The organism is Nitrospira sp. (genome assembly GCA_024760525.1).
Lineage (GTDB): Bacteria > Nitrospirota > Nitrospiria > Nitrospirales > Nitrospiraceae > Nitrospira_D.
The window spans coordinates 2,687,501-2,744,279 of record CP060499.1 but is presented as its reverse complement, the minus strand read 5'-3'; the positions used below and the strand labels follow the sequence as shown (position 1 = coordinate 2,744,279).

Here is a 56,779-nt window from a genome sequence, read left to right as displayed (position 1 = left end):
GACATGCTGTATGTCATTCAGACAGGGGAAATTATTGAGCAGTATGCAGATAGAACGCGGTGTCTGATCTATGGACGCAATACGAATGCGATTCCCGTTCACGTTGTGGTAGACTTTGGCGCAAGGCGAACAATGGACATTGTCACCACGTACATTCCTCAACGAGATCAATGGATAAGAAGCCAAGTTCGAAAAAAACGAAAGCGATAGGCAGCAAGGCGTGTCCTGAGTGCGGTTCAGCCATGCGCCGAGGACGGACTACGTTGCACTTCGAACGTGGTGGATTTTACGCTGACGTGGAAAACGTCAATGCAATGCTCTGCGGCCGCTGCGGAGCCAGGAGCGTGCCAGGCAAGACGGCCCTCAAGATCAGCGAGGCGATTGAGCGGCTGTTCCGTGCCGGTAAAGACCTCGACATGACCGGAATTTCCTTCCATAAGCTCGCCAGCTAAATTTTCTCACGAAGCTTCTCGTGTATGATACGGCCGAAAACATAGCAGGTTATTGCAAAAGGCGTTTGTCTTTCCGTTTCCTACACCACGAGGTTCTTGCCCGACGACAACAGCGGGATGTAATACATGGCGACCACTAAAACTCACAAGGGCGTGACCGTTCGTACGGCCGAAGACCTTGGGCGGGCCTTAGGGCTCTCCGCCGCCGACACCGCTGAAATGGAGTTTCGCTCGGAGTTGACCGTGGCACTGGCAAAAATCATTCAAGCGGCACGACTGACTCACGCTGAAATCGCCAAGCGCGCCGGAACAGCGAGAACCCGAGTGACCGCCATTGCGAATGGCAATACACAGGGAGTCTCAACAGATGTGCTGATCCGAGTCCTGGCCGCAACGGGCTATCGCACCGAACTAAGGTTGAAGAAGACGGCAGCGTAACCCACCGCATCGAAGCGCCGGAGATGCTGGTCCAGTGGTTCTGTAAGCTCCCCACAATCGTAGACAGCCAACAGGAGAACGTTCTGGCAGAAGAGCCACCCTAGCCAGGAGGTTCCCCTGCGGCAATCGAAGTTCAGCGAAACGCAGATCGTGTCCATTCTGAAAGAGGCCGATGCCGGCCGGCCGGTCGGTCAACGAGATCTGGCGGCAGCACGGGAGTAGCTCTGCGACCTACTACAAGTGGAAAGCGAAGGACGGCGGGTTGGAGGCCTCGGACGTGAAGCGACTGAAGGCATTGGAGCACGAGCATAGCCGGCTCAAACGGATGTATGCGGACCTGTCTCTGGAGAATGCCGCGCTGAAGGATGTGATCGCAAAGAAGCTCTAAGGCCCGCGGAGCGACGAGAGGTCGTCACGCAGTTAGTGACGGTGAACGGTCTCCCGGTTCAGCGGGCCTGCCGCGCGGTTGGACTAGGACGGGCCATCTACTATCGGCCGCAGCTCGATTGGGCCCGGCGGGATGCGCCGGTCATCGCGGCCTTGACCACGCTGGTCGCGGCGAAGAGTCGCTGGGGCTTCTGGACATGTTGCGATCGGCTGCGGCTCGATGGGCATCCGTGGAATCATAAGCGGCTGTGGCGCGTGTACCGCCAGTTGCGACTCAATCTGCCGCGGCGCACGAAGAAGCGGCTGCCGGGTCGAGTCCGCCAGCCTCTCCTCGTGATCCCACAGCCCAACGCCGTGTGGGCCGTGGACTTCATGAGTGACACCCTCTACGGCGGGCGGCGATTTCGGACGTTGAATGTGCTGGATGAAGGGGTCCGGGAGGGCTTAGCCATCGAGATTGATACGTCCCTGCCTGCCGAGCGGGTGATCCGGGTGCTGGAGCAAGTGGTGAGTTGGCGCGGACGGCCGCAGGCGCTGCGCTTGGATAATGGTCCGGAACTGGTCGCTGACCGATTCATGAGCTGGTGCGCCGAACACGGGATCGAGTTGCGGTACATCCAACCGGGGAAACCAGATCAGAATGCGTTCATCGAACGATTCAATCGCACCTATCGGACGGAAGTGCTCAATGCCTCTGTGTTTGAATCGCTGGATCAGGTGCGAGAGATCAGTGCCGAATGGTTACAGCGTGACAACGAGGAGCGGCCTCATGACGCGCTGGCGGGGCTCCCGCCGGCCGTGTATCGGGCCCAACTTGGTGCCAAAAGTTCTCCTTTGGCAGGGTCCCGTTGACGGGGGAGCTTACAGAGACAACCGAGATTCTGAGTGATCAGAAGTCGATGCGTCCCCTCCGTCGATCCTTGAAACAGGCGGGAAAGGGACACTGGGTGAGCCATAGCTCGGTGTTTGGCCGGGAGAATTGAAACGGCAAGGCTATGAATTTAGAAGCGACCAGGGACCAACGCATTCATCCTCAGGCTGGGCAATGGTCGTCCAGCGAGGCCGCAGCGAGCGAAGGGGCGACGCGTATCCTATTTTTACCCGGCCCACCCATCGCCTGTCGGAACAGGCGTTTACCCAGGTCGGTACGTTGAGCCTCTGAGCGACGCGAGAACAAAGCTGGCGAACTTTTTCACCAGCCTGCTATCCGAACAGATCCATCTGTGCGGGTTGGGGCGATTCGATATTGAGGACTGGTGCGGTTGGGGTGGGGCCCGCGGTAGTTGGTTCAGCTGGTTTGGTGTTCCGATCCAGAAACTCTTTCAACTTCTTGAAGTCTTCTTTCAGCGTGACCAGCAGATTCCCTTGATGAAGGGCGGCTGCCGGGTGGAGGAGCGGAAAGATCACGAAGTCTTTCATGTAGAAGGCTTGCGCTTTTACTTTGGTGATGCCGACTTTGCGTTCTAGTAACGTCTGAGTGGCCCAGTTCCCCAAGGTGCAGACCAGTTTCGGGCGGATCAACTGAATCTGTTGCAGCAGGAACGGTTTGCACGTCTCCACTTCATCCTGTTCGGGATCGCGGTTGTTCGGCGGTCGGCACTTGATGACGTTCGCGATGTAGATCTGGTCACGCGAGAGTCCTGCTGAGGTCAGAAGATCGTTCAGAAGTTTTCCTGCCGCTCCGACGAATGGCTCACCCTTTTGATCTTCATTGAATCCTGGCGCTTCCCCAACAAACATGATACTTGCATGAGGATTCCCGACGCCGAACACGACTTGGCTGCGTCCCAGCTTCGCCAGCTTACAGCGTTGGCAGTCGTGGAGTGATTTGGCAAGTTCTTGGAGAGGGGTGAGTGTCATGCGTGATCAAGTCGAAACAGCCGGTGACGGTATCTTAGAAACGCCGGGCTGTGATGTCAATCGAGATGATGTGGTCAGATTGTTGGAGAGGTGACGATGAACCTTGTACGCCTGGGGACGGTGTTGATTGCCATGATTCCAGCCCTAGCAACCGCGGCCTCTGTGGAACTGGCGGCGTTCGCGGATAGGCTGTTCTGTGAAAAAGTGGTGGCATCGCTGGGAGGGCATACGGGCTCAGACTCCGAACTGTGGAAGACGGTGGAGTGGACGCCGGTCGAGTTGAAAGGCCAGGGACCTGCGACGCGGCGCTGTTCGAGCTTCGACAAGGCCCGCATGGATTTGAACAACGACGGGCGGGAGGATCTCGTGGTAAGGGCCACTTTCTGCATGAAAAGCGTGCCGAGTGACAGCCTCTATGTATTTCCTGCCGACAGTACTGTCCTTGAACAGGCGGGTTGGCAGGATACAGGTCCCTTATTGGCGACTCGTGATAAGTTTGAACGGACCGCCGGGACCTATCCCCTTACTGCGCTTAGGATCGACAAGGCCTCAGCCCCTCCCGCTTTGACGACCGCCTTTTCTCTTCGACCATTTCTTCTCGATGGGACGGCCTATGTCGGTCTCACGGATACCCGACGGGAGTGGATGGTGATCGCAAAGTATCGAGGCGGCGAGCGGTTTGAGGATCTGTGCTATGTGCACCTCGGATCGAATTAATTCGGTAGGTTTTCTCTGCAAAAAAGGCCCCCCAATCATTGGCTCCTCATGCCATCCAACTCCCCCCTCTGATCACGTCGTGTGGCCGGCAATGATCTCCGCACAGCGCCGGGCGCTGACGACACTGCTCTCCAGATTGGCGGGCCATCCGGTGTCGGTCCAGGCTCCTGCGACCAGCAGATTTTGGATCGGGCTTTGTTGAAGCGGCCTGAGCCGTGCCGCTCCAGGCGCGAGCAGCAGGGCGGCGTGGCGCTCGCGAAAGATTTCCCGGGATGTCAGGTTTTCCTTGGTCAGGGTAGGGAACAACAGGCCAAGCTCGGTGATCGCTGCCTCGACTAACTGATCGGAATCCCATTCTGTAAGGGGGCTTTCGACGGCGGACAGCCGATAACGGATTTCGCCGGCCGTGAAGGATGTTGCGGTGAGCTGTTGAAATGGTCGGCCCGGTAGCAAGAGCAGTCGAGGAGATTGGACGGTTGCCCGGGAGGTCAGTTGGACGACGATCTCGCTCAGGCTGTTCAGTTCGGTTACTTGCGCAAAGTAGGCGTAGCGCGTCAGCAGTCGATCCGGCAAAAGAGCAAGCAGGTGCCGGTATGAAAGCGCGACGATGTACCATTGCGCCTGCAGCGTTGCGCCGTCGTGGAGCCGGATGTCGCTCACTCCGTTCTGCCCAAACCGGAGGTGCGGCCGATGTGCGAGGGGAAGAATCTGCGCATTGTTTTGCTGGAGTACCTGTTTCATCGGTGCGATGAACCGGTGGCCGACGGATCCGGAGAGGTGTGTGAGTCTGGCGTCCGATGCGTCGCTGAGAAATACGGTTGAAAGCAACTGGACGAACGTTGCGGCGGAGAGACGTGCCAGCGTATTGCCGGTCAACCATCGAGCGAGCGGGTCCCAAATCCGCTCTCGTGCTTCGGGGCTCTGCCCGGTTGCCGTCAACCACTCGTCTGCGGTCCGGTTCTCCAAGTCTGCCGGGAGCGTGTGTGCTTGTTCCCAAATTTGTTCGACGTGCGAGAAGAGTCTCCACCGATCCTGCCAGGCAAGACCGTGGAAACTGAAGAGACTCATCATCCATTGGAAGGCTCCGGGAAGACGGGCGGACTGATAGGGAACAACGCGCCCATCCGGCAGGCGAAATTCGAGAGGGATGGTGCGGTCCGCCTCCGAAGCGCGGTCCTTCTCCAGGGTGTCAAGAATACGCCTGGTTTCCCGGTGGCATCCAAGCAGAATCGGCGCGGCTTCGGATGCATTGGTCCGGAATCCATCGAGCCAGTCCGGATGATCGAGCAGGGTCACGTGATAGCCGTGTTGATGCAGATGGTACGCCGTCGTGAGGCCGGCCAGACCTGCGCCGAGAATGAGCACCGTGTGTGAGGATGGAGCGGTCACGAGAACCGGGAACGGAACCAAATCCGTAAGGCGATGACCACCCGCTGGGTCGTGGTGAGACTGAGCCGAGGTCCAAAGACCTGATAGTTCGACTGTTCGATTTGTTCCAGAATCCGGCTGTAAATGCCGCGCATGATTTCCGCAACCGTCAGCGCCCGGCGTTCGGAAGGCGGCAGGCCCATGAGGGCCGCATCGGCTTTTTTATAATAGTGGTGAGCTCGGGAGGCTTCATACTCCATCAACGCCCGGAATTCCGGGGAATCGTTTCGATTCAGCATGGCCTTTTCAGGGTAGTTCCATTTTCGCAAGTCCTCCAACGGCAGGTAAATCCGGCCGTCGGCGGCATCGGTGCCCACATCACGAAGGATATTCGTCATTTGGAAGGCCATGCCGAGTGCCACCGCATAGTCCTGCGCGCGGGCGGACGTGACGCCGAATACATGCAAGCAAATGAGCCCTACGACGGAGGCGACGCGGTAACAATAGAGGGACAACTCGTCGAACGTGACGTAGCGATTGTTGAAGAGATCCATCTCGACGCCTTTGATCAACTCTTCAAAGTACGCTTTGGGAATCCCCATCGTCTTCACATGATGGGCCAGACTGACCATGATCGGGTCGGTCGGAGTGCCCGAATATACGGCGTCAAGCTCGTTCCGCCAACGCTTCAGTTCGTCTTTCGGGTTGCTGCCGGCGGCCGGTTCATCGACGGCGCTGTCGACAGCCTTACAGAAGGCATAGACCGTATACATGGCCTCACGTTTCGCTTTGGGAAGGAACAGAAACGAATAGAAAAAGTTGCTGCCGCTTTTCTTCGTGTAGGCCGTGCAATAGGCCTGCGCTTCCCTGACCGTCATGATGTGCAGCCCCCGGCGAGTATGTCGGTCTCAAGCTTGATCGCTTTTGCTGAGTCCACGCGATGATCAGGATCCGGGTGCAGAATTGCAGCGAGCAGCTCCACGCCATCCACAAGTCGAGGGCCGGGGCGGCTGAAATACGATGCCGCATCGACGACGTACACATTCGGCCAGTGGTCACACGCGCGTCGCCATGCGTCCCGAAGCTGCCCGGTCTGCATGAGTTCGTTGACGGTCCGATCGACGGAATAGCCGCAAGGCATCACGATGATCACGTCGGCTTGTGCGGCTTCCACCGCGCGCCAGGAGGTTTCGTAGGAAGGAGCATCTTTAGACCCAAGGACATTGAAGCCACCAGCCAAGTCGACCATCTCCGGCACCCAATGACCCGCGACGTACAGAGGATCCAGCCACTCCAGGCACACCACGCGGGGACGCGAGCGAATCGCACTCATTTGTCCGTGCACGCGGTTCAATCGTTGACGAAGGCCGTTTGCAAGCGCCAGTCCCTCGGCGGGACACCCTGAGGCCCCGGCGATCCGTTCAATATCATGGATCATCTCTTCCAACGTCGTCGGGCCCAGCGTCAGCACGTGGGGTCGGTGTTGAAGCGACTGGATGGCGTGTGTGAGTTGGTCGGGCGTCACGGCGCAGACGTGACACAGGTCTTGTGTGAGAATCAGATCGGGTTGAGCCTGATGGAACGCCTCCTCGTTCAGTCGATAGAGCGGGCTTCCTGCAGCCACCAGTTCCTTGACCCGCTGATCGATGGCCTGGCTTGTTGTCCGGTGCGCCTCGACCAGCGGATCGATCATCACCGGAACATCTCGAACTGAGTGAGGAAAATCACATTCATGGCTGATACCGACGAGCTGATCGGCCAAACCGAGGGCGGCGATCACCTCTGTGGCTCCGGGCACAAGTGAGCAGATTCTCATGATGGTGTCGAGGTTATATCGGCCACAAGCGGGCCCGCAAGTCCGCGAGCCGTGTCTCACTCAAACTATAGCTGATGGCATCGGCTTCGTGCAGGTCTTGCACGGTGTGTGTATTGGTCACCGCCAAGACCTTCATTCCCGCCGATTTTGCGGCCCGGATGCCGGGACGGGAATCTTCTATGACTAAGCACGAGGCGGATGCCATCGGTGCGGACGAATGATGCCGGTTCAATCCGGCCAGCGCATGCAGGAACGGTTCAGGGTCCGGCTTGCCGTTCGTCACATCCTCGGCGCTTGTAATATGACAAAATGCTTTGCGGATGCCGATTCGTTCCAGCACCAGCTCGATCTCGGCGCGCAACGCCCCCGAGGCGATCGCTATGGGATACGCGGCCGCAGCCTCCTCGACGAACTCTCTCACGCCCGGGAAAATCACCAGATGGTCTTTGATCGAGGCTAAATAAGCGACAGCCTTCTTGGCCATCAGATCTTCCACAAGCGGGGCCGAGATTTGGCGGTGATTGACCCGTAGCGCCTCCCGAATACATCCGCGATCGTCGAAGCCGAGGTAGTCGGCGTAATAGTCTTTCTCCGTCAAGACGATCTGGATATCCGCAAGCGTCCGGCGCAGCCCTTCGAAGTGGAGGGGCTCGGTGTCGGCGATGACACCGTCGAAATCAAAGATCACCGCGCGCATGGGTTCCTGAGAATTGAGATGGACCACCTGTTTGATGGAGGCGTGGACGGGCGGCATTATAGCACAGAGGATGGAGATGCGATCACCACCCTCTGTGCATGACGTGTGTGGTACGGACGATCAGGGTTTCAATTTGAGCTGGTGCTCGGCCAACCACCCCTTGGTGCCGAAGTCACTGCGAACGGAGTACACCCATCCGTCACCCTGCAGATCCCCGTCAAGAATTGTGAGCACGGTTCTCGGCGGAATGGCCGGTCCGGGCCTTGTCCCCTCTGCGTCCTGATGAAGAACGACTTTCTCACCGGGAGCGCTGGGATTCGGCAGGACGAATACTCGCTGCCCTTCGCTGAACAGGGGAGCCGGTGAAGCGTTGACGGGAGCGGCAGGCGCCGGCGTAGGAGACGGCGTTACCGGTGCGGGAGCGGAAGCCGTCGGCATAGGTGGAGCAGAAGGCGGCATGGGAACGGGAGCCGGTGCCGGTATTGCTGATTGTGGTGCCTCGACTGGTGCCATGGCAGGAGGCGGAGTGACGGCTTTAGGCTGAGCGGCTGGAGCAACGGGCGCCGGTTTTCGAGCGACAGGCGGTTGCGGTTGAGGCTCCGGTGATTCGCCGAGGAGCGGACTGATGTAGTCCATGATCATCTCCGGCTCCATTGCGACGTAGGCGCCGCCGCCGATCAGCACCAACAAGAGTACCCATAGAAGGGGACGCCCACCCGATTGCTTGGGTGGTTTCATAGGCGATGACGATCGAATCGTGGTTGTCTGCTCCAATTCCTCTTCAGTGAACTCCAAATCGGGCTCAGGCTGACGAGCAAAGAATAGGTTCCAAGTCAGAGGACTGCCGGCCAATGATGGGCCTCCAGCAATAGCGAACATCGAGCACCTCCCTCTAGCGGACAGCATCGTACAATCTGAAAAAGTACTTATCACCAAGCGTATAGGCTGTCAATTTTGTGCGAATATTCAGCAGCGCCAATCCAGGTGCGGATTCAGACTCAGCAGGATTGCACGTGCGAACAAGAGAGTACCTGATGCTCTCGACTGCCGGATCGATACACGGTCACTCCTTTGCACCCAAGCTCATGGGCCAGCAGGAACGCGGCGGCCACCTCTTTCGTTGTTGCCGTGGGAGGCAGGTTGATCGTCTTCGACACGCCGCTGTCGCTGTGCCGTTGAAAAACCGCTTGCATCCGAACATGGTGATCGGGGGCGATATCGTGGGCCGTCACAAACAGCCGACGAAGGTCGGTTGGAATCCGGGAGAGGTGCTGAATGGATTCGTGACGACCGATCTCCTGACGCAATTCAGCGAGAGGTAGTCTTCTAGATTTGGCCTGCTTGAGGAATTCGGGATGGAGACGTTCAAGGCGAATATCTTCCATGATGGTGTGAACGACGTTGATGCCGTACAGCGGCTCGATTCCGGCGGAGCAATCGGCCAGAATGCTGATGGTGCCGGTGGGGGCGATCGTCGTGACGGTGGCGTTGCGCAGTCGAGACTCCTTGGATGCGAGCCGGCTACCTTTGTACGCTGGGAACGTTCCCCGTTCCTGCGCGAGTCGGCGAGATGCTTCGTGTGCATGGAATCGGATAAATCCCATCAACTGATCGGCGACTTGCAAGGCTTCGTCGGTGTCGTACGGAATACCGAGCCGAATCAAGACATCGGCGAAGCCCATGATGCCGAGACCGATCTTTCTGGTCCGTTTGGTATGACGTTCAATCGAGGTGAGAGGGAAGAGAGTTCGATCGAGCACGTTATCGAGAAACCGAACTGTCAGCGGAATGATGGCTGCCAGCCGCTCATAGTCAATGGCGACTCTATCGCGCTGTGCCGTGAGGAGGCGGGCGACGTTGATCGAGCCGAGCGTACAGGATTCATAGGCAAGCAGCGGTTGTTCACCGCAGGGGTTGGTGGCTTCGATTTGACCGAGATGAGGCGTGGGATTTGCCCGGTTGATGGTGTCGAGAAACAGAACGCCTGGTTCGCCGGATCGCCAGGCCGCCTCTGTGAGTTGGTCGAAGACCGCCCGGGCGGGGAGACGCCGAACCGGTTTCGCAGTGCGTGGGTTGATCAAGGCATAAGACTGGCCTCGGTGTACCGCTCGCATGAATCGATCCGTGAGACCGACCGAGAGGTTGAAGTTCGTCATTTCACTCGGTTGCTGCTTCAACGTGATGAAGTCCAGGATATCGGGGTGGTCGACCCTCAGGATCCCCATGTTGGCGCCCCGCCTCGTGCCTCCTTGTTTGATGACATCGGTGGACATGTTAAACACGCGCATGAAGGAGATAGGGCCTGATGCGAGTCCGCTGGTGGTCGCGACCCGGTCGGCGTGAGGGCGGATATGGCTGAAGGAAAATCCGGTTCCTCCACCAGACTGATGGATGAGCGCCTGATGCTTGACGGTATCGAAGATGGATTCCAGCGAATCGTCCACAGGTAAGACAAAGCAGGCGGAGAGCTGTTGAAGCGGCCGTCCGGCGTTCATCAAGGTGGGTGAATTCGGAAGGAATAGGAGTGAGGCCATCACATCATAAAATTGGCGAGCGAGCAAGCGACGTCGTGCTCGCGGTTCGACAGAGGCGATGTCGTCGGCCACACGACGGAACATGTGAAGGGGTGATTCAATCACGATCCCTTTTTCGTTCTTCGCCAAGTAACGTTGGCGCAAGACGGTTAGTGCGTTGGCCGAAAGGTGCGGTGGTTGTCGAGGAGTGATCATAGAGTTGATCAATATTATATCCTCTTCTTTTGCGGCAAGGCATGCGGTGGGAGAGGAATCGCCGGTGCCTCTTGCATGTCCGGTGAGGCGGCAGGCACAATGCCTCGATCCCCGACCATGAAATCCTACCGCGAAGAACTGTGGTTTGAGACGAAGACCAGACGGGCCTACCTCAATATCACGCCACATATCGAGGGATTGGTGAGGAAGAGCGGGATACGGGAGGGACTGGTTCTGGTCAATGCCATGCATATCACGGCGAGTGTGTACATCAACGACGATGAGCCGGGTCTGTTGCAGGACTACGACGAGTTTTTGGAACGGCTGGCTCCTCAGGAAGCTCGCTACCGGCATAACGACACAGGGGAAGACAACGGGGATGCCCATGTGAAGCGGCAAGTGATGGGTCGGGAGGTCGTGGTCGCGATCACCGAGGGCAAACTCGACTTCGGTCCATGGGAACAGATTTTTTACGGCGAGTTCGACGGCCGTCGGCGCAAGCGGGTTCTCGTGAAAATCATCGGGGAGTAGGAGAGTCGACGGCCATGCGCCACTGCATCGTGGATAATCGTTTTGACGCTTGCGCGGGCCAGAAAAGTTTGGCAACATGCATTTTGAGTCGTCGAGTCATCACGCATGGCTCATATCGTAGGGAGCGGAAATGCTAGCGTGGTCTCGCCCTGATCCACTCACACGCGATCTCATTCATCTCATCAATGCCCGTCGCCACGATCACGGCGACACCGATGATGCGATCGACACTCTGCAGGCGTTTCTTGAACAGGGGCGGGAGCACGATCTCTTGACCGTCCTTGCGGCGCTCGACGAGGAAATGGCGGAATGGCTGTTCGACCTCGTGGCCGAAGCGAGTTGCACGTTGCTTCTGGATGGGCCGAACGATGAAAAGCCGACCTATGCCACGATCGCGGCGCTCGAACTTCCCCTGCAGGCGAATTTGACCGCTCCTCTGAAACTCAAAATCGACCCGATCGCCACAGCCGACTTGCTGCACCGTTATTTGCAGCTGCCTACTGGAACGGTCGTTCGTGTCGAGTCGCGACTCTTGACCGATGCGACACTCGAGATGTTGAATCTTCAAATGTTCCATGATCACTTGGTGACGGTTGCGGATTCACGGCGCGCGCAATCGGTGGCGGCGCGGCTGCTTCCTCCCGTTGAAAACACCGCGTTTCTTTTGTTCGAACTGATCGGAGCCCCGGACCCTGGTTTACCTGATTCCTGGGAGGACAGTCAGCGCCGTGAAATTCTGGAGGGACTGGTGAAGCAATGTCCGGAGTTGGCTTGCGCGCCGGACACGATCGAGGTGCCTGTTTACGCGGCATACGCCATGTTCGATGCGCAGAACGCGGTACGTCTGCATCACCTGGCCGATGAGACCGCCGCCGTGTGGAGAGAACTGGACCCGCTTGTACGGTCACGCACCATCGTGCATCTGCATACGCAATGTGGAAACGGGGTCTACATGCCGGTGTGGACCGACCTGTTCGATCCCGAGCTTCCGGAAGAACACGGCCCGGTGTGGACGTCCCCGGATGTCTGGGTCTTTACGGCCGATCTGCCCATTGAATGGCCGGGCGAGATGTTGACTAACAGACTCCTTGCGGAAGGCTGTACCAGGTTCGAAAATCACATCGTCGAAACCCCCGAAAACTAGTTCTGCCGCTCTAATCAACACTGTTCAGCTCATTCCTCGATCGTGGTTGTGTCGGCCGAAGGAGAGGCCTTGCGCAAAACCTCTCTTTCGGTGATTTTCCGACAGCTTTACTTTATCCTCTCCTCGATGAAGACCACCGGCACTAAAGATCAGTCCGGAAAGGCCACCGCGAGTCTCGTCACTGTGGTTGGATTGATCCTCGTCTGGACGATCGTATGGGCGAATTTGCCCTCGAAGGAGGAGCTCTTGTCGGCGCAACCGGCGCCATCTCGAGTCGAAGCGGCGCGTGCGCCGGAACTCGATTTGACGATCCCCGGCCTACCTGCTCAACCGAGCGAAAGTGCGGCGGGAAGCGAAGGGTCAGGGTCCGGGTCCGGGACGACTCTCGGCGGATTGTCCGTTCCACTCGACGGACGTGCCAGGCAAATCGCGGAAGTGAAGTGTGAGGCCGAGGTCCAGCAGTACTGTCCCGATTCCCTTTCTGGAGAAGACCGGCGACGGTGCGTGATGCAACGCCTCAAACGATTAGATGCTCCCTGTCAACAGATCGTGCGGCAGAAGCTGGTGCGCTGGAAAGAAGCCGATGGCTATAAGCTGGCGTGCGCCGAAGATGTGAAGCGGGTCTGCCGAGACGTACAGCCCGGTGATGGCCGTATCTTGCAATGTCTGCAGGAGCACGAACAGGATCTCTCAGAGGGCTGCTACCAAAGTCTGCCGAAAGGGCGGCTCAACCTGCGGAATTAAGTTCCCTCCGCATCTCTCCGGGCCATCCAGGAAGACACCCACCATCAACCTTTGTTAGGCGGCAAGCCCTTCGACACAGGAGCGGAGTTCCGTCGCGAACTCACCGGCGCGACGATAGCGTTGGACAGGATCCTTGTGGAGCGCTCGATCCAGGACTGTTTTGACGATGGCAGGGACGTCGGGTCTGATTGCAGCCAAACTGGGATGGGGATTGTGCGCGATCGCGAACAGCAGGGCCGAAACGTTGTCGGCGATGAACGGTGGGCGACCGGTCAGGAGTTCGAACATGACGACGGCGAGGGAGAAAATATCGGATCGACCATCCACCTTTTTGCCGGCGATCTGTTCAGGAGACATGTAGGTGGGAGTTCCCATCACGATGTTCGTCTGAGTTTTTGACGAGGTCGCCATCTTGGCGATGCCGAAGTCCATGACTTTGACTACCGCATCGTTGGTCACCATGATGTTGGCCGGTTTGATATCGCGATGGACGACTCCTTGCTGGTGGGCATAGTCCATCGCTTCGGCGACGAAGGCCAGGGTGGAGAGAACTTTTTCGAAGGGCAGGAGATTGGGCTTTCGCGACCATTCTTTGAGCGTGGTGCCCTGAAGCAATTCCATGGCGATGTAACCGAGATCGTCTTCTTCACCCGCGTCGAAAATCGTGACGATGTTCGGGTGGGACAATCGCCCGGTGGATTCGGCCTCTCGAAAGAACCGCGCTTTCGACTCTTGCAATGTGTCGGCGTCGTTGATCGCGTCGAGCTGCATCGTCTTGATGGCGACGAACCGCTGGATCGTCGGGTCTTTCCCGAGATAGACCACACCCATCGCGCCACGTCCCAATTCCTTCAACACCTTGTACCGACCCAGTGTACTGGGTGGGCTATTCTTTGCGGCGGTCGAGCCGGTTGTGGCCTCTGTCTCCTCTACTTCTTCATGGTCCGGATGGATTTCGTCGGTCTCGTCGGCCGACGGCGTGGCCTCTTTGCGACGAGCGGAAAGCACAGGCTTGGAAAAAAATCGGTGCAGTGCGTCAAGATTCAAAAGCCACGCCGCGGTGATCCAAAGGCCCGTCAGCGTCAGCGCAGCGGTATACGCGAGGGTATAGCGTGCAGGGCCGAGATGGTCGATCAAAGAAAGTCCGACCACGCGAAGGGTTCTATCCGTCGCAATCACGATGAACAGAGTCGTGACGGGAAGGACCAGTTGCCGAAGGAACGAGGAGCCTCGCCCGTTATCGGGCATCTGCCGAAATGCGCGGATTGAGAGAATGCAGAGGACGGTCAGTCCGGTTTCTTCCACGACGAGGCGAATCATTTGGGAGCCGTTCAGGCCGAACAGCGTGAGCGGAAGCGATTGCGCCGCCGGTAGTTTGCTCAAGAGGGGACCGGCAAACAGCGCCACGAGCGCAACCAGAAGATATTGAAAGGCCCAACTTGAAGCGTTGATCATGAGCAACAAGATCTGAGAACTAGCAAAGTCTAGCGGATACCGAAGCAGAGTCAATGGATTGGAGGAAATATGCGCAGGGATATCTTAGAGTTGTGCGGCGGCTTCCTTCATCTTGGGAAGCAACGAGGTGGGAATGTGCAGTGCACCTTTGCCGATGCCGACCTCGATATCGGGCTTCGTGAGGCCGTGAAAGTCGCTGCCGCCGGTGACCAACAGACCGAGTTGTTTCGCAAGGCTAAGGTACTCGCGTGTTTGCCGCGCGGCATGCGTACTATAATACACTTCCACGCCATCGAGTCCGTCGGCTTTGAGCTGTCGAACCAGATCGGCCAGCGACCGACCCGCAGGCTTGACCCACGTCGGATGGGCCAGGACGACGAGTCCTCGCGCGGCTTTAATCCATTGAATGGCTTCGGCGGGACTCGGGAGGTCGCGAGGAACGTAGGCGGGTTTTCCTTCGGCCAGAAAGCGATCGAAGGCCTCTTTCGCTGATGCGACCACTCCCTTGTCCATGAGGACCCGGGCAATGTGTGGTCTGCCGACTGAATCACTGCCGGCAACGGCGCGGACTTCATCGTACGTCATCTCGATCCCGAGGGCCTGCAACCGTTCAATGATTTTCGGATTGCGGCGGTGGCGACTGTCTCTCATGCTCTTGAATCGCTGATTCAAGTCGGCGTCCTGCCAATCAAGGAAGTATCCAAGAATATGCAACTCGGAGTTGGCGATAATCGAGCTGATCTCGACTCCAGGGATCACCTCGATTCCACACTGCTGTCCGGCCGCGATGGCTTCGGCGACCCCTGTTGTAATGTCATGATCGGTGATCGCCAACGCGCTCACCCCCGCTTTGTGCGCCAGGTCGATCACTTCGGCGGGTGTGCAGCTTCCGTCAGAGTGGGTCGTATGGAGATGAAGGTCCAAGCGGCTCATGGTGAGGACCTCGCAAGAAAGGGTTTCAGCCCCACGAGCTGCGCGGTGTACACCGCTTCCGAGCCGTGATGTCCTTCGTGCAGCCCTTCATCATAATGAAGCACGCGGAGGCTCGCTGTGAGGTCCAAGAGTTCACCCTGGTTGAGGCAAAACTCTTGGCGCCTTGGATGTCGATACTGGAGGTGGTTGTCGATGGTAAAGGTTTCGTAGAACAACATGCCGCCGGGCTTGAGCGCCTCGATCAGGTGGGGGAAGAGCGGTCGGTTCAGATAAAAGAATACGAGAATAGCGTCGTACGTTTCATGTCCAAGATTCGGCTTGTGCGGGGGAGGTTGCTCCAGGTCGAGCGCGCGTGTCGTAACCCCGGTGAGGTTCCGTGCTCGTGCGCTGGACGAAAGTTGCGCGATGGCGTCCTCATCGCGATCGATGGTGTCGACCTGATAGCCCAACGACGCGAGAAAGAGCGCGTGGCGTCCGTTTCCGGCTGCGACGTCGAGGACCTTCCCTTTCGGAAGGCGGTGGAGCTGTTGGATAAGAAACCGTGCCGGCGGTGGGTCAGCTCGAAGAAGTTGTTGCGCGAGCCTGGTGCGTTCCACAGTGATCCCCACGGATCTGGCGACGTGGGGGATCGGTGGATGAAGCTTTCGCAGCCACAGCTTGATGCGATCAACGGGAAATTCGTCGAAGAGGGCCGACAAGAATCGTTCAGCCATTGCCTCCAGCAGCCGAGAATCATGACCGACTCCAAGTTCAATCACGCGCTGAGCCACTTTCGCGTAGTCGATCGTGTGCAACAGGTCGTCGGACTGCCCCGCATCCTCTAGCTGACAACTCAACTCCAGATCGACCGCGAGCGGCTGAGTCCGAGCCCGCTCTTCCGGCGTCACGCCACAGCGGCCGCGGAACTCCAACTGCTCGATGACGATCTGCCCGCCCATGCCGGCATTGTCGAGGATCGTCTTTCAGCCTGTCAAGCAAGAGAGGCACAAGAACGGCGCAAGGGAACCAGGAGAGGAGAGAGTCCCGCTACGTACGACGACTAGATGAAGTAGCGGCTGGTGTCGAACTTGTACTCGGTGTTGTCGACCAACCGGATAATACTGTGCCCATAGTCGCCGGTATCATTTTTTTCCGTCAAGTCCAACTCCGGTCCGTCGTCGATGGGATTGCCCTGGGCGTCGGTGATGATTTTGACGATGGGGCGTTCACTGTCGGCTTTGTCGGCGGCAGGTTTAAGCACGACGGCGAATTCGTCTGAATCGAGGACGACCAGGCTTCCGATGGGGATGATGCCGACACAGTTCACGAAGAGTTTCAGAAGTATTGGGTCAAAGGATTGGCCGCTTTTGCTGAACATGAATTTCAAGACCTTCGACGGCGACATAGGTTCGCGCCGGTAGACTCGTGATGAGGTCATGGCATCATAACAATCCGCTATCGTGACGATACGGCTCGGCAAGCTCTGCTTCCACGGCACAGCGAGTTTGGGGTATCCGGAGAGGTCATAGTTCATGTGATGCTCAAATGAAGCTGAGGCCATTCGGGCTGGGACATTCCCGATATTCCGCAGCTCGATGAGGGTCAGGACTCCCTCTACGGGATGGCTTCGCATGATTTCCCACTCGTCCGTGGTGAACTCGCCGGGCTTATTCAGGATATCCAATGAGATTGCGCATTTCCCCACGTCGTGAAAGAGGGCTCCCAATCCCAGATCGGCAAGGTCGACCTTCGAGTAGCCGGCACGATTACCGAGCGCCATGGAGAGCAGCGCGACGTTGACGGAGTGATTATGAGTGTATTGATCGTGGCAGCGGAGTGTTGTGAGACCGAGCAAGACGGGCTCATCGTGCATCATCAGGTCGATGATGTTCTGAATGGCACGTTTGGCGTGCTTGAAACTCAGGGTCTTGCCGTCGCGGGCGGACTGTGTCAGGTTGCCGACGGCGTCGGTTGCCTTCCCATACGCGGCTTTCGACTGTGATTTGTGCTTGAGCTTTGCATTCCCATCTCCGGCAGGATCATCTCTGAACGTGAGTTGACGAGGATCGTTGATTTCAATGCCGGTGACGGCCAGGTTCTTCAATTCCTGTCGGAAGTCATCGATCGACTTGGTGGCCGGGTCAAGACTGACGAACAGATGGGCGAACTCTCGAAGGTCTTTGGAGGAAACGGACGAAGAAAAGGTCAAGCCGCCGATGCCCCACTTTCTCAGGGCGTCAATCACGCTTGAGACCACCAGCATTTGCTGCGAGGTCACTTTCAGATGGTGCTCTCCCAAGAAGAGGAAATCATCCTGGACCCATAAACCGACCGGTTGGTCATGAGCGAGCGTTTCGATGAGCGTCAACATCGTCTCGACGGGCTTGTCGAGCGCGGCATTGGCGCGGCCATGAATCCTCGACGTCTTGATCAAGGTGTTCAGCTGCGTGATCAGCTGGAATCCGAGCATCGCCAGCTGTTGGTCGAGGATATCGCCGGCTTCCGAACCCTGGCCGATTTTTTGTGACAGAGATTTTTCGTGGGTCAGGATCGGCTGGGTTCTGTCCTCGCTTGGCAGGTTCTGGGGCATCTTGGACTTGAGCTCATTCACGGGGCCATACTCCTATTGCGGTGAACCGGTGGAAGGATTCCCCCGTTGTTGCCGCTGAGCGTGCAACAACGCTGTGGCGCAGGCCTGACGAACCACGGCGCTTCCCTTCTTGGCGCCGAGTGTGAGGGACGCGATGGCTGCGGGTGTGGCGAGTTTCCCGAGTGTTTCGGCGCCCATGACCGCCAATTCTTCTTTTTTTCTCCGATTCGTCCATGCCCATTCGGTCATCAAGCCTTCCCAATAGGGAATCGCCTCGTCACCACACGTCGCGCGGATAGCTTGGAAAATCGCCCGACGCTCACTCGGAGGGAGATCCAGGAACTCCTCACCGGACACAAGGGAGGTCCAGTGGTCGAATGACACCTTGTATTGTCCCGACATCAGCAGTTTCACCGCGGCGATCCGCACAGTTTCATCCGCGTCTCCCATGCAGGAAATGAGCTTCAAGCCGTTGCCGTTCGGCCGAAAGACGCCGATCGCCCGCACGACTTCCCGGCGGACCCGTGCGTCGGGATGCCGTATCAGTTTCTCAATGGCATCGATGAACTTTGGGTTATTCCACTTGAGGAGGATCGACAGTAGGTTTCGAACATATGTCGGCCGGCGGTCCGAAAGACTCCTCAGCAGCGCTTCGGGCTGATCTTTCGCCAACACCAGGAGCGCCTCCGATACGATGGTTTGATGTATGGGCGACTCCAGATTTGCCAGCAGGTTGCATAGAGCGGGTACGGCGTCGTGCTTCATCAATAGCAAAATCGTCGACAGTCCCTCGGTGGCGGCGTTGGGTGTCCCATTGAGGTAGCCTTCGATCGCTTTGATTCGCTCCGCCCGGCCGAGTCCATTGAAGACGGAGGCTAATTGTTGCTTTTGTTCTTCAGCGAGGTCAGGACGCACGGCGTCCGATTCATGTAGCAGGCCCAACACCTTCTCCAACACCGTCCATTTGCCTTCGCGCAGGAGGGTCTCGACGATATTTCCCCACAGGCCAAAAAGTTTCGTGAGTAACGCCGGTGACTTCTCGGACGCAAGGATTGCCGTCAGCGTATCCAAGATGTACGTGAGACTATCTTGTCTATTCTCTGCTTCGATCTCATTTCTCAGCGTCGCGAGTTCTTCTTCCGTGACTTCATAGCCCGCCAGCCCTGATTGAAATCGGCTTTTGGAGTTTCCCGTCCCTCCGCTGTTGGAATCGGTTTCCCCTCCGGACCGCTTTTTTCTGGCTAATTCCCGGTCCAGCAATTCTCGGAGCGTCGAATCCGAGGAACTCATGTTTCCATCAAGACGGAGGAATCCGTCGTTGCTTGCAGATGCCTTTGAGAGTTCCTCTGCGGTCGCGATCGTAATGGTCGAAAGATTTCGAGACCAGAGCCGGGTGACGATATCGTCGTCATCCTCGTTGGAGTCGAGCCCGCTCCACAAGGACGCGAGGAAGAAGGACAGATCTTCCTCCGTCAGGCCTTGATACAGAACCAATTCCCGAATGCCGTCGGCGTACAGTTTGAAGGCGATGCTCTCACTTCCACTATCCTTCTCTGCCTGATAGACGACACAGTCCTTGCACAGCAGTTCGGAACGTTGAATGAGAAAAGCCAGTTTGGAATAGGTAGAGAGGTGAGTGGTCAATTCGGCAAACAGTTGCTGAGAGAATTTCTGCGCCACGGGGTTCGTCGAGCCATAGGTCCGATTGGATTTGGCCGTTTTGTCCAACAGTTTCAAGGCGCGTTTGATGGAGGCGATTTCCGGATCTTCCGCTGCTCGTGCAGCTACTGCGGCAGCCATCATCTCTTGTGCGGTCTTCAGATCCGTGGTCATACGTAAGAATTACCGGCAGTTCCGATATTCGTCAAGAAAATCGCTATTCCTCACGGCCATTCCTCGGAGAAGAATCATCTGCGCCGGCGCCTTGTGTGTTGCAAGAGGCATCAGTAGAATCGATCTCGGATCGAGCGCGACGCGAAAATCTTATCCACTGAAGTCTACTATCACGCATGATGCGATCTACGCTGGTGATCTGTTTCGGCGACAGTTTGACGGCTGGGTTTCAATCCCCCACCAGGGAGAATCCGACCGGGCGGGAGACCCCGTACGGCGAGTTTCTGCAATCGTTGTTGGATGGCGGCGCACGCGTTCGCACCAGTGGAATCTGCGGTGAATTGACGGGCGAAATGGTCATGCGGTTCCGGCGGGATGTCCTCGATCATCACCCCGGCTACGTTCCCATTCTTGGAGGAACGAACGACCTTGGATGGAACGCGGTTCCACCCCACATCATGCGCAATTTGGTCAAGATGTATGAACAGGTGCTCGCAATGGGAGGTGTGCCCATTCCGGTGACAGTTCCTTCGATTCGCGTGGAAGATGCTTCGGAGAGTCAGGCCTGGCACGAGTGGGTGGCCGAACATCTCACCCATCGCCGTCACCTCAACACGCTCATCCGGGAATATGCCGACTCCAAAGGCATCGCCATGGTCGACCTGTTCACGCTTACCGCTGATCCGAAGAGCGGGCAGTTGGCTTCGGTCTATTCGAACGACGGCATTCATCTGACCACGGCCGGATACCGGTTATTTGCGGAGCACCTGGCTCACCTTCTGAAACCTTTGCTGGCACAAGCCGGATCGTCGTGAACGGTTCACTGCAAGCCATCACCGACCGAGAGTTCGATCAAGCCGTTGAGGCGAGTTCAGTCCCCGTGTTGGTGGAATTTTGGAAGCCAGGCTGCGGCCATTGCCGTGCTCTTATGAAGGAGCTCGAACGGTTGCAAGACGATATGGGATCGAAACTCGTCATCCTCACGATGAATGTGGAGGAGAACTTTCAAATCCCTGCCGAATTGGAAATCTCGTCGCTCCCCGCGCTGGCGGTATATGACAAAGGCGAATTCGTACGATTTATCGGAGGGCTGGGAAAGAAGGATCAGATCGCAAGACACGTCTGGTTAGCGGTCGGCAGGTGACGATCGTGGCGAAGCAGTTCTACAGCTCCCGCCAGGCGCGGCCGTCGTTTTGAATCAACCGGTCTGCTTCCACCGGCCCCCACGTTCCGGCTTGATATTCGGGGAGCCAGCGCTGTCCCGACTTTTCCCAGGCTTCGAGAATCTGAGTGATCCACGCCCAGGACGCTTCCACGGCATCGCGCCGCATAAAGCGGGACGCATCCCCCGCCATGACGTCGAGTAAGAGGCGCTCGTAGGCCTCGGGGGACGGACGGCCGAATACTTCTCCATATTTGAAGTCCATTTCCACCGGATGGGTCTGAGCGCGGGTACCGGGTACTCGGGAGACGATGCGGAGCGTGAGCCCTTCTTCCGGTTGAATTTTCAAAGCCAAGACATTCGGAGCTTGGGGAGTCTGTCCACCGGCATTGAAGAGGATCTGCGGGATTTCTTTGAATTGGACGGCAACTTCGCTGGCACGCTGTGGTAAGGCCTTTCCGGTTCGCAAGTAGAAGGGCACACCGGACCACCGCCAGTTCTCGACGAAACATTTCACCGCCACGTAGGTTTCGGTGGTGGAGTTCGGGTTGACGCCCTTCTCACGCCGATAGCCGGGGACTGGTGTCCCATGCGCCATGCCCTCGGTGTATTGGGCCCGCACCGTGAACTTTTCCACGTCTTTCGCCGTGATCGGCCTCAAGCAGCGGAGGACTTCCATTTTGGCGTTTCGCACCACATCCGGGTCCAAGGAGTAGGGCGGCTCCATGGCCACCAGGCAAAGCAGCTGAAGCAAATGATTCTGGATCATGTCCCGGAGAGCGCCCGCCTCCTCATAGTACGTCGCTCTAGTTCCGACACCTTCGGCCTCGCTCACGGTAATCTGAACGTGATCGACGTATTTATGGTTCCAGATCGGCTCGAAAATGCTGTTGGCGAAACGCACCACCATGAGATTCTGAACCGTCTCTTTGCCCAAATAATGATCGATCCGGAAAATCTGCGATTCGGCGAAGACGCGGCCTGTGACCTCGTTGATGGCCTGTGCCGACACCAGGTCGCGCCCGACCGGTTTTTCGACGATGATGCGCGTATAGGGTGAACGAGCCCCGGGGGATCCCGCTAGACCGGAACGGGACAAGCCTTCGCAGACGGATGTAAAGGAACTGGGGGGGATGCTGAGATAGTAAATCCGATTCCCGGGCAGTTGAAACTTCCGCTCGAGTTCTTCTACGCGCTCCTTCAGTCTCACATAGGTCTGATCTTCGTCGTTTCCCCCTGCCAGGTAAAACAGATGCTGAGCAAAGGCATTCCACGTGTCGTCGATCAAGGCCTGCCGGGAATGTTTGACGACGCCATCACGGACGCTGGCTCGGAACTCGTCATCGCTCATCGAAGTACGGCCCAGGCCGAGCACCACGTAGTTGGACGGGAGCAACCCGTCGAGGAGGAGGTTATAGACCGCGGGAATCAGGCGCCGACGAGCGAGGTCGCCGGAGCCACCGAAAATGACCAAGGTACATGGTTCGACCGGCGGCAGCGGTTCCTGGGAAGGGCTGATATCAATCCGTTGACTGTTCGTCGGTGCCATCAAGGCCTCCTCAATGCTGCCGGGAGTTATCGTCGGACGGCATGACCACCGAAGGCGTTGCGAAGGGCGGCCAGCATCTTTTCGGTAAACGATTCTTCTTGCCGTGAACGGAACCGGGTAAAGAGGGCGGTCGTCAAGGTCGGAACCGGCACGTCTTTCTCGATGGCATCGACGATCATCCACCGTCCTTCACCCGAGTCTTGGACATATCCTTTCAGGCGTTCCAGTTTGGGATCCTGTTTCAGCGCGCCCGCAGCCAACTCCAAGAGCCAGGATCGGACCACACTTCCATGCATCCACAAGTCGGCTATGTTTGCCAGGTCCAGCTTGTACTCGCTCTTCGACATCAGCTCAAACCCTTCCGCATACCCTTGCATCATACTGTACTCGATCCCGTTGTGGACCATCTTCACATAGTGCCCGGCTCCAACCCCTCCGACATGCGCCCACCCGTTCTCCGGGGCGAGGGTTTTGAAGACCGGGGCAAGCCGCTGGACGGGTGCCGCTTCGCCACCCACCATGAGGCAGTAGCCGACGGTGAGCCCCCAGATACCTCCGCTCGTTCCGGCGTCCACGTAGTGGATGCCTCGCTTCTTCAACTCGGCGGCACGCCGCACGTCGTCATGAAACCGTGTATTGCCGCCGTCGATGATGGTGTCATCGGGCTTTAGCAACGCGGCCACCGCCTCCACGGTTTCTTCGGTTGGGGATCCGGACGGAACCATGATCCAGACGGCGCGGGGGGCACTCAGTTTACTCACAAGATCAGCCAGAGACGTCGAGCTGATACACCCGTGACTTTCCGCCTGTTTGATCAGTTCACTGGATCGATCATAGACGACCACACGGTGCTGATCGCGCCGGAGGCGCGTGACCATGTTCATCCCCATCTTGCCTAATCCGATAAATCCCAGTTCCATAAGCGCTCCTTGGTATGAATGTCGGGTACAGAGGGTGCGGCGGCCGTCGATCTCTTCACGGGCACGCGTGGCTCTTCTCACGTCGCATGGGAACAAGGTCCTCGCGTAGAGGCTCCCGGTTCAGCGCATCCCCGCGGTCAGTCGATGCGGGCAGGATTCGGGACATCCTTAAAGAGGAGATCGGCAAATTGCCGTCCAAAGTTGAGCCTGTCGGCGAGGGTGGTGGCCGTCAGGAATTGTCCCGCCAGGTGCTCGAGCGCCGGTTCACGCGAAAACATGAATCGATGAACATCCACCGGGGCGACCAGCCAAAACCCTCGTAACCGGAAAAACGCCGAGACGCAATCTTCGTAGAACAGCGTCAATAGATAGTGGGCCGTTCCCGGCTTTTCTAGGAGATCCTGCGCTTTCCCCAACAGATGGAAGCATTCGGCCTTGAGACGAATCTGTTCGTTGATGGAAGCCGGCGGCGGGCCTTGGCGGAATCGCTGGTGAACTTTTTCGATCAGCTGCGCACAGACGCCCTCATAATCGTAAAGAATTCGGCCTTTTCGAAGCAACGAGGGAAGGCGCAGGGAATAGGCGAGGTCGTCTTCAATGGCTTGGTATCCACGATAGCGAATATCCGCCAGGTGCTCGCCCACGCGGAGAATCTCGTGGCTGTCGGCCTCTCCCTTGACCAGAGCGATCAGATCGATATCGCTATGCGGAGTGAGCGCTCTCCGTGCGCCCGACCCGACGAGTATGACGCCGACCAGATCGCCGCCCCTTCGGCCCTTCACATGTCGCAAGGCAATTTCGACATTGTCTTCAAACCCGGGAGGGGAAGGTGATTCCGGCTGTTCCGGCGGTTCCGGAATTTCGACCAACTCGGCATTCAGTTCGTCTCGCGTGGGGGTGCTTGTCGTGGTGTTTGAATCCATAATCTTCTTTCAACAGTAAACGACGGTGTCTCTCCGGCATTCTATGGGCCATGAAATAGAGTGTCAACGTTCAACGTGTGAGGATTTTCGAAAAAACGGCGGCGGCTTCGTCGATCTGCTTCTCTGTGACGTTGAGATGAGTGACGGCCCGGTAGGATTTCCCTCCAGTCGCGTTGATCAGTACCCCCTGCTCCTTCAGAGCAGCGACTAACTCGACGGGAGAGCGCGGCTCGTCGATGATATCGAAAATGACGATATTGGTCTCCACGTGCTGCGGTGCAATCTGGATCGAGGGAATCTGCTGAAGCAGACGAGCCAGTTTTTTTGCATTGTCGTGGTCGGTCTTAAGGCGGGCGACGTGCCGCTCCAAGGCATAGATGCCGGCGGCCGCCAGAATGCCTGCTTGCCGCATGGCCCCTCCATACATGCGCCGAAAGCGTCGGGCGCGATCGATGATTCGCTGGTCGTTTGAGATCAACAGCGATCCAACGGGAGCTCCCAGCCCCTTCGAGAGACAGATCGAGACGGTTTCAAAGTGCTGTGCGTACACCGTGGGGGGCAGCGTCGTCGCGGCCACGGCATTGAACAGCCTGGCTCCGTCGAGATGCATGGGAATTCCATGCCTGACGGCAATGGCGCGGATTCTTTCGATCGTGGACAAGGAATAAATCGTCCCGCCTCCGGCATTGTGTGTATTTTCGAGGCAGATCAACGCCGTCATGATGCTGTGCGGATCGTTTGGCCTGATCGCGGCTTCCACCTGCTCGGCGGTCATGATTCCCCGCTCACCGACCACCCAATGGAGCTGCACGCCTGCCAGCGCCCCGGCCGCCCCCTGCTCGTAACGGACGATATGACTCTTGCTTTCGACGATAATCTCCTGCCCCGGCTGGGTCTGTGACCGAATCGCCAGTTGATTGGCCATGGTTCCGGAGGGGACAAAGAGCGCGACGCGCTTGCCGAGCAGGTTGGCCGCCATGTCTTGAAGGCGATTGACGGTCGGATCTTCACCATACACGTCGTCGCCGACTTCGGCGCGCGCCATGGCCTTCCGCATCTCGTCCGTCGGTTTCGTGACGGTGTCGCTACGAAGATCAATCATGTGGTGTGTCTCCCGAGAATTCCACACGGCCCGCCGCATTCTAACAGATATGCCACTTGCAGGCGAAAGCACACCTGCTACACTGGGCACGCATGGGCGAACCGAGTCAGACGAGTCTTGTTCGATGGGCGGAGTCTCTTGGTGCCAAACGGGAAGAATTGGTTCCGTTGGCCTGGGCCTTTGCATATTTTTTCTGTTTGCTTTGCGGGTATTCCATTCTCCGTCCCGTTCGCGACGAAATGGCCATTGAAGGAGGACTGAAGAATCTCCCGTGGATGATGTCCGGGACCTTTGTGGCCATGCTTGCCGCCACGCCGCTCTTCGGGTGGCTCTCGGCCCGATACACGCGCGATCGGCTTCTGTTGACCGTCTACGCATTCTTCATCACGAATCTGGTTGCGTTTTATGCGTTGATGACGAGTCATGTGTCTCCGGAGTGGGTAGCCCGTGGGTTTTTTATCTGGCTGTCGGTGTTCAATCTGTTCGTCGTGTCCGTGTTCTGGAGTTTCATGGACGACATCTTTACGCCTGAGCAGGGAGCGCGGCTGTTCGGGGTCATTGCCGCGGGAGGGAGCAGTGGGGCGATAGTCGGCCCGCTGCTGACAACAGGCCTCACGTCTGTTTTCCCGGTTCCGGTCTTGATGTTGGCCTCGACGGCGTTTCTGTTGTTGTGTCTGGGATGCATATTCCGGCTCGACCAGTGGAGTCGGCAACGGTCGAAACACCATCAACCGCACCCGGGCGATCCTCTCAGGGGAAGCTTCCTGGCGGGAATCCGTCTGACATTCTCCTCGCCCTATTTACTTGGGATCTGCGGCTACCTGGCCCTGCTGACCATGACCGCAACCTTCTTGTACTTTGAACAGACTCGTTTGGTGGCGGAATATCTCGATCAGCCGGAGGCTCGCACGCGTCTCTTTTCCAGTCTGGATCTTGTCACCAATCTGTTGACCTGGCTGACCCAGTTATTCATTACCAAGGGGGTAATCAGCCGGTTTGGGCTGGGAGCGGGTCTGCTCTTTCTCCCGGCGGTCAGTGTGATGGGGTTTATAGGGATCGCCCTGTGGCCGACGCTGGTGGTCTATGTCGTCTTTTCGGTTCTGCGCAGGGTGGGGGAATATGCGTTGTCCAAACCGTCGCGAGAAGTGCTGTTTACTATCGTCAGTCGTGAAGAAAAGTACAAGGCGAAGAACTTTATCGACACAGCCGTCTCACGCGGAGGAGATGCGTCCACCGCCTGGCTGGTCACCGGCGTGAAGACACTCGGAGCCACCACCGCCCATATCGCCTGGGCGATGGTGCCATTGATGCTGGCCTGGGCATGGCTCGCGGCTATGCTCGCTCGTCAGCACAAGCGCCGGACGTCGTCCACCGCCTCATCGACGATTGCGGATTCTCATTCCACAGGATGAGCGTTGCTTCGACCGGACCTGTCTAGTCGCGAATGGTGACGGACCCGATCATATAGGAGCTTGCACGGCCCGCCCGTGCTCCCCGCACTCGAACTTCCGACACATCGCGAGTCCATTCACGGAGATTCCAGGTGCTTCCCGCGTTCAACTCCGGCCAGAACCACCAAGTTCCGTCGCGCTTCCGAAACCAGAGTTGGATCGGGGTGTCCGGCAGGACGCGAATAGACTCCATATCAAAATAAGTGGATGCATGACTCTCGCCGTTGCTGACCCAGACCCGAACCCACTGGTTCTGGTCGTGAGAGGAGAGCACTCTGGGCGTCTTGGCCCAATCGACGTCGGTGCATTTCCAATCCACAAGTTTGCCGAAGCCACGGCCGAGACCGTCTCCCGGGTCCGGAAGGGTGTAACACTCGATTCCTCTTGCCATGCTCAAATGAAAATGATTTTGGCCCAGGCTGTCGATGTTGATGTCATGTTTTTGACAACGCTGACGGTAGGTCCAGCAGTCGCTGTGCTTGGAAGGATCACACATTTGCAGTGGTCCTGACGGCGATCGGGCTGTTTTGAACGCGAGCGTCGATCGAGCCTGGGCAAGGATTTGTGAGAGCGCAGCCTCGTCGTCGAAATTGACCACACATTGTTGCGGACTACTCCCGTTTGGACGGACTTGAACCACTTTGGGAGTTTGGCTCTCCCGTTCCCGTTCGGTTTCCTGTTCAGGGGTCGCTCGTGTCGGGGGATTCAGAGGATTCATGGGCTTGAGAGGAGTGCACGCTCCCAGCGACAGCGCCACGCACATCCAGAGAGCCATGCTGAAACCACGTACGTGCACCTGTGCTAGAAACCGCATCACCCCTCCTTTTTTTGCGCAAACACGAGTCGGCTCACCGATTTTCTATTTTCCATCTCGAGCAGCGAATTGTAACCGCCTGAATCGCAACCCGCTGACCGTTGTTTACTCGTCGAAAAAATGCGTGCTATAGTCCCACGCCCTACGCCCCTAGTATTGTCTCAGGGTGATGGGCTGATTGCAATGAATCCTTGGAAGGCCTATCTCGCGAAAAGCGGCCCCTATGGCGATTGAAGTTCCGGTAAAGCTCTACCTCGATAGGGCATTGAAAGATTGCAGAGCGGTCTCGATAAGACTGGCTCTGCTTCCGGGTCCGGTGAAGTCAAGGGCGCTCCATGCCATGGCCGACCGTATTGCCGGCGACGAGTCAGCCATTCTGGCGGTGAATGCGAAAGAGGTCGATGCCGTCGGGAAGTCCTTTGATGGCGCCGAAGCCAAAAATCGGATGAAGGCTGCCGTGGCCCGCGTGCGTCTGACGACCGACCATCTGAAGGAAATTGTCGAGCGGCTGCATGTCATCGCCGACCTGCCGGATCCTGTCGGCGCTGTGACAGCACGACACGAGCGTCCTGATGGATTGCAGGTATCCAAGGTCAGGGTTCCCATCGGGGTGGTCGGCATGATTTCCGAACGGAGTCCGCTCGTGACGGTGGAGTCGATCGCGCTCTGTCTCAAATCAGGCAACCTCTGTATCTTTCGCGGAGCTCCGGAATGGAGCTTGACGCATCAAGCGATCGATGTGCGGTTACGGGAGGCGGCGACAGAAAACGGCGTACCCCAAGGGGCGTGGGTGCTCATTGACCGCCAAGAGAAGGAGGTGGCGATCGAGCTGATGCGTGCGGGCAAAAGCCTCGACGCGATGATCGTGCGCGGTGGAGCAGGGTTGCGGAAAGCAGTTGCGGAGCAAGCGAAGGTCCCGATCTTGTGTGATGACGGAGGGCTCACCCAATTTTTTGTCGATGAAGACACCGACATCCCGGTTGCCCAGAATTTGGTGATCAACTCCAAAGTGCAACAACCGGGAGCCTCCAATGCCTTGGATACCTTGTTGGTGCAACAGGTCATCGGACGGCAATTCTTACCTCCGTTGATCAACCGTCTGCTTGATCAATTCAAGGTGGAAGTGCGTGCGTGCCCCAAGACGGTCGCCCTCATGGGACAGATGGCCATGACGGGCCATACGTCGATCGTTCCTGCGACGGATGCGGATTGGCATACTCAGTTTGCCGGTCCGGTGTTGGCTATCAAGATGGTCGAGGATATCGATGAGGCGCTGGCACATATCGCGGCGCACGGTGCATGTCAGACCGCGGGGATCGCCACCAACTGCTATGAATCCGCGCTGCGATTCACGCGGGAAGTCGATGCGAGCGCGGTGCTCGTGAATGCCTCGACGCGGCTGCACGCAGGCGATAGTTTCGGTCTGGGATGCGACGTCGGTCTGAGTGTGGGCAAGCTGCATGCAAAGGGACCGATCGGCTTGGAACAATTGACCTGTGAGAAGTATGTCGCGTTTGGGGCGGGGCAGCTCCGATTACCGCACCCGGTGCCCGACACGTACTTCGATGCCATCATGCTGAAACGTCCCTAGGCGCTCGCTGAAAACGCTCGCCAGCTTCGTGCTCAGTCGTTCGAACCACTCAACGTACCCTCAACGGGAGAGAGCTGCTCTGACAGTTCGGGGCGGGCGGGTGAAGAAGGTTACGCCTCGTGGTTCTCACTCCTAGCGGCCTTGCCGGCAACCGTTTTGAGCAAGCGCGGTAATATGGCCTCTGATTTCCTGCAGCGATCGCTTAGGGAGCATCTTGCCTGGTGGGGGCTCAGGCACTTCACGTCGGACCGCGAGTACTTCGCGTGGCAGAGACGGCACCTCTCATCGGAAAATCTCAAGCTGCTGGCCTTACGCGTCGAACAGAAACGAAAAGGCGATCGCGATGACGAAGTTGCATTTTACAACCTCGCTGCGCATCCGACGATCTTTCCGGTTCTCTACAGCCAACGCTATGAGTACTATGAAGCGATCGGGCGACGGACGATTGCATCGCTCGGGCACGCGAAGAATATTCTCGATTTCGGTTGTGGTCTAGGCGTTCTGGCCACCTTCTATGCCCGGCATTTTCGTGATCGAAGCTTTGTCGGGATCGACCGTTCAGCAGCGTCTCTCACGGTTGCACGACAAAAGGCTCATGAACTCGGTCTGGACAACCTTCGTTTCGAGTGTGTCGATGCGGATGCCGAACCTCTGCCAGGGGCCTATGACCTCATCCTCACGGCTCACGCGTTGTTACAGGCCGAGCACGACCCCGGTCTTCCGAGCCAAAGTTGGCGAACGTTCGAGCGGGCACGCAATGCGTTACAGCAGGCGTCGTTTGAACGGCGGACAGGGTTGGGTGCTCGGCTCGATCGGCTCTGCGAGGTTCTCCGCCCAAACGGCCGGATAATCGCGAGCGAGAAAACTCGACAATTGGCCAGGCGAGTGCCCTTTCAGCGCGCCTTGGCCCACAGAGGATTACAGCTGGTTGAGACTCCCACTCCAATCCAATACCGATCGATCGAAGAGGCGGTGGAAGATGGTCCATGCTATCTGATCCAGAAGGGGGGCCAGGCCGCTGCAGCTTGGGATGAGCGGCCGGAGCAGGATAGCGGTCAAGTATTCGCTCAGGACGCTGTGCCCGTCGCCACCGATCCCCGCGCGCCGCTGTACGAAAACCATTGGCCATCGGCCCAGGCTGCATGGGAGCAGTTGGACAATCGGGAAGTCGCTAGAGAGATGACGCACGAAGGTCCGGAGGGTCGACAACTGCATGTCGAGCGCGGCGCTTCTCGGGGGCTCGAATACTTGTACTGCGCCAATACGTTTGACCAACGGCAATTGGTGATCGTTGAGGGGGTCCACTCGGCGATGGTGGATGCCTATTACCAGGAAATTCTCGACGGCATGTCAAAGGAAGGAGGCTCTGAATAGGTGCCTCCTACACTCCAATAACTACATATGGGTAAGGTACGTATTGCCCGATATTTTTCTTGCATTCGTCTGTTGCTCTCGCTACCCTTGCGCCATCCTTAAAAGAATTCAGTAAGTACGCACCTCGTGTTCGTGCATGATCGTTTCCGGCATGAGTCGGAAGGAGGAATCACGATGAGATCGGCGCACATCTTTATTACCTCACTCAGTCTGTTGCTGTGTGTCGGTTGCGCCACTCCGCCCGAAGTCAAGCAAGCCTTGATCGCCAAAGACCAGGCCTATGCCGAGAGTGAACGACTGATGCAGGAGTACCGCGAGTTGGTCAGCAACGTGACCGAGCGGCATCAGCAATGGTATCGCTACGTTCAAACTCGGCTCAAGCTCAACTTGGCGCTGCAATGGGCCACCACCAACCCCAAACTGACCGATGTGGCCGACCCCGAGTTGGCCAAAGATGATGCCGACCTGCTGGGGGCGGAGATCATCGCGCTGGTCAACGAGATTCGGCTGAAAAATCTTCCAGAGCGCAAGGGACCCGCCGGGCAGGTTATTTTTCAGGCAGGTATGGGAGACATGAACAATCTCCTGCAAAAGCTTCCTGAACTGATCGGTCGGATCGAGCAGCGTGTCGCGAAAGATTCGCAGACGTCGTCCGCGGTGGATCTGACGGCCTTCGATCAGTACCGGACCAACGTCGAAGCGGTTCGACGGGTCAATGCCATCATCAAGCAATACCTGGATATCGACGTCACCTTGTCACGCAACGATGTGCAGTCGCTCGCGGAAGCGGTGCGGACGCTTCGCCGATGATGTCCATCCTGTGAGCGGGAGGAGACCAGCATGATCCTACGAAGAACCATGGTTTGGAGTCTCGGACTCGTTCTGATGAGCGCATTAGGATGCCACTCGATTCATAGCGATGCCGTACGCGATCTTATTCAGAAGGAAGGGATTAAAATCGATGCCGCTCAGACGAACATCGATGTATTCCAGAAAGAAACGGAAGTACGCATCAAGCTTCTGGAGCAGGCGCGCAGCTCTTTGCGCGAGAGCTTCAAGGCCTTGCAGGCGCATGAGGCCAAACATCAATTCGTTCTCGCCCCGTACCGTAACGCCGCCGGGAAGAAGGGGGAGTCAGCATATGCAGCAGCCTATCTCGTCGGGCAAATGTATCTCTCCGACTATCAAGGTTTGGAAAAGGCCGTCTGGGATCAGTTTGAGGAAGATTTCTGCGGCTTGCGCGATGCGGCGAATGCGTTGAACGACTCATGGAAACGTACGGCGGCGCTCCATGCCCAGCTGAAGCGCTATGCCGACAAATCGGGCCTGGCGTCGGTCGACCCGGAGTTTGTGTCGGCCTTGATTGAACAAGCTCCGGGACAGTCGGATCGGATCATGGAAATTGTGAACCATTCGCGGACCGTCAATGACGCGCTGGAGGAAGTCGTGGGTTCGCGCATCGTTAGGATGAGGGCCTTGCAACGCGCGCATACCTTCACGTCCGACTTGGTCGACCTTCTGGATAAGCTGAAGAAAGACGACGGGCAATAGAGGAGGCACCATGGAGACCAGCATCGCGGGGGTCGTCGGTTTTCTCGAAGACAACGATAGCCTGATCAAGCAGTTGATGGAAACGGCTGAAAGCGCGAATCAGGAAATCAGCGATTTATCCGTCCAGGTGGATCATGCCCGTGAAGAGGCCAAGGCGCTGGTCGATCAGCTGGGTGTTGTGGAATTCGCTGTGGGAAAACAGGATGAAACCAAGGTCCGCCAGAAGGCGCTCCTGGAAGCCGTCGCGGCGCTACGGAAAAAATTCGAGACCTACAAGAACGACCCCCTTCGGCGCGGGATCTACGCGGCGGAGATATCCAATCTCTACCTGCAGTTGGCCAACACCTTCAACAATGAGACGATTGCCCAAATCGTTCCGTTCAGCAAGGACGAGATCAAGACGTACAAAGAGCTCATGAAGGAGGCCATCCTCGACGCCGCTTCACGAAAGAAACGGGCAGCCGTCATCAAGGCCGCTGCGCAAATGTCCAAGCTTGCCTTGGGAATCGCCGGTAAGCTTGCGGTGTGAGCCATGAGATACCGGCTGATTAGACGGACATGCTTACTCTGGATCGTTATCGCGGTCGGTTGCGGCTGCAGTCTCGATGCCGGTTCTCGTGGTCCGTTCGGACCTGAAGACCCTGAAACTGCGGTGCAGAAAGTCAAACTTCCCGGAAAAGCTCCTGCGCCCCACCCTCTCCAATTCACCGGAGAAGATATTGTCGGTCACCACAAACCCAAGATGGTCGGTGCCGCCCTGGATGCGGCCGTGAAGCGGTCGACGAATGCTTCGGTGGTTTTGACCGCCGCCGAGGTGGCCGCGTTGCGGAAAGCGGCCGAGAGCGATTCTCGTGTGATGGCGTTGCTGGGGAGTCGCTGGGCATTCGTCGAGGCTGACCGGGTGCCGCCGGAAGGCAAGGTTTCTCATGGGTGTTGCCGGCATACGACGAGCCTTACACGGCTTGTCTATTACAGCTATGGACAAAACGTCGCCGTGGACGTTCGCATGAAAGACATGAATGTGCTCAGTGCGGCTCGTCTTGAAGGATATCAGCCGCCGGAAGGCCAGCAAGATGTGCAGCGAGGGATCGAACTCGCCAAAGCGGACCCACGTCTGGCCGGCAAGGTCGAACAGCTCCAAGGCCACGGATTACTCATGCAACCGGATCGAGGAATCTTCAGGAATGACCCTGGATATGCCCACCGCACGATTTGGATCACGTTTTCCCAAGGACAGGACGGAGATCCGAAATATTGGGCGGTGGTCGATTTGACGGAGGATAGGGTTTTGGATGCCGGAGAGGAACCGCCTCGTTCATAAGAGGAAATGAGATGAAGCGAATCTTATTGGGCGTCTTGATCATTCTCTATGCCGTGGGACTGTCCGAGCCCTTGTTTGCCGAGACTCAATCCGAGCATGTGGACTGGGGGCGATGGAGTTTCGACTGGGAGGTTCGAGACAATACAGGACTGGCATTGCGAAACGTCAAGTACGCGGATGAGTTGATTCTCAACAAGGCCAGCATGCCGGTGATCCGTGTCAAGTATGTCAAAGAACGGGTTTGGTGGAATCCTTTTACCTGGTTCGGTTCGCGGGCCGACAGCGGCCGGTGCGGGCCGTTTCAAGATCGTCTGCGATGGCAGGACCTCGTGCCGATCGTGAACTGTGGGAATCAGAAGGTCTGCATGGAAAGCGCCGCCCAGAATAATGTGAAGTGGCTTGAGGTGGGCGCGTATGCGCGGATCGGTGAATATCATATTTATCAGTCGTGGCATCTATCAGATGATGGTGAACTGCGGCCCGTCGTTCAGAGCCGGGGTCTGTCCTGCAATACGAATCATGACCATCATCCATACTGGAGGTTTGATTTCGACATCAACGGCAACGGCATGGATCAGGTCTTCGTTTATGAAGAAGGAGGACCGGATAAAGGATGGGGGCCCGGCTGGCGGAAATACATGAACGAGCGTAACGATGTCAAAATTTCCGCACTCCACAAGACCTGGTTGGTTCGGGATCAGGTGAACGGCCATGGGGTCTGGATTCTTCCCGGTGCCGGGTATGCTCCATTAAAGGACGATGGCGAACGGGACGAGTTCGCTGATTTTGATGTTGCGATTCGTCGCGCCAATGTGAGCGAGGACATTCCCTGGAGCTTCGGTGCCCGCGGCCAACTCGGGTACGATGAGGACAATCAGGGAGTCCAAGAGCAGGATGTCGTATTGTGGTATGTCGCCCACTTGCCCCACATGGCTGCTCTAGGACCGGCAAAATGGCTTGCTCTTGGTCCCATCCTTCGCGTGCAACGGTAATCGTGCACGTGCCTGCGGACCATTCTGAACCGTGTCGACCAAATTGTAGGGTGCCTTCTTCGGATTTTGCTTCGTTTGGGAGTGGCATGCTGTATGCTTTCAACTATGGCCGATGCACGCTGGATTGTTTTAGTTGACAAAGACGCTGGAACGGGAGTATTGAGAAAATAGTCCATTGACTTGTCGCATTCTATAAGCTTCGAGTCATTCCGTAGCAGGAGGAGGTGGAAATGGAAGACCTTAGTCCACCGGATCACATCGGCCCGCCGAGCTATGGGCGGGTGCCGCGCCAGTCACGCTAGCCGCTTCTCCATCGGCTGTCGTTTCCCCGCGTAGGGGATTTAAATGTCAGATACGCCTTGTGGAGATTTGAGGTTGGCGTAACGGTACGCTGGCAAGCGAATCTCAGTGCTTCCCATGGAGCACTCTTCCACCCATTGGCCCACGCTTCGCGCGGGTCTCAAAAATTAAGGGATTCTTTTGGTGCCCTAAGCGCCATGCACGGGCGGCCTTACCCATCGGGAAAGGGTCGCCCGTAGTGAATCCATTCGGGTTTCGTAGGAATGAATCAGATTGAGACGAGGGAAAAGGTTCAGAGCGTCTAAGGCCTTTTTTGAGAAAGCAATGTGAGAAGCGCAACGTCTGAGCTCATGGCACAAACGAAAGGAGTGAGCCATGGATAGTACCTTTTTGATGTTCGCGTCTGTCATGCTTGCAATCTTCATCGGTGGCTTAGTCGTGTACAAAAAGAGTTAGTAGCTCGAACGGGGCGACCAGATGGTTGCCTGACCGCGTAGTGAATCAATGGCCGCGGGCACCGGTAGCGTGTGCCGAGCCTTCAGCAATAGAGGTCGCCATCGAACACGAAGGTGGCGATTCGTGAGGGAGGTTTGTCACTCATGCGCCGGTGCGTGGCGAATAGTGAGAGGTTTGCGGCAGCAAACTGTAGTCTTCGACCGTCGTGGTGTTTTGTAACTTAATTTCGTCGTTCGAATGATGCACATTGTAGTTGAAACAACCTCTGACACGTGCACCTCATCATATCTTCCTTGAATATTCCGGAAAAAGAATTGACTGGTGTGATCCTCCGAAACCCGACAGAGAAATCCTGTCCTGAATCTCTGGCAGCTATGGGAACTGGATATACGGCTTCGGCGGTTCCTGATCCGGCGGGAGATAGCTGGGAGCCGGTTCGCCGGCAGGTCCAAGGTTCCTGATGAATCGATACATCGCCCGCAGGTCCTGTTCAGTCATCACACGAAGGACAAACCATGGCATGGGCGGGCGAAGCTCGATTGAACGCGAGACTTTGATCCATTGGGCTTCCGAAAGATTCTGCATATAGAGCCGCAGGTTACTCGCATAGGTGGTGCCCCAGGGACCGCGCCAGCCCATCGCATCTCCCTTGAGCCAGTCTTTCTCGGGAATCTTGCCGGCCGCTTCCGCATAGCCGGTTGTGTGGCAATCATTGCATCCGGCGATCTTGATGACATATCTCGCCCGCTCCTCCGTTTTCTTGTCCAATGGCGCTGCTTGACCGCCTGCACGTACGGTGTCACCCGCGAATGCCGGAGCAATCATTGCTCCAATGAGCACGAGGCTGAGGGTTGAAACTCGGGCGATCTGAAACTTGAGCATCGTTCTTTCTCCTCCATACGTAGATGTGGTGACGGTCAGGCTGATCAAATCTCAATATTCGTCGATTTCATCGGTCTCATCGAGCATTTCCGCCGTGATCTCGTCGGCCTCGGCGGTCCACTGGGTCAGGGGAATGCCTTTCGCCTTCAGGATGGCTTCTTGCTCAGTTCCTGCCGCCGTCGTCAGTTCATACGTTACCGTTTGCCTCACCTGAAACATTCTCATGATCGTTCACCTTTGAATCCGCTATGGTTATTGATACTGAGCTCGTTCAGTGGTTGTTTCCTCTGTGACGAACTATTGAGTCACCGTGCCATTGTTCGGTTGGGTACTAACAAGGCTTCTTTTGTCCTTGCATCCGCGCCTGTTCCAACTCAGTCTGCTTGCGCATATGCTCGAGTTCAAGCTGGAATTGGCGTTCCCGTTCATCATTCACGCGTGGAGACCTCGCGTTACCTCCGAACCCGTCTTTCCCGGCTGCGTGTACGCCCATCGAGGTCAGCAGTACACCGATCATGACGCCTAGGATGAAATTCCGCATCGCTGCCTCCGTCGTGCTCCTTTCTGAATTCGGACGACCATCCCGCAGTTCATTGCGCATTGAGTGAACGGCGCATTGTAATCGATCCGGCTGTGGTTACCATAGAGGCTCTTTTACTCTGTTGTAGAAGGCCAATGGCGGTTGCCTTGACTCCATTTCCATCGCTTTGCTAGAGTGACCAATCCAAGTCTAAGCGATTGAAAGTTCCGCTGTTTCTGAACCGTTTTACGAACCACCCTGAGGCAATACCGTGATGAAAGCCTGGCTTTTTGACGAAATGTTTCAATTCGATCGGCACCGTCTCTTTGTCGATGGAATCCAGGGAGAGTGGGGCGGAGGGGATTCGCTGGTGGAGGACGAAGAGCTGCCGTCTCCACCCCAGAATGTCCAAGCCAAACCTGGTAATGGACGCATCACGATCACGTGGGATCCGATTCCGGACGCCATGTACTACAACCTGTATTTCCAGACCACCAAGGGCGTGCAGATCAAGTTTTCGGAACTGACCCGACCCATCGCCAGCTCAGAGGATTTCAAAAGCGTGATCGGAGTCAAGAAAGACAAGGCGACGTGCTTGGAAGGCGCCACCAGCCCCTATCTCCACGACGATCTTGCCAATGGAACCTGTTATCACTATGTCGTCACGGTAGTGACCCCAAAGGGGGAAAGCCCTGAATCGCAAGAAGTCATGGCGATTCCTTCGCCCTATCTGCTGGCCATGGTGATCGGCCACGAAGGCGTCGATGAGGGTGAATTCAGCTCACCCACAGGGATTGCGCTGGACAAGGACGGTAACATCTATGTTGCGGATACCGACAACCATTCGATCCAAAAATTCGACAAGGCCGGAAAGTTCTTAGCTCGATGGGGTGGTGAACCCGGCACGCAAGAGGGCCAGTTTTACTATCCGCGCGGCTTAGCAGTGGGGCCGGATGATGTCGTGTACGTGGCCGACAGCGGGAACAATCGAGTGCAGAAGTTCGATCTGGAAGGCAACGTGCAGAAGGCCTGGGGCAAGTTTGGGTTCGCCTGGCGCGGAGCCGACATGGGCCGGTTCGACGTGCCGTGGGGGATTACGACGGATCAAGACGGCAACGTCTACGTCTCCGATACCAGCAACGCGCGCATTCAAAAGTTTCAAGCCGACGGCCAGCCGCTGCTGAAGTGGGGACGTGACGGGAGTTTCGACGGCGCGTTCTTTTTCCCGCGCGGCGTGGCGGTCGATTTCGTCGGCAACATCTATATCGCCGACGAGAGCAACAACCGTATTCAAAAATTCGATCCGCGGGGAAGCTTCTTGACGAAATGGGGGCGAGAGGGCGGCGGGCCCGGGCAGTTCAAGGCGCCATGGGGGATTGCCTGTGATGCGCTGGGCAACGTCTATGTCGTCGACAGCGGCAACCACCGGATTCAGAAATTCGACGGCAATGGAACGTTCCTCTGCTCGTTCGGCAATCGTGGTAAAACGGAAGGGCAGGTCAATTTCCCCTACGGCATCGCCGTGGACAAGGAAGGCTGCGTCTTTGTGGCCGACAGCGGCAACAACCGTGTTCTGAAGTATGTGCCGACCGAAGAGGAGATCAATCGTGGCAAAGAGCAGCCGATCCAGGCGGTAGAAGCCGGGGCCGTGCAGCCGCCCCGCAGTCTCGCCGTGAAGCCTGGTGATACAGAAGCGTTCTTGAGTTGGATGGAGGTGGCGGGCGCGCAGTCCTACAATCTCTATTTCAGCACCGCTCCTCATCTCACAACTCAGGGAGCCACCAAGATCGAGGGTGTCACGAATCCCTATACCCACGAGGGCCTGACCAACGATACGCCGTACTTTTATGCCGTGACGGCGGTGTTCGAGAACGAAGCGGAAAGCGGATTATCGGAAGAGGTCACGGCGACGCCCGTGCTCATTGATATTACGGCCCCGCAAAATCCGTACGCGGTCATCAATCACGGGGCGTTCATGACCAATTCGCCGGACGTCGTGGTGACGATCTCGGCGACCGATTTGGACTCGGGGGTCGGCGCTTATTTCATCTCTGAAAGTCCGCTGACTCCGGTGGCCGGAACTCCGGGGTGGGTGGATGTGACTCCGGCCATCAAGTTCGGGGCTACCATTCCCTTCCTCCTATCCCCAGCGGATGGGCAGAAGACGATTTATGTGTGGTTCAAGGATATCGGCAACAACATCTCCACTCCTGCGACCACGACGATTCTCGTCAATACTTCCGGCTACCTGTGCGTGTCGAAATGGGGCAAACCCGGACGTGGCGCGTCGCTCTTGCATGGCGGCGAATTTCTGGCGCCGATGTACGGACTCTGCGTGGATCAGCAGGGATCGCTGTTCATCGTCGACAATGGAAACAATCGTGTGCAAAAGTTCGACAACGCCGGCAGTTTCATCATTCTCTGGGGGAGTTTCGGTTCGGCGAATTCCAACTTTCACAATCCCACCGGCATTGCCTGCGACGGCAAGGGCGACGTGTGGGTCGTCGATACCAACAACCACCGGGTTCAGAAGTTCGACGGAAAACTCGGCGGCTACCTCATGAAGTTCGGCTCGCGTGGAAATGGGGAGGGGCAGTTCAATGCTCCCTGGGGTATTGCAGTAGACCGCGTGCGCGGCTATATCTACGTCGTCGACAGCGCCAATTTTCGCGTGCAGAAGTTCGACATGGCGGGCGAGTTCATTATGGCTTGGGGCAGCTTCGGGAACGGCGATGGGCAGTTCTATTTCCCGCGCGGGGTGGCGGTCGATCAAGAAGACGGGTCGGTCTACGTCGTCGATATGGGCAATCACCGTATCCAGAAATTCGATACCAGCACCAATGTCTTGCCGCAGTTGTTGACGAAGTGGGGCGGCAGTCCGTCGGCGGGGCATGCCAGCAGTTCACTGGCTCAAGAGGCCGGACAACTACGTTCGCCATGGGGCATCACCATCGATGGAGCCGGAGATGTCTATGTGACGGATACCGGGAATCATCGGATCGAAAAGTTCGACCGAGAGGGGAACTTCATCACTCAGTGGGGCGGGTTCGGCAACGGTGACGGGCAATTCAATTTCCCATACGGGATCGCCGTTGACGCAAAAGGCAGTGTCTTCGTCGTGGATAGCGGCAACACGCGGGTTCAGCAGTTCATGCCGGCGGAAGAGGGCAGCGAGCGATTACAAGACGAGGCCGAGGAATTGGCCGACTTGGACAACGCGCAACGCACCCAGAACGTCTAATAGGATCTCACATGAGCCGACAGGCTGTTCAAAAAGACCGTCCAGCAAGGCCGCAGCAAGTGAAGAGGCGATGCGTAAACTATTTTTACCCGGCCCACCCATCGCCTGTCGGAACAGGCGTTTACCCAGGCCGTACGTTGAGCCTCTGAGCGCCGCGAGAACGCAGCTGGCGGACTTTTTCAACAGCTTGCTAGAAGAGGGTACGATGCTTGACAAAGAACCGAGACAGGGCCTCACCTATGACGACGTGGTCCTCGTGCCTGCCAAGTCACAGATCTTACCTAGTGAAGTCGATACCAGTACTTTCGTGTCGCGCAACATCCGGATCAATATCCCGCTCCTCAGTGCCGCCATGGACACGGTGACGGAGGCGCGACTGGCGATCGCGATGGCGCGTGAAGGGGGGATCGGCATTATTCATCGGGTCCTATCGCCGGTGGATCAGGCGGTCGAGGTGGATAAAGTCAAAAAGTCAGAAAGCGGTATGATCCTGGATCCTGTGACGATCTCCCCCGACGAGACGATTCGTGACGCCCACCAATTGATGGCGAAATATCGGATCTCCGGCATCCCCGTCACGAAGGGACGCAAGCTGGTCGGGATTCTCACCAACCGCGATCTGAGATTTGAAACCCGCATGGACTTGAAAGTGGCGCAGGTGATGAAGCGGGACCGGTTGATCACGGCTCCTGAAGGAACCAGCCTGGAGAAGGCGAGAGAGATTCTTCATGAACATCGGATTGAAAAGTTGCCCGTTGTAAACAAGCAATTTGAACTGAAGGGTCTCATTACGATCAAGGATATCGAAAAGCGCATTAAATATCCCAACGCGTGTAAGGACAGCCATGGCAGATTACGGGTCGGGGCGGCGGTCGGTGTCGGGCAGGATACCGAGGAGCGCGTGACCCTCCTGAAGAAATCAGGCGTGGATCTCGTGGTGATCGATACGGCACACGGTCATTCGCAAGCGGTGCTGGATACCGCGAAGATGATCAAGAAACTGTATCCGGCTCTCGAACTTGTTGTGGGAAACATTGGAACCGCAGAGGCGGCCAAAGACCTCCTCAAAGTCGGTGTCGATGCCGTGAAGGTCGGGGTCGGACCGGGATCGATCTGCACCACGCGGATTGTGTCGGGCGCCGGGATGCCGCAGCTGACTGCCATCGCGGATTGCGCCAAGGCGTTGAGCGGAAGCGGGGTGCCGATCATTGCCGATGGGGGCATCAAGTTTTCCGGTGATATCACGAAGGCGCTGGCTGCGGGCGCCTCGTCCGTCATGCTCGGCGGTCTGTTTGCCGGAACGGAGGAATCCCCGGGCGAGACGGTGCTCTATCAAGCCAGAACCTATAAGGTCTATCGCGGCATGGGTTCCATCGGGGCGATGGAGCGAGGAGGCGGAGATCGGTACGGGCAGAGTGGGCGCGCGCCGCAGAAGTTGGTCCCCGAAGGAATTGAAGGCCGTGTTCCTTATAAAGGTCCGCTGGCGGCAGTTGTCTACCAGCTGGTCGGCGGCGTTAGGTCGGGGATGGGCTATTGCGGCTGTAAAACGATTGCCGACCTGCAGCAGAATGCGACGTTCATCAGGCAGTCTGTGGCCGGCCTGCGCGAGAGCCATGTGCACGACGTCATTATCACGAAAGAGGCACCGAACTACCGGATGGATTGGGAATAGCCCCGCGTGAAACGTCTCTCGTGAAGCGTATCTCGCAGTCACCTTTCTGTTTTCCTCATCCAAGCGAACGACGGCCCTATGGAACTTTGGCACAATAGAATTCTGGTCCTCGACTTTGGGTCGCAGTACACTCAACTGATCGCTCGCCGCATTCGCGAAGCCCAAGTCTACTCGCAAATCCTTCCCTGCACGGTTTCCTTGGCGACGATTCTTGCGTATCGTCCGCAGGGCATCGTTCTATCCGGCGGACCATCCAGCGTCTACGAAAAAAAGGCGCCGCTCGTGCCCAAGGAACTTCTCGATCAGAACATTCCGATCCTCGGTATTTGCTATGGCATGCAGCTGGTGACGCATCTCTCCGGTGGGGACGTCGCCAAGTCGACACATCGAGAGTATGGCCGAGCGGATCTCACGATCGACGACGCGGATGATCTGTTTCTAGGAGTGGGAACCGAGAAGCAGACAGCCGTGTGGATGTCTCATGGTGATCGCATCGAACGGATGCCGCCTGGGTTCCGATCGATCGCGCACACGAGCAATTCGCCCGTCGCGGCAATGAAGCGAAAGGATCACAAGCGGAGAATCTATTGCCTGCAATTCCACCCCGAAGTGGCTCACACGCCGGAGGGCACGCGAATCCTGCGTAACTTCGTGTACGAGATTTGCGGCTGCAAGCCGACCTGGACCATGCAGTCCTATGTCGAGACGGCGGTGAAGCAGATACGAGAGCAGGTCGGCAAGGAACAGGTCATCTGTGCACTGAGCGGAGGCGTCGATTCATCGGTCGCGGCGGCGCTGACCCATCGGGCCATCGGTGATCAGTTGACGTGCATTTTTGTTGATAACGGTGTCCTGCGGGCCGGTGAGCGTGATCAAGTGCAGAAAACCTTCGCCTCGCAGCTCCATCTGAATCTCAGAATTCTTGACGGAACCAAGCAATTCCTCGCGGGTCTGAAAAGTGTGACAGATCCGGAGCGAAAGCGAAAAATCATCGGCCGGCAGTTCATCAAGCATTTTGAGGCTGAGTCGAAAAAATTGAAAGGTGTCAGGTATCTCGTCCAGGGTACGCTCTATCCGGACGTCATCGAGAGCATCAGCTTCAAGGGGCCTTCGGCGACCATCAAGACGCATCACAACGTCGGCGGATTACCCGCGCGCATGAAACTGAAGCTCATCGAACCGCTCCGCGAACTATTCAAGGACGAAGTGCGGGTGCTGGGGAAAGAATTGGGATTGCCGGACGACATCATCTGGCGGCAACCGTTCCCGGGCCCCGGCTTGGCGATCCGCGTGCTGGGGGCCGTGACGACGGAGCGGTTGGCGGTTCTGCGGGCGGCGGAAGCGATCGTCGATCAGGAAATACGGAGTGCCGGTCTCTATCGGGAGATCTGGCAGGCGTTTGCCGTGCTGTTGCCGATTCGAACGGTCGGGGTGATGGGCGACCAGCGAACCTATGAAAACGTGATCGCGATACGCGCCGTCACCAGCGTGGATGGTATGACGGCCGACTGGGCGAGGATTCCGAACGACGTGCTCGGCCGGATGTCGAGTCGAATCATCAACGAAGTCAAAGGCGTGAATCGGGTCGTGTACGACATCAGCTCGAAACCGCCGAGTACGATTGAATGGGAATAGGATGTGCTGGAATCAGCCCCACTGTCTCTTGTGCTCGCTCAGCGCGCACGCGGATTCTATTACTGAAATTTCTTCATCGGGCCGTGCTCGCTGAATGCGCGCAGTGAGAGCCAGTAGGACTACTTCCAGCCTAGAGAGGGGAGTTAGAGTCGATGGAAGTCAGACTGCAAAAACTCATCGCCGGGACCGGGCTTTCGTCGCGCCGAAAGGCGGAACTGTTGATTGCTGCCGGCCGGGTGTCGGTGAACGGGAAGGTCGTCACTGAACTCGGGACAAAGGTCGATCCAGCGCGTGATCACGTGAAGGTGGATGGGAAGCATCTGACTTCGGCGCAGCCGTTCGTGTATCTGATTCTGCATAAACCCAAGAATGTGATGTCCACGCTGGACGATCCGGGTGGACGGACGACGGTGAAAGATTTCTTGCGGGGTGTGTACGTTCGGGTGTTTCCGGTCGGACGGCTCGATTTCGATAGTGAAGGATTGATGCTCCTGACGAACAACGGCGACCTGGCCCAGGCGTTGCTGCATCCTCGGTACCATGTGCCTAAGACCTACTTGATTAAGGTCAAAAAGATTTTAACGGATGAACAGATCAAGAAGTTGGAACGAGGGATCCGCCTTGAAGATGGGATGACCGGTCCGGCGTACGTAAAGAAGGTAAAGAAGGCTGAGCACAACTCGTGGTTGGAAATCACCATACGCGAGGGGCGCAAGCATCAGATCAAACGCATGCTGGAGGCTGTCGGGCACCCGGTGCTCAAGTTGATGCGGGTTCGGATGGGGCCGCTCTCTCTGGGGGATCTCGCGCCGGGAGAGTTCAGGTTCTTGACTGATCGTGAAGCAAATGCCTTGCGGGAACTGGTTGAAGAGCGACGAGAGGCTGTTGAACGGGGAGAGGAGCAGGGGTTCAGATCGAAACGACCGGCGAGACAGGCTGGATGGGCCAAGCCGGACAAAACGAAGAAGTTGTCAGCGAAGAAGGTGCAAGCTGTATGAAGAATCGCACACACCGTTGCGGCGAGTTGAACAAGAAACAGGTTGGCCAGATTGTCGTCCTGAACGGTTGGGTTCAGCGGCGGCGAGACCACGGCATGGTCATCTTTATCGACCTTCGCGACCGGACAGGTCTTACACAGGTCGTGTTCAACGCCGAACGAAATCTCAAGGTTCATCAGGCTGCGCACTCACTCCGCAGCGAGTGTGTCGTGTCGGTCACCGGCCAAGTCATGGCGCGGCCGGATGAGTCGAAGAATCCCAATCTCTCGACAGGCGAGATCGAAGTGTTCGTCGATGAGGTGGAGATTCTGAATGAAGCGAAGACTCCGCCGTTCTTGATTGAAGACGAGGCAGAAGTAACGGAAGCCATCCGCCTGAAGTATCGTTACCTGGATCTTCGCCGCCCGAGAATGCAGGGGCTCCTGAGCCTGCGCCATCGGATCATGCAGGCGACGAGGGGCTTCTTGAATGCCGAAGCGTTCCTGGAGATTGAGACCCCGATCCTGACGAAAAGCACGCCGGAGGGCGCCAGAGATTACCTGGTGCCGAGCCGGGTCAATCCCGGACAGTTCTTTGCTTTGCCGCAATCGCCGCAACTGTTCAAACAAGTCCTGATGGTCAGTGGGGTCGATCGCTATTATCAGATCGCGCGCTGCTTCCGCGATGAAGATCTCCGCAACGACCGGCAGCCGGAATTCACCCAGATCGACCTGGAAATGTCGTTCGTGGATCGGTTGGATGTCATGAGTTTGATGGAGCAGATGATCGTGACCGTGTTTCGTGAAGCGGGCGGCGTGCAGTTGCCGACACCCTTTCCGCGGATGACCTATGCGGAAGCCATTGGCCGCTACGGGTCAGATAAACCGGATCTCCGGTTCGACATGCCGCTCCACGATGTGACGGCGTTTGGCGCGTCGAGCGAGTTTAAAGTCTTCAAAGATGCGGCGACCAAGGGCGGGATCGTCAAAGCGTTGATCGTGAAAGGCGGAGCGGCGCTTTCGCGCACACGAATCGATGCGCTGGGCGAAACGGCGAAGAGCTTTGGCGCCAAGGGTTTGGCCTGGCTCAAGCTTACTGCCGAAGGTCAGCTCGAATCAGTCATTGCAAAATTCCTGGATGCGAAGGCCTTTACCGCCGCATTGCCCGATGCCAAACCCGGCGATCTCGTATTGTTCGGTGCCGATAAGCCGGTGGTCGTGCACGACGTGCTGGGTCGTATCCGTTTGCTGTTGGGGGAAGAACTCAATGCGATCGACAAGACCGCCTGGAAGCCGCTATGGGTCACCGAATTCCCACTGTTGGATTACTCGCCGGAGGAAAAGCGCTATGTCTTCATGCACAATCCCTTCGCTGCGCCGATGGACGAAGACTTGAAGCTGTTGGACTCGGAGCCGTTGAAAGTCAGGGCCAAGGCCTATGACATGGTGCTCAACGGAAGTGAAATCGGAGGCGGCAGTATCCGCAACCACCGAAGCGAGGTGCAGCTGCGAATTCTCGATCTCTTAGGCATCAGCAAGGAGCAAGCGCAGGCTAAATTCGGATTCCTGCTGGAAGCGCTCGACTTCGGCGCGCCGCCCCATGGCGGGATCGCCTTCGGATTGGATCGATTGGTTATGCTGCTCGGCCATGCCGATTCGATCCGCGCTGTCATCGCGTTCCCCAAGACCCAGAAAGCGCAATGTCCGCTGACCGATGCGCCGTCTGCCGTCGGCCCAGAGCAATTGAAGGAGCTGCGCATTAAGCTGGATCTCGTGGAGTAGATCCCTTATGGCTGGCAATACGTTTGGCCGTATCTTCACCGTCACTTCCTTCGGAGAGAGCCACGGACCGGCGATCGGGTGCGTGGTTGATGGCTGCCCGCCTGGTCTCGCGCTTTCCCCGGAAGATATTCAGAAGGATCTTGACCGCCGGAAGCCCGGTACCTCCCGGCATGTGACCCAGCGCCAGGAATCGGATCGCGTGGAGATCCTGTCCGGAGTGTTTGAAGGCCAAACCACCGGAGCTCCCATTGCGCTGCTCATTCGCAATGAGGACGCGCGAAGCCGCGATTATGGGAATCTGATCGATACCTTCCGTCCCGGGCATGCGGACTACACCTACTGGCAGAAATACGGCATTCGCGATTACCGAGGAGGAGGACGAGCGTCGGCCCGAGAGACAGCCGTTCGCGTCGCCGCGGCTGCGATTGCCAGGAAGTGGCTCAACGAAAAGTATGGTGTCGTGATTCGGGGATATCTGAGCCAGTTGGGGCCTCATGAATTGCCGTTTAAAGATTGGAACGTCGTGGGACAGAATCCGTTTTTCTCCGCCGATCCGGATGTGGTGCCCACGCTGGAATCGTTCATGGATGAGCTGCGGAAGGCGGGTGATTCAGTAGGGGCACGGATCACGACCATAGCTGAGCATGTGCCGGTCGGATGGGGCGCGCCGGTCTACGCGAAATTGGATGCCGATTTAGCTGCAGCGATGATGGGCATCAATGCAGTCAAGGCAGTTGAGATCGGGGCAGGCTTTGCTTCGGTTTCCCAACGTGGGTCTGAACATGGCGACGAACTCACGCCGGAGGGATTCGTGACGAATCATGCCGGTGGCATTCTGGGTGGCATCTCAACCGGGCAGGATATTGTCGTGACGATCGGGATCAAGCCGACGTCGAGCATCCGTATCCCGCGCCGGTCGATCGATAAGCACGGGAATCCGGTGACGGTCGAGACCAACGGCCGCCATGATCCTTGTGTCGGCATTCGCGCGACGCCGATTGCCGAAGCCATGATGGCTCTCGTCCTGATGGATCATGCGCTGCTGCATCGCGCCCAAAATGCCGATGTGACGACGAAGACCCCCAAGATCGCAGGCTCATTGAAGAAATCCCCTGTTTCCACGAACAAGACTCCAGCTGCGAAAATCAACTCCGATCCCGCCGAAGCATAGTACATGCCGATGAGTAAGAGCCGTCCCATATGCCATCCGCCGGCTTGAATGGCAAGCGGCGCGGCTTGATACGCAAGAGTGGACATGACCACATGATCGAAATCTATACAGATGGCGCGTGCAGCGGGAACCCCGGACCTGGAGGATGGGGGGTCTTGTTGCGCGATGGCGATCAGGAAACAGAATTGTGTGGCGGAGAGCCGGCGACGACGAACAACCGTATGGAGTTGCTGGCGGTTATCGAAGCCTTGCAATCGCTCGCATCGCCGGTAACGGCCAGGGTGTATACCGATTCGCAGTACGTGCAAAAAGGCATCAGCGAATGGATCCACAGCTGGAAACGGAAAGGATGGAAGACTGCCGGTAAAGAACCGGTGAAGAACGAGGATTTATGGAGACGTCTCGATCGCTTGGCGGCGGAGCATACGCTCGAATGGCACTGGGTCCGGGGGCACAACGGTCATCCGGACAACGAACGAGTCGATGGGTTGGCGCGTGCCGGCCTTGAGCGGGCTCGCCGCGCTGGTCAGTCCGTCGGCCGACCGGTCGGTGATCCATCCAAAAAGATCAACGATCCAGCCGATTCTCCTCCAATTCTGGATATCCAACATGCCACGGTCTATCGAGGCGAGACCTGCGTGTTTTCAGATTTCTCCTTTGCGCTGCAAACTGGCGAGCATGCTGCCATTTTGGGACCCAATGGAGCGGGGAAATCGACGTTGCTCAAGTTGTTATTGGGCGAAGTGCATGCCATGCCGAAAGACGAAACACGTGTGGTGCTGTTCGGTGAGGAGCGATGGAACGTGTGGGATGTGCGGAAACGAATCGGCATTGTGTCGCATGATCTTCAACGAGACTATTTGATCTGTGCCGAGGGATTGAACGTCCTCCTCTCCGGCTTCTATGCAAGCAACGATACCTATGAGTATCAAGAGTTCGGCGAAGCACATGTCGCGAGGGCACATGAACTGATGCAGGAGTTGGGCATTGCGCACTTGGCCGGACGACGGTTCGGCCATCTGTCCACCGGTGAGCAAAGGCGGTTTCTGCTCGGGAGGGCGCTGGTGCATGATCCGTCGGTGTTGGTGTTGGACGAGCCGACGAGCGGCCTCGATCTCAAGGCCTGCTTTCAATATCTTGATCTGCTGCGCGCGCTCATCGCACAAGGCAAGACCGTTCTGCTCGTGACTCACCATCTGCATGAAATTCCCCCCGATATTGATCGCGTGGTTTTCCTGAAGGAAGGGAGAATTCTCGCGGACGGTCACAAATCCACATTACTCACGGATGATCGAGTCAGCGGGCTCTTCGAGAGCAGGATGACTCTCGTCCAGGCCAACGGGTGGTATCAGGCCTTGCCGGGATGATGCACGTGCGCCACCCGTATCCATTCTGCACGCAATAACTGCTTTGTTTTGACGAATGTCCCTACCGGAGCTAGGCTTCCGATATTGGTATGAGAAGCCGGCCGGGCACGTTACGCAACCTCCTGACCTCCCTGTCTCCGCATTACCGTTTTGTATTGTTGGCAGCTCTGTGTATGTTGGAGGCAATTCAAGTGCACGAGCAATCAGGATGGGCCGAAACCTGGGTCTGCCCGCGCAGGGGTCAGTCGGACCTCTATACTGACCGCGGGTTGCCGGGTTGCCGGCAACTTGGTGAACCAAAAACCTATTCACCATTGGAAATTTCTCCACGTCCCAGACCTTCGTCGGCGGGCGCCCTTCAGCCATCTGTATCCGGAGCTGTCTCCCTCGATCCATCACAGCAGCTCCATAGCAGGAAACCATTACCATTCTCCGACGTGTCTCTGCCGTTACCGCTCTTGAGCATCGGGCAGGACAAGGTCGGTTTCATTACCGGCTCATGGGTAGGATTGGTGGCGCAACTCACGGTCGCATACAAAGCCGACGGACAGGGGCCGGAGATTCTGGGCGATTCGAACCTGCTTCCTGCAGCCGTCCACTCGTTTCATACGGCTGTCGCGGTTGCCACAAAGGCGGTGGGATATGATCCTCGATACCTGAGCGTGCGCATCCTGGTTCCGACTCGGTTGGATGGACCCAGCGCGGGCGGGATTTTTGCCGTGGGCATCGTTTCGGCACTGCTCGGCGATCCGATTCGCCAAGATGTGTGCATGTCGGGAACCATCGAGCCGGATGCTGAGATCAGACCCGTCGGGCGGCTGGTGGATAAGATGAGTGCCTGTCGGGATCTCAAAAAGAGTGTGATGATCGTGCCGGATGGACTGGACAATAGCCATCTCAATTTCACCGGAGCTGAGCGATCCGTCCAGGTGATGGAAGTGCACACTCTGGCAGAGGCCTACAGCGCCGCGACGGGACAATCGTTACGTCAAGTTCCACTCAACTGACCAACCTCAAGATCAGGAGAATCCATGATGAGGATCGCGATGAGATCAACAGGAACGATGGCGTTGGCTATAGGGCTGCTGGCATCGGCCGCATGGGCCGCCGAGCCGGTCAAGATCAATTCATTGTTCACGTATCCGGAAGCGTACAAGATGAAAGTGGTCCAGGTGGAAGGCACCGTGCGGAACTACCGGATGAATCACTTCATCGGCCAAAGGACGAAATTGGAAAAGTGTATCCAGGCCTTTTCAGTAGAGGATGAGACCGGCGTTGTCGATGCGAGCTATGCGACCCTCTGCCAGACGGGAACCGTGTTGCTCAAAGACGGTGATCAGGTGACGATCGAGGGCCACTTCCTGGGGATGTTGGATGTTCGATCGGTGACCAAACGCTGAACGAACAAGCCGGTGCACCGACTACCGGCTGATCATTGTATGATCGTGAGTGAATAACGTTTCGTACGGCACAGCACCGGAATTGGTGGATGACCCACCCTATTTCTTTCGAAACCCAAACAGGGCTCCAACCCCGCCGGCGCCGACTGAGGGCAGGTAACCGGTCAAGACTTCTTTCAGACTCTCGGCTTTTCCTTGCGCCCAGGCGAGACTACGGGTGACATCCGCTTCGAGCAAGCTCCACTCCACGTGAATCCAGCCGGTCGTCTTGAGGGTAGCGATGAGCGCCAGCAAGGAACCGGTGATCAACAGCCCGATCATCAGGGTTTTTCGAAGTGCCCACCCGACCAAAAATCCTCCGATGAAGCAGGCCCCTCCACGCGCGAGGGCCGGCGACATCATGTCGCTCAACCACGCGCCGAATCCGGCGACAGTCGTTGCGCCGGCGGCAAGAAATGATTTGGCGGCCCAGGGAGGATTGGCCAGGATCGCTGCAAGCGCCTTAGCGAAGAGACCTCCCTGCGATTTACTCGCTGCGTCGCTCATAACCGTTTGGCTTCAAATGTGTTGCAGACCGACGGATCGCCGGATTCAAGGCCGCGTCTAAGCCATGTCGACCGCTGTTCGGAGGAGCCATGTGTCCAGCTTTCCGGTTGGACGTGTCCACGTGACATCTTTTGCAAACGGTCGTCTCCGATGGCGGCGGCTGCGCGCAGCCCATCCTCGAAATCTCCCGGTTCGATGAGGTTCCGTTCCCGCTTGGCGTGGTGGCCCCAGACTCCGGCATAACAATCGGCCTGGAGCTCCATTCGGACCGACAGAGCATTTCCTTCCGCCTCGGAGACCTGACGTTGAAGACGGTGGACCTTCTCCGCGACACCGAGGAGATTTTGTACATGATGGCCGACTTCATGGGCGATGACATAGGCCTGAGCGAAGTCGCCCACGGCACCCAAGCGATGCGCCATTTCGTCGAAGAAGGCAAGGTCCAGATAAACCCGGTGATCATTGGGGCAATAGAAGGGACCGACGGCCGACGAGGTCGTGCCGCATGCCGACTGCACGGCCCCGGTGAAGAGGACCATGCGAGGGTCTTCGTAACGGGAACCGAGGAGGGTGCGCCAGGTCGTTTCGGTATCGGCCAGCACGACGGAAGCAAACCGGCCGAGTTGGTCGGTCGGTGCACCGACCGGTCCCGATTGCGATGGCGCGGAGACCTCGGTCATACTCTGAACACCGGTCAGGAGGTTCAGAATGGTCAGAGGATTGGCGCCTGTAAAATAGCTGACGGCAAGCGCCAGCACGATGGTGCCGATACCCAAGCCACCTGTTCGTCCGATACGGGCCGGACCCATGCCGCGGCGATCTTCAATGTTGTCGCTTTCGCGTTGGCCTTCAGTACGCATCGTGGCCCTCCCTCACGCAGGATACTGAAAAAGTCCACCAGCTTCGTTCTCGCATCGCTCAACGGCTCAACGTACCACCGGGTTGGAGCTGCTAGGAGCAGCTCGGGGCGGTGGGTGAACAAGAATGCGCCTCGCCGCTTCGCCCGCTGCGGCCTTGCCCGCGGAACGGCGCGTCTTGGCGCGTCGGGGTGGGCGGGTGAGAACGACGGCCTTTTTGACCATCCTGCCTATCCCGTTATCCTAGCTTCTCAACGGTCCGTTAGTCCGATTCCTTCTCCATCGACTGAATGAACTTATCGGCTTCGGCGATGGAACGGTTCATGTCTTTGACGAGCTGATCGACCTGCGCATCAACCTTGATGAGTTCGCCCTTGATGGCCGCAAGCGCACGCGCGTTCAGATTATGTTTCAGGTAGAGCACTTGGTCGCGCAAGGGTCTGAGAACCGGTTCGATCCGCTGTTCAGCCCGTTTCATGGCCGCCAGCATATCTTTGTAGCGGCTCTTGGTCTGGGTCAGTTTGGCTTGGCTCTTTCGGCGCAGATCGGCGCTTGAGTATTGGCTGAGCTCCTGTTCCCACTCGGAGAAAAGGGCATCGGCGACGCTTTCGACATCCGCGATTCGCTTCCGGACCGCCTTCGCGCTGTCTTCACTGGTCTCCAGTTCCCCGCTCAATTGCTTATAGGTCGCTTCCAGATCTCCACCTTCGTAAGAAACCACTTTCCCAAACTGATCCAGAGTGCTCTGAATGTCTTTCTTGGCGTCCTCTTGAGCGTCGCGCGCCGATTTGACGCGGCTGCTCAGAATGTCGCGCTTGGCGTAGCCCATCTTTTCCATGGTGGCGATATAGGCCTTGTCACAAGCAGAAAGGCCAAACGGGACGAACAGCAGCATGACGGTCAGAACTAAATTCCGCATGTTCACCTCTTTGAACGGAACACAGCCAAGGGTTCGGCACACCACACCTAACTCTCTATCATAACTGAAGCAAGGACGAGGGGAAAGACGGTAGGGCGTCACATTCAGGGTTTTCACAAGTAGCAACAGCCCAGTCATCGCGTTATAGTAGCGATATGCGTCTGCCGTCTCTCAAGTCGTGCTGCCTGGTGATGATCGTCGTGATGGCCGGGTGTTCGAGCCAACGAGTGATCCCTGAACCCCTGGAGCCTCTCGTCGATAGAGCGGTCACGTTTCGCGAAGTCGTGGATGCTCCACTCGCGCATAAGGGGAAGGTGTTGGTGCTGGGTGGCGAAGTGTTGAATGCAAAGCGGCTGAAAGACGGCACCCAAATCGAATTCCTGCAATTACCGCTCGATAACGGAGAGAAACCGATTTTTGACCGCCAACAGTCACAAGGCCGATTTCTCGCACTCCGGCAGGAGTTCTTGGATCCTGCGACCATTGTGAACGGAACGAAGATGACGGTTGTCGGCGAGGTGGCCGGGGAAAAGACCGAGCATCTTGACGATGTCGAGTATCGGTACCCTGTCCTGATCGTGAAACATTTGCATACCTGGACGGAACAAGCTCCGAACTACGCTCGACCGAGGCCCGGTCTTTCGCTTGGAATCTTCGGAGGCTCTGGTGGGCGAATAGGCGGCGGTGGCGGATTCGGTATTGGCTTTTGATTCGTTGACAGGCATGACGCACGTTTGACAGGTTGCATGAACTCACTTTCCGGCCCGATTGTCTTGTGACGTGCCTGTGCGAGTCACGCAGATCATCCCTCTATCTAGTTGAGATGTATCGACAAGAGCAGCGCGTCTGCTTACGTAACTTCCTCCTGTCTCAAATGACCAGCTGGGTAACTGTCCGCAAAGTGTACTTGCGCGGAGGGATAGGGCATGATATGCAAGTATATGTTCGGATTCCAAGGATTAGTCCGGTCGTGAAGGAGATCGTGGCATGAAACACAAACGGCAGACCATGAAACGTAAGGAAAGAGTCACGCTGTCTCTTTCTGCCGAGATGGTGGAACGGTTGCGAACCGTCGTCTATTGGAGCCCCAAGCTGACGCTAACGGGTGTCGTCGAATCCGCGATTTTATCCACGCTCAAGAAACTTGAGAAAGGGAAGCGGTTCGGCAAAAGACGTGGCAAGTTGCCCGTCGGTCGGCCACGCAAGGAAAAGTCGTCCTAATAAGGTTTCGATATTTCCAGAAGCCTGACGTCCTTTCGGGAAGTATCCGGATCAGCCCCCACATCCAGCAGCGAGTCGCCATGTCTGATGCGGATTTCATCCGGCTGGCTCTTCAAGCGGCCCGGCAGGGGGTCGAGAAGGGAGAGATGCCTTTCGGCGCGTGTCTTGTCAGCCGAGGGCAGGTTATCGCGATCGCGCACAACAGCGCCAAATCCGGCATGGATACGACCGCTCATGCGGAAATTCAGGCGATCAGAGAAGCCGGCCGTACAATCAAGTCGCTCGAACTTCCCACAGCAACGATGTACAGCACTTGCGAACCGTGTCCAATGTGCTTCGCGGCCTGCGTCTGGGCGAAGATCGCGAGGATCGTATACGCCAGCCGAATCGAGGATGCCGACAAGGCCGGCATCCGTCAAATTCACATTCCTTCCTCGGTGATGAATCAGCTCAGCCGCAGCAATGTGGACGTGGTGGCAGACGTGCTTCGTGAGGAGGGGGTGAAGCTCTTCGAGGTCTGGCGGCGAAACAGATGAAATCCGGTGTGTGAGGAGCGCTTGTGTCAAAAGCCTCGATGCATGGGTAAACTAGAGCAGCATGCCTCAATTAACACGAAGCACGTTGATTCTTCTGGTACTCATCCTCTGTGTAGGCTGTGATCAGATCACGAAGGATGCGGCCCAACAATACTTGTCCTTTGAGCCTCCCCGGTCCTGGTTCCACGATATCGTTCGCCTGGAATATGCTGAGAATACGGGGGCCTTCTTGAGTCTTGGCACAGGGTTCTCCGAAGGGTTGCGCGTCATGCTCTTTCAAGTCTTCCCCGCGCTGTGGCTTGCCGGGTTGGCGATCTTTCTCTTCGTCGCCAAACAGGTGCCGTTGCTCTCGGCCGCCGCCTGGAGTCTCGTACTGAGCGGAGGCATAGGCAACCTCCTGGATCGCGTGCTTCACGACGGGCGCGTCATCGACTTCATGAATCTCGGTATCGGCAATTTCCGCACCGGCATCTTTAATGTGGCGGATGTCTGCATTACGATCGGTATCTTGCTGCTTGTCCTTGAGGTGTTCCAGCGACCGCGTACATCCTTAAATGGATAGGGTTGAATTCTTGCAGCTGCGAGAAATTCGACCGTTGATTCCATGGAGGTCTGTATGAAAAATCTAGCGTTGGCCATCGTCTGTTTGACGTTGCTCACAGGGTGCTCAGGTGCAGTCGGAAGCGGCATCTTGGGCGGGGTAGTCGGTGCCGGGGCGGCCGGCGGCGGCTATGAGTATCACCTCAAGCGCCAGAAAGATCGGGTGGAGCAAGACTTCAAGGCTGGGAAGATCGATCAAAAAGAATATGAGATCCGCAAGGACCAGATCGCTCGGGACTCACTCCTTCAATAAAAAGTGGGTGCAAACGGGGATCATCGCCGGTCCTTTCGCGACGACATCCGAGTTTCTCTTCGACCGGCCTGATGCACTAATGGGTTCGCATCATGCGTCCCACCATGCCGATGCCGATGCCGAGGAGGAGATAGCCGGCGATCACGTTAAGCATGACCACAGCTTGGCAGATGGGATGCACCGGTTGGTATTCCACGAGCGCCAGTGACGAGGTGACGTTAATGGTGTAATAAAATCCGGACCACAAGGGAATCCAGGGTGAAGGCGTTGTGTTACCCATCGGTTCGAACCAATGCAAACGGAAGAACAACTCGTACAGCAAGCTGAATCCCAAGAGCGCTCCGCCGATCCATGCGATCCAACGCGAAATGCTCGTGCCGAAATTGCTCGTCACCTTCCATGTCGAAAGCGCCAACGGATGCTTGCCTTGCATTTTAGACCACACGAGTCGCGCGTTTCGTTCGTTCAGGTATTCGGCTTCTGACGCATCCAACTCGCCCGCTTCGGCGAAAGAATTATTCGATCGCGAATAGGCCCGCACGGCGAGATGCTGTAACCGATGTTGGTCCGGCCCGGCAGGCATTGCCGCCGCCGCTCGTTCCGCCACTCGGCCGGCGTTGGAAAACGCCCGTCCGGCTTGCGCGAATTGCTGTAACCAATGCAGTTGCTGCCCGGCATTGTGATAGGCCTGTATCGACTTGGGAGGATCTTGGGTTTCGAGAAAATGAGCGGCAGAAAGATAGTACTGAGCAGCCTGCATCAAATCAGCGCGCGAGTCGCGCCGCGTAAGGGCGTCGGCTTGCTGGAGCACATCGTCAGCGGATTGGACCGTCGAAATCTCAAGTGCGCTCTGCCGGTAATCACCGTGCGCAACTGGAGTTGACAGCGGCGGATCAGCCATCAGTGTTCTCCAATGGCGTCATGGTACTCCAATTTTAGGTCAGTAAGGAAGGCTTACGATACACAAAGCGTTTGGGCGCTGAAGCGTAGGTGGTGAAAACGTTGAGGTGGCTAAACGTCCGAGGATGACAGCGGCGACGTGCTCAAATTTCTGTTACTTCGGAAATGATCGTGTGATACCCGCTGGCGCCGGCCGGTTGAGGTCGGACGATTTCGGCAATTTGGAGCTGTCCCTTGGTATCGGTTGCGCGAACGACGGTCTGAAATTTTCCGGGTTTTGTCGGCCGCCATGTGTAATTCCAGATGACCCAGGAATAGGGCGACATGGGCGGTTCGATTTGGCAGTCGTTCCAGGTGCGTCCGGCATCAAAGCTCAATTCCACTTTGCTGATGCTGTTGGGTCCGCCGAAGGCAACGCCTCGAAATGTGTGCTCTTGCCCACGCAAGGGTTGGTAATGCCCTGGTGAATCGATACGTGAAAACACTTTGATCGTGCCGTCATCGGTCCAGCCTTTGCGTTGCCAGTAGCCTTTGTAATCCCCCGGATAGACCTCAATTTCCACGATCCACTTCACGTTCTTGATGCCATACAGGCCGGGCACGATCAGCCTGAGGGGGAACCCGTGCTCCCTCGCGAGCTTCTCGCCGTTCATCAGGAACGCAAGCATGACGTCGTCCTGCATCGCGCGGGTGAACGGAATGCTGTCATCGTAGCCGTCGATGGCGCGGAACACGACATCACGCGCCGTGTCAGCATCGGCGCCGCAATCAAGCAGCAGTTTCTTGAGCGAGATGCCGCGCCAGGTCGCCGTGCCGATACTGTCGCCCCCCGGAAGCGTGTCGATGCACATCAAGGTGGAGATCTGATCATAGGAATCGCGGTTCAAAATGTCGCGCCAGCCGAGCGACATCGGTGTTTTCACCGAGCCTTTGATGTTCAGCTTCCACTGCTCAATGTTCAGATCGCGTGAGGCGGAGACGGCCCCATCAGCATAATTGACTATGTAGAATTTGGAGTTTGGTGTGAAATACGTGGTGTCACGGGAAGGGACGGCGAACATACGACCGAACACGCCGCCGACGGCATCGCAGCCGCCGACGCTGCCTGCCAAGGTTCCGAGA

The 56,779-nt window shown here is 57.2% G+C and carries 56 protein-coding genes and 2 pseudogenes (2 of these 58 cut by a window edge); 33 read left to right on the top strand and 25 right to left on the bottom strand.

All coding sequences use genetic code 11. From position 1 onward, the window contains the following. From H8K04_12880 to H8K04_12865, 4 genes and pseudogenes are all read left to right on the top strand, one after another. Positions 1-210, top strand: the 3' portion of a protein-coding gene (locus H8K04_12880; protein UVT14731.1) for a DUF4258 domain-containing protein. Its footprint begins 99 nt before the window's first position; 210 of the gene's 309 nt are visible here — the last part of the coding sequence; its start codon lies beyond the left edge, outside the window; the stop codon is at positions 208-210. Between the two features lie 32 nt (positions 211-242). Then, positions 243-452 (top strand): hypothetical protein, encoded by a 210-nt coding sequence (locus H8K04_12875; GenBank protein ID UVT14730.1) that lies wholly within the window; start codon positions 243-245, stop codon positions 450-452. Positions 453-578: 126 nt separating this feature from the next. After that, positions 579-890: an XRE family transcriptional regulator gene (locus H8K04_12870; GenBank protein ID UVT14729.1), complete on the top strand. Its 312-nt coding sequence runs from the start codon at positions 579-581 to the stop codon at positions 888-890. A gap of 117 nt (positions 891-1,007) precedes the next feature. Further along, a pseudogene (locus H8K04_12865) lies at positions 1,008-2,129 on the top strand (IS3 family transposase). 351 nt (positions 2,130-2,480) lie between these two features. On the opposite strand, the gene H8K04_12860 reads toward H8K04_12865, so the two are convergent. Further along, complete coding sequence (locus tag H8K04_12860; protein ID UVT14728.1) at positions 2,481-3,137, bottom strand: uracil-DNA glycosylase; 657 nt, start codon at positions 3,135-3,137, stop codon at positions 2,481-2,483. A gap of 96 nt (positions 3,138-3,233) precedes the next feature. Between H8K04_12860 and H8K04_12855 the strand changes: the two genes are divergently transcribed. After that, positions 3,234-3,854: a hypothetical protein gene (locus H8K04_12855; GenBank protein UVT14727.1), complete on the top strand. Its 621-nt coding sequence runs from the start codon at positions 3,234-3,236 to the stop codon at positions 3,852-3,854. 72 nt (positions 3,855-3,926) lie between these two features. On the opposite strand, the gene H8K04_12850 is transcribed toward H8K04_12855, so the two are convergent. The 6 genes from H8K04_12850 to H8K04_12825 form a co-directional block, all read right to left on the bottom strand. Continuing rightward, entirely contained in the window at positions 3,927-5,243 is a 1,317-nt protein-coding gene (locus tag H8K04_12850; protein UVT14726.1) for an FAD-dependent oxidoreductase, read from the bottom strand. Beyond that, positions 5,240-6,100, bottom strand: coding sequence for a presqualene diphosphate synthase HpnD (gene hpnD, locus H8K04_12845; protein UVT14725.1), 861 nt, complete (start codon positions 6,098-6,100; stop codon positions 5,240-5,242). The genes H8K04_12850 and hpnD overlap by 4 nt, the downstream gene beginning before the upstream one ends. Then, positions 6,097-7,038 carry a cobalamin-binding protein gene (locus H8K04_12840; GenBank protein ID UVT14724.1) on the bottom strand — a complete coding sequence of 314 codons (942 nt, stop codon included), beginning with the start codon at positions 7,036-7,038 and terminating at the stop codon, positions 6,097-6,099. Before H8K04_12840 ends, hpnD begins: the two co-directional genes overlap by 4 nt. A gap of 13 nt (positions 7,039-7,051) precedes the next feature. Beyond that, positions 7,052-7,735 carry an HAD family phosphatase gene (locus tag H8K04_12835; GenBank protein ID UVT14723.1) on the bottom strand — a complete coding sequence of 228 codons (684 nt, stop codon included), beginning with the start codon at positions 7,733-7,735 and terminating at the stop codon, positions 7,052-7,054. A gap of 120 nt (positions 7,736-7,855) precedes the next feature. Beyond that, positions 7,856-8,614, bottom strand: coding sequence for a hypothetical protein (locus tag H8K04_12830; GenBank protein UVT14722.1), 759 nt, complete (start codon positions 8,612-8,614; stop codon positions 7,856-7,858). Positions 8,615-8,733: 119 nt separating this feature from the next. Continuing rightward, on the bottom strand, positions 8,734-10,464 hold the full coding sequence (locus H8K04_12825) for an adenosylcobalamin-dependent ribonucleoside-diphosphate reductase (GenBank protein UVT14721.1): 1,731 nt from the start codon (positions 10,462-10,464) through the stop codon (positions 8,734-8,736). Positions 10,465-10,581: 117 nt separating this feature from the next. On the opposite strand from H8K04_12825, the gene H8K04_12820 reads away from it, so the two are divergent. The 3 genes from H8K04_12820 (at position 10,582) to H8K04_12810 (ending at position 12,883) form a co-directional block, all read left to right on the top strand. Further along, entirely contained in the window at positions 10,582-10,995 is a 414-nt protein-coding gene (locus H8K04_12820; GenBank protein ID UVT17972.1) for a YjbQ family protein, read from the top strand. Between the two features lie 130 nt (positions 10,996-11,125). Continuing rightward, entirely contained in the window at positions 11,126-12,139 is a 1,014-nt protein-coding gene (locus H8K04_12815) for a hypothetical protein (protein ID UVT14720.1), read from the top strand. A 69-nt stretch (positions 12,140-12,208) separates the two neighbouring features. Beyond that, positions 12,209-12,883, top strand: coding sequence for a hypothetical protein (locus tag H8K04_12810; GenBank protein ID UVT14719.1), 675 nt, complete (start codon positions 12,209-12,211; stop codon positions 12,881-12,883). 54 nt (positions 12,884-12,937) lie between these two features. Here H8K04_12810 and H8K04_12805 read toward each other — a convergent pair whose 3' ends face one another. The 5 genes from H8K04_12805 to H8K04_12785 all read right to left on the bottom strand — a co-directional run bounded on the left by H8K04_12805 (position 12,938) and on the right by H8K04_12785 (position 19,673). Beyond that, positions 12,938-14,338 carry a serine/threonine protein kinase gene (locus H8K04_12805; protein ID UVT14718.1) on the bottom strand — a complete coding sequence of 467 codons (1,401 nt, stop codon included), beginning with the start codon at positions 14,336-14,338 and terminating at the stop codon, positions 12,938-12,940. Between the two features lie 84 nt (positions 14,339-14,422). Then, on the bottom strand, positions 14,423-15,271 hold the full coding sequence (locus tag H8K04_12800) for a PHP domain-containing protein (protein ID UVT14717.1): 849 nt from the start codon (positions 15,269-15,271) through the stop codon (positions 14,423-14,425). Further along, positions 15,268-16,209: a dihydroneopterin aldolase gene (folB, locus tag H8K04_12795; GenBank protein ID UVT14716.1), complete on the bottom strand. Its 942-nt coding sequence runs from the start codon at positions 16,207-16,209 to the stop codon at positions 15,268-15,270. The genes H8K04_12800 and folB overlap by 4 nt, the downstream gene beginning before the upstream one ends. Before the next feature lie 101 nt (positions 16,210-16,310). Next, complete coding sequence (locus tag H8K04_12790; GenBank protein UVT14715.1) at positions 16,311-17,861, bottom strand: HD domain-containing protein; 1,551 nt, start codon at positions 17,859-17,861, stop codon at positions 16,311-16,313. Positions 17,862-17,873: 12 nt separating this feature from the next. Next, on the bottom strand, positions 17,874-19,673 hold the full coding sequence (locus tag H8K04_12785; GenBank protein ID UVT14714.1) for a HEAT repeat domain-containing protein: 1,800 nt from the start codon (positions 19,671-19,673) through the stop codon (positions 17,874-17,876). Positions 19,674-19,849: 176 nt separating this feature from the next. Here H8K04_12785 and H8K04_12780 point away from each other — a divergent pair, with 176 nt between their 5' ends. Both H8K04_12780 and H8K04_12775 read left to right on the top strand, forming a co-directional pair. Continuing rightward, positions 19,850-20,488: a hypothetical protein gene (locus H8K04_12780; protein UVT14713.1), complete on the top strand. Its 639-nt coding sequence runs from the start codon at positions 19,850-19,852 to the stop codon at positions 20,486-20,488. Next, on the top strand, positions 20,485-20,817 hold the full coding sequence (locus H8K04_12775) for a thiol reductase thioredoxin (protein ID UVT14712.1): 333 nt from the start codon (positions 20,485-20,487) through the stop codon (positions 20,815-20,817). The genes H8K04_12780 and H8K04_12775 overlap by 4 nt, the downstream gene beginning before the upstream one ends. A 19-nt stretch (positions 20,818-20,836) precedes the next feature. Here the strand turns inward: H8K04_12775 and zwf are convergent, their stop codons facing one another. From zwf to ltaE, 4 genes are all read right to left on the bottom strand, one after another. Then, the gene (gene zwf / locus H8K04_12770) at positions 20,837-22,384 is read right to left on the bottom strand and encodes a glucose-6-phosphate dehydrogenase (GenBank protein UVT14711.1); all 1,548 of its coding nucleotides are present in this window, start codon (positions 22,382-22,384) and stop codon (positions 20,837-20,839) included. Positions 22,385-22,410: 26 nt separating this feature from the next. Then, complete coding sequence (gnd, locus tag H8K04_12765; protein UVT14710.1) at positions 22,411-23,304, bottom strand: decarboxylating 6-phosphogluconate dehydrogenase; 894 nt, start codon at positions 23,302-23,304, stop codon at positions 22,411-22,413. A 137-nt stretch (positions 23,305-23,441) separates the two neighbouring features. Beyond that, complete coding sequence (locus H8K04_12760) at positions 23,442-24,227, bottom strand: nucleotidyltransferase domain-containing protein (GenBank protein ID UVT14709.1); 786 nt, start codon at positions 24,225-24,227, stop codon at positions 23,442-23,444. Between the two features lie 70 nt (positions 24,228-24,297). Next, positions 24,298-25,329, bottom strand: a complete 1,032-nt coding sequence (gene ltaE / locus H8K04_12755; GenBank protein ID UVT14708.1) for a low-specificity L-threonine aldolase — start codon at positions 25,327-25,329, stop codon at positions 24,298-24,300. Positions 25,330-25,421: 92 nt separating this feature from the next. Here ltaE and H8K04_12750 point away from each other — a divergent pair, with 92 nt between their 5' ends. Beyond that, positions 25,422-26,741 (top strand): MFS transporter, encoded by a 1,320-nt coding sequence (locus H8K04_12750; GenBank protein UVT14707.1) that lies wholly within the window; start codon positions 25,422-25,424, stop codon positions 26,739-26,741. Positions 26,742-26,763: 22 nt separating this feature from the next. Here the strand turns inward: H8K04_12750 and H8K04_12745 are convergent, their stop codons facing one another. Then, on the bottom strand, positions 26,764-27,594 hold the full coding sequence (locus H8K04_12745; protein ID UVT14706.1) for a hypothetical protein: 831 nt from the start codon (positions 27,592-27,594) through the stop codon (positions 26,764-26,766). Between the two features lie 223 nt (positions 27,595-27,817). Here H8K04_12745 and H8K04_12740 point away from each other — a divergent pair, with 223 nt between their 5' ends. From H8K04_12740 to H8K04_12710, 7 genes are all read left to right on the top strand, one after another. Continuing rightward, positions 27,818-29,185: a glutamate-5-semialdehyde dehydrogenase gene (locus H8K04_12740; GenBank protein UVT14705.1), complete on the top strand. Its 1,368-nt coding sequence runs from the start codon at positions 27,818-27,820 to the stop codon at positions 29,183-29,185. Positions 29,186-29,359: 174 nt separating this feature from the next. Next, complete coding sequence (locus tag H8K04_12735) at positions 29,360-30,559, top strand: methyltransferase domain-containing protein (GenBank protein ID UVT14704.1); 1,200 nt, start codon at positions 29,360-29,362, stop codon at positions 30,557-30,559. Positions 30,560-30,733: 174 nt separating this feature from the next. After that, complete coding sequence (locus tag H8K04_12730) at positions 30,734-31,369, top strand: hypothetical protein (protein UVT14703.1); 636 nt, start codon at positions 30,734-30,736, stop codon at positions 31,367-31,369. Positions 31,370-31,399: 30 nt separating this feature from the next. Then, the gene (locus tag H8K04_12725; protein ID UVT14702.1) at positions 31,400-32,110 is read left to right on the top strand and encodes a hypothetical protein; all 711 of its coding nucleotides are present in this window, start codon (positions 31,400-31,402) and stop codon (positions 32,108-32,110) included. A gap of 10 nt (positions 32,111-32,120) precedes the next feature. Next, on the top strand, positions 32,121-32,639 hold the full coding sequence (locus H8K04_12720; GenBank protein ID UVT14701.1) for a hypothetical protein: 519 nt from the start codon (positions 32,121-32,123) through the stop codon (positions 32,637-32,639). Between the two features lie 3 nt (positions 32,640-32,642). Beyond that, entirely contained in the window at positions 32,643-33,431 is a 789-nt protein-coding gene (locus H8K04_12715) for a hypothetical protein (GenBank protein UVT14700.1), read from the top strand. Between the two features lie 11 nt (positions 33,432-33,442). Next, a complete protein-coding gene (locus H8K04_12710) occupies positions 33,443-34,423 on the top strand; it encodes a hypothetical protein (GenBank protein ID UVT14699.1) in 981 nt (326 codons plus the stop codon). Positions 34,424-35,551: 1,128 nt separating this feature from the next. Here the strand turns inward: H8K04_12710 and H8K04_12705 are convergent. The 3 genes from H8K04_12705 to H8K04_12695 all read right to left on the bottom strand — a co-directional run bounded on the left by H8K04_12705 (position 35,552) and on the right by H8K04_12695 (position 36,602). Then, positions 35,552-36,061 carry a cytochrome C gene (locus tag H8K04_12705; GenBank protein ID UVT14698.1) on the bottom strand — a complete coding sequence of 170 codons (510 nt, stop codon included), beginning with the start codon at positions 36,059-36,061 and terminating at the stop codon, positions 35,552-35,554. 51 nt (positions 36,062-36,112) lie between these two features. Further along, entirely contained in the window at positions 36,113-36,286 is a 174-nt protein-coding gene (locus H8K04_12700) for a hypothetical protein (GenBank protein ID UVT14697.1), read from the bottom strand. Positions 36,287-36,392: 106 nt separating this feature from the next. Continuing rightward, complete coding sequence (locus H8K04_12695) at positions 36,393-36,602, bottom strand: hypothetical protein (protein UVT14696.1); 210 nt, start codon at positions 36,600-36,602, stop codon at positions 36,393-36,395. Between the two features lie 253 nt (positions 36,603-36,855). On the opposite strand from H8K04_12695, the gene H8K04_12690 reads away from it, so the two are divergent. The 10 genes and pseudogenes from H8K04_12690 (at position 36,856) to H8K04_12645 (ending at position 49,825) form a co-directional block, all read left to right on the top strand. Then, a complete protein-coding gene (locus H8K04_12690; GenBank protein UVT14695.1) occupies positions 36,856-39,822 on the top strand; it encodes an SMP-30/gluconolactonase/LRE family protein in 2,967 nt (988 codons plus the stop codon). A gap of 205 nt (positions 39,823-40,027) precedes the next feature. Then, the gene (gene guaB / locus H8K04_12685; protein ID UVT14694.1) at positions 40,028-41,494 is read left to right on the top strand and encodes an IMP dehydrogenase; all 1,467 of its coding nucleotides are present in this window, start codon (positions 40,028-40,030) and stop codon (positions 41,492-41,494) included. A gap of 78 nt (positions 41,495-41,572) precedes the next feature. Continuing rightward, positions 41,573-43,129: a glutamine-hydrolyzing GMP synthase gene (gene guaA, locus H8K04_12680; GenBank protein UVT14693.1), complete on the top strand. Its 1,557-nt coding sequence runs from the start codon at positions 41,573-41,575 to the stop codon at positions 43,127-43,129. 152 nt (positions 43,130-43,281) lie between these two features. Then, a complete protein-coding gene (locus H8K04_12675) occupies positions 43,282-44,127 on the top strand; it encodes an rRNA pseudouridine synthase (GenBank protein ID UVT14692.1) in 846 nt (281 codons plus the stop codon). Continuing rightward, positions 44,124-45,887, top strand: coding sequence for an aspartate--tRNA ligase (gene aspS, locus H8K04_12670; GenBank protein UVT14691.1), 1,764 nt, complete (start codon positions 44,124-44,126; stop codon positions 45,885-45,887). Before H8K04_12675 ends, aspS begins: the two co-directional genes overlap by 4 nt. Before the next feature lie 7 nt (positions 45,888-45,894). Further along, positions 45,895-47,058 carry a chorismate synthase gene (aroC, locus tag H8K04_12665; GenBank protein ID UVT14690.1) on the top strand — a complete coding sequence of 388 codons (1,164 nt, stop codon included), beginning with the start codon at positions 45,895-45,897 and terminating at the stop codon, positions 47,056-47,058. Positions 47,059-47,150: 92 nt separating this feature from the next. Continuing rightward, a pseudogene (gene rnhA, locus H8K04_12660) lies at positions 47,151-47,594 on the top strand (ribonuclease HI). 30 nt (positions 47,595-47,624) lie between these two features. Then, positions 47,625-48,425 carry an ATP-binding cassette domain-containing protein gene (locus H8K04_12655; protein UVT17971.1) on the top strand — a complete coding sequence of 267 codons (801 nt, stop codon included), beginning with the start codon at positions 47,625-47,627 and terminating at the stop codon, positions 48,423-48,425. Positions 48,426-48,598: 173 nt separating this feature from the next. Beyond that, positions 48,599-49,432 (top strand): hypothetical protein, encoded by an 834-nt coding sequence (locus H8K04_12650; protein ID UVT14689.1) that lies wholly within the window; start codon positions 48,599-48,601, stop codon positions 49,430-49,432. A 39-nt stretch (positions 49,433-49,471) separates the two neighbouring features. Next, positions 49,472-49,825: a hypothetical protein gene (locus H8K04_12645; protein UVT14688.1), complete on the top strand. Its 354-nt coding sequence runs from the start codon at positions 49,472-49,474 to the stop codon at positions 49,823-49,825. A 99-nt stretch (positions 49,826-49,924) separates the two neighbouring features. Here H8K04_12645 and H8K04_12640 read toward each other — a convergent pair whose 3' ends face one another. The 3 genes from H8K04_12640 to H8K04_12630 all read right to left on the bottom strand — a co-directional run bounded on the left by H8K04_12640 (position 49,925) and on the right by H8K04_12630 (position 52,147). Next, on the bottom strand, positions 49,925-50,371 hold the full coding sequence (locus tag H8K04_12640) for an FUN14 domain-containing protein (GenBank protein UVT14687.1): 447 nt from the start codon (positions 50,369-50,371) through the stop codon (positions 49,925-49,927). Continuing rightward, a complete protein-coding gene (locus H8K04_12635; GenBank protein UVT14686.1) occupies positions 50,368-51,231 on the bottom strand; it encodes a neutral zinc metallopeptidase in 864 nt (287 codons plus the stop codon). Before H8K04_12635 ends, H8K04_12640 begins: the two co-directional genes overlap by 4 nt. Positions 51,232-51,490: 259 nt before the next feature. Then, positions 51,491-52,147 carry a DUF2959 domain-containing protein gene (locus H8K04_12630; protein UVT14685.1) on the bottom strand — a complete coding sequence of 219 codons (657 nt, stop codon included), beginning with the start codon at positions 52,145-52,147 and terminating at the stop codon, positions 51,491-51,493. Positions 52,148-52,302: 155 nt separating this feature from the next. Between H8K04_12630 and H8K04_12625 the strand changes: the two genes are divergently transcribed. The 5 genes from H8K04_12625 (at position 52,303) to H8K04_12605 (ending at position 54,757) form a co-directional block, all read left to right on the top strand. Continuing rightward, on the top strand, positions 52,303-52,857 hold the full coding sequence (locus H8K04_12625; protein UVT14684.1) for a Slp family lipoprotein: 555 nt from the start codon (positions 52,303-52,305) through the stop codon (positions 52,855-52,857). Positions 52,858-53,134: 277 nt separating this feature from the next. Continuing rightward, complete coding sequence (locus H8K04_12620; GenBank protein UVT14683.1) at positions 53,135-53,368, top strand: hypothetical protein; 234 nt, start codon at positions 53,135-53,137, stop codon at positions 53,366-53,368. 80 nt (positions 53,369-53,448) lie between these two features. Then, complete coding sequence (locus tag H8K04_12615) at positions 53,449-53,904, top strand: nucleoside deaminase (protein ID UVT14682.1); 456 nt, start codon at positions 53,449-53,451, stop codon at positions 53,902-53,904. Between the two features lie 61 nt (positions 53,905-53,965). Further along, complete coding sequence (gene lspA / locus H8K04_12610) at positions 53,966-54,466, top strand: signal peptidase II (GenBank protein ID UVT14681.1); 501 nt, start codon at positions 53,966-53,968, stop codon at positions 54,464-54,466. Between the two features lie 54 nt (positions 54,467-54,520). After that, positions 54,521-54,757, top strand: a complete 237-nt coding sequence (locus tag H8K04_12605) for a hypothetical protein (GenBank protein ID UVT14680.1) — start codon at positions 54,521-54,523, stop codon at positions 54,755-54,757. Between the two features lie 76 nt (positions 54,758-54,833). On the opposite strand, the gene H8K04_12600 is transcribed toward H8K04_12605, so the two are convergent. Both H8K04_12600 and H8K04_12595 read right to left on the bottom strand, forming a co-directional pair. Beyond that, entirely contained in the window at positions 54,834-55,658 is an 825-nt protein-coding gene (locus H8K04_12600) for a hypothetical protein (protein ID UVT14679.1), read from the bottom strand. 142 nt (positions 55,659-55,800) lie between these two features. Beyond that, positions 55,801-56,779, bottom strand: partial view of a molybdopterin-dependent oxidoreductase gene (locus H8K04_12595; protein ID UVT14678.1) — the 3' portion only. The gene runs 59 nt beyond the window's last position; 979 of the gene's 1,038 nt are visible here — the last part of the coding sequence; its start codon lies beyond the right edge, outside the window; the stop codon is at positions 55,801-55,803.

What these genes read in the sequence shown, in the direction of transcription:
- H8K04_12875 (UVT14730.1), top strand. Translation starts at nt 243, where the DNA reads ATGCGCCGAGGACGGACTACGTTGCACTTCGAACGTGGTGGATTTTAC.
- H8K04_12870 (UVT14729.1), top strand. Translation starts at nt 579, where the DNA reads ATGGCGACCACTAAAACTCACAAGGGCGTGACCGTTCGTACGGCCGAA.
- H8K04_12860 (UVT14728.1), bottom strand. Translation starts at nt 3,137, where the DNA reads ATGACACTCACCCCTCTCCAAGAACTTGCCAAATCACTCCACGACTGC.
- H8K04_12855 (UVT14727.1), top strand. Translation starts at nt 3,234, where the DNA reads ATGAACCTTGTACGCCTGGGGACGGTGTTGATTGCCATGATTCCAGCC.
- hpnD (UVT14725.1), bottom strand. Translation starts at nt 6,100, where the DNA reads ATGACGGTCAGGGAAGCGCAGGCCTATTGCACGGCCTACACGAAGAAA.
- H8K04_12840 (UVT14724.1), bottom strand. Translation starts at nt 7,038, where the DNA reads ATGAGAATCTGCTCACTTGTGCCCGGAGCCACAGAGGTGATCGCCGCC.
- H8K04_12835 (UVT14723.1), bottom strand. Translation starts at nt 7,735, where the DNA reads ATGCGCGCGGTGATCTTTGATTTCGACGGTGTCATCGCCGACACCGAG.
- H8K04_12830 (UVT14722.1), bottom strand. Translation starts at nt 8,614, where the DNA reads ATGTTCGCTATTGCTGGAGGCCCATCATTGGCCGGCAGTCCTCTGACT.
- H8K04_12825 (UVT14721.1), bottom strand. Translation starts at nt 10,464, where the DNA reads ATGATCACTCCTCGACAACCACCGCACCTTTCGGCCAACGCACTAACC.
- H8K04_12820 (UVT17972.1), top strand. Translation starts at nt 10,582, where the DNA reads ATGAAATCCTACCGCGAAGAACTGTGGTTTGAGACGAAGACCAGACGG.
- H8K04_12815 (UVT14720.1), top strand. Translation starts at nt 11,126, where the DNA reads ATGCTAGCGTGGTCTCGCCCTGATCCACTCACACGCGATCTCATTCAT.
- H8K04_12805 (UVT14718.1), bottom strand. Translation starts at nt 14,338, where the DNA reads ATGATCAACGCTTCAAGTTGGGCCTTTCAATATCTTCTGGTTGCGCTC.
- H8K04_12800 (UVT14717.1), bottom strand. Translation starts at nt 15,271, where the DNA reads ATGAGCCGCTTGGACCTTCATCTCCATACGACCCACTCTGACGGAAGC.
- folB (UVT14716.1), bottom strand. Translation starts at nt 16,209, where the DNA reads ATGGGCGGGCAGATCGTCATCGAGCAGTTGGAGTTCCGCGGCCGCTGT.
- H8K04_12785 (UVT14714.1), bottom strand. Translation starts at nt 19,673, where the DNA reads ATGACCACGGATCTGAAGACCGCACAAGAGATGATGGCTGCCGCAGTA.
- H8K04_12780 (UVT14713.1), top strand. Translation starts at nt 19,850, where the DNA reads ATGATGCGATCTACGCTGGTGATCTGTTTCGGCGACAGTTTGACGGCT.
- zwf (UVT14711.1), bottom strand. Translation starts at nt 22,384, where the DNA reads ATGGCACCGACGAACAGTCAACGGATTGATATCAGCCCTTCCCAGGAA.
- gnd (UVT14710.1), bottom strand. Translation starts at nt 23,304, where the DNA reads ATGGAACTGGGATTTATCGGATTAGGCAAGATGGGGATGAACATGGTC.
- H8K04_12760 (UVT14709.1), bottom strand. Translation starts at nt 24,227, where the DNA reads ATGGATTCAAACACCACGACAAGCACCCCCACGCGAGACGAACTGAAT.
- ltaE (UVT14708.1), bottom strand. Translation starts at nt 25,329, where the DNA reads ATGATTGATCTTCGTAGCGACACCGTCACGAAACCGACGGACGAGATG.
- H8K04_12750 (UVT14707.1), top strand. Translation starts at nt 25,422, where the DNA reads ATGGGCGAACCGAGTCAGACGAGTCTTGTTCGATGGGCGGAGTCTCTT.
- H8K04_12745 (UVT14706.1), bottom strand. Translation starts at nt 27,594, where the DNA reads ATGCGGTTTCTAGCACAGGTGCACGTACGTGGTTTCAGCATGGCTCTC.
- H8K04_12740 (UVT14705.1), top strand. Translation starts at nt 27,818, where the DNA reads ATGGCGATTGAAGTTCCGGTAAAGCTCTACCTCGATAGGGCATTGAAA.
- H8K04_12735 (UVT14704.1), top strand. Translation starts at nt 29,360, where the DNA reads ATGGCCTCTGATTTCCTGCAGCGATCGCTTAGGGAGCATCTTGCCTGG.
- H8K04_12730 (UVT14703.1), top strand. Translation starts at nt 30,734, where the DNA reads ATGAGATCGGCGCACATCTTTATTACCTCACTCAGTCTGTTGCTGTGT.
- H8K04_12725 (UVT14702.1), top strand. Translation starts at nt 31,400, where the DNA reads ATGATCCTACGAAGAACCATGGTTTGGAGTCTCGGACTCGTTCTGATG.
- H8K04_12720 (UVT14701.1), top strand. Translation starts at nt 32,121, where the DNA reads ATGGAGACCAGCATCGCGGGGGTCGTCGGTTTTCTCGAAGACAACGAT.
- H8K04_12715 (UVT14700.1), top strand. Translation starts at nt 32,643, where the DNA reads ATGAGATACCGGCTGATTAGACGGACATGCTTACTCTGGATCGTTATC.
- H8K04_12710 (UVT14699.1), top strand. Translation starts at nt 33,443, where the DNA reads ATGAAGCGAATCTTATTGGGCGTCTTGATCATTCTCTATGCCGTGGGA.
- H8K04_12705 (UVT14698.1), bottom strand. Translation starts at nt 36,061, where the DNA reads ATGCTCAAGTTTCAGATCGCCCGAGTTTCAACCCTCAGCCTCGTGCTC.
- H8K04_12700 (UVT14697.1), bottom strand. Translation starts at nt 36,286, where the DNA reads ATGAGAATGTTTCAGGTGAGGCAAACGGTAACGTATGAACTGACGACG.
- H8K04_12695 (UVT14696.1), bottom strand. Translation starts at nt 36,602, where the DNA reads ATGCGGAATTTCATCCTAGGCGTCATGATCGGTGTACTGCTGACCTCG.
- H8K04_12690 (UVT14695.1), top strand. Translation starts at nt 36,856, where the DNA reads ATGAAAGCCTGGCTTTTTGACGAAATGTTTCAATTCGATCGGCACCGT.
- guaB (UVT14694.1), top strand. Translation starts at nt 40,028, where the DNA reads ATGCTTGACAAAGAACCGAGACAGGGCCTCACCTATGACGACGTGGTC.
- guaA (UVT14693.1), top strand. Translation starts at nt 41,573, where the DNA reads ATGGAACTTTGGCACAATAGAATTCTGGTCCTCGACTTTGGGTCGCAG.
- H8K04_12675 (UVT14692.1), top strand. Translation starts at nt 43,282, where the DNA reads ATGGAAGTCAGACTGCAAAAACTCATCGCCGGGACCGGGCTTTCGTCG.
- aspS (UVT14691.1), top strand. Translation starts at nt 44,124, where the DNA reads ATGAAGAATCGCACACACCGTTGCGGCGAGTTGAACAAGAAACAGGTT.
- aroC (UVT14690.1), top strand. Translation starts at nt 45,895, where the DNA reads ATGGCTGGCAATACGTTTGGCCGTATCTTCACCGTCACTTCCTTCGGA.
- H8K04_12650 (UVT14689.1), top strand. Translation starts at nt 48,599, where the DNA reads ATGTTGGAGGCAATTCAAGTGCACGAGCAATCAGGATGGGCCGAAACC.
- H8K04_12645 (UVT14688.1), top strand. Translation starts at nt 49,472, where the DNA reads ATGAGATCAACAGGAACGATGGCGTTGGCTATAGGGCTGCTGGCATCG.
- H8K04_12640 (UVT14687.1), bottom strand. Translation starts at nt 50,371, where the DNA reads ATGAGCGACGCAGCGAGTAAATCGCAGGGAGGTCTCTTCGCTAAGGCG.
- H8K04_12635 (UVT14686.1), bottom strand. Translation starts at nt 51,231, where the DNA reads ATGCGTACTGAAGGCCAACGCGAAAGCGACAACATTGAAGATCGCCGC.
- H8K04_12630 (UVT14685.1), bottom strand. Translation starts at nt 52,147, where the DNA reads ATGCGGAATTTAGTTCTGACCGTCATGCTGCTGTTCGTCCCGTTTGGC.
- H8K04_12625 (UVT14684.1), top strand. Translation starts at nt 52,303, where the DNA reads ATGCGTCTGCCGTCTCTCAAGTCGTGCTGCCTGGTGATGATCGTCGTG.
- H8K04_12620 (UVT14683.1), top strand. Translation starts at nt 53,135, where the DNA reads ATGAAACACAAACGGCAGACCATGAAACGTAAGGAAAGAGTCACGCTG.
- H8K04_12615 (UVT14682.1), top strand. Translation starts at nt 53,449, where the DNA reads ATGTCTGATGCGGATTTCATCCGGCTGGCTCTTCAAGCGGCCCGGCAG.
- lspA (UVT14681.1), top strand. Translation starts at nt 53,966, where the DNA reads ATGCCTCAATTAACACGAAGCACGTTGATTCTTCTGGTACTCATCCTC.
- H8K04_12605 (UVT14680.1), top strand. Translation starts at nt 54,521, where the DNA reads ATGAAAAATCTAGCGTTGGCCATCGTCTGTTTGACGTTGCTCACAGGG.
- H8K04_12600 (UVT14679.1), bottom strand. Translation starts at nt 55,658, where the DNA reads ATGGCTGATCCGCCGCTGTCAACTCCAGTTGCGCACGGTGATTACCGG.